Genomic DNA, 56,822 nt, shown 5'->3' with positions numbered 1-56,822 from the left:
ATCGACCATCACCGACAAACGCGGGCAAATCCAGATCCCCGAGTGGCGGCCCGACAGCCTGACCCCCTCGGTCCGCGCGGCGTTGAAAGATCTGCCGATCGAAAGCGATGATGGCCCCGCCATCGACACCGACTGGGGCGAAGAAGACCTAACCCCGGTCGAGCGCGCCTACGGCTGGAACAGCTTTGCCATTCTCGCGATGAAAAGCGGCGTGCCCGAAGCGCCGGTCAACGCGATCTCGGCCCATGCGACGGCCACCTGCCAATTGCGCTATGTCGTCGGCACCGATCCCGAAGACATCCTGCCCGCCCTGCGCCGGCACCTTGATAAACAGGGGTTCGAGGATGTCCGGATCGAACCGCATGACCGTGGCTTTTTCCGCGCGACGCGGCTGGATGCGGATCACCCTTGGGTCAAATTCGTGGCTGACTCTCTGACGAAAAGCGCCGGGAAAGCGCCGCATATCCTGCCCAACCTCGCGGGCTCGCTGCCCAATGACAGCTTCAGCGATATCTTGGGCCTGCCCACCGTCTGGGTGCCGCATTCCTACCGCAGCTGTTCGCAGCACGCGCCGAATGAACATGTGCTAAAACCCGTCTGCCGCGATGCGCTGCGGGTGATGGCGGGCGTGTTCTGGGATTTGGGCGAAGGCAACACGCCGCCGCGCGCCGCGTAAAACTGCCTGGCGGGGGCCGTGGCCCCTGCCCGTTCTAAATTGCCGCGCGGATGCAGGCTTCGAGGGTTTCCGCCTCAAGCACGCAAGGATTCGCGCGCATGGAGGAAGAAGCCGCCGCCTCGCGGGCCGTCTCGCCCAGATCCGCATCTTCGGGGATCCAACGGTTCAACCGATCCAGCCCCCAATCGTCGAGCATGGCGGTGAGCGCTTTGAACGTGCCGTCCTCTGGCAGGTCGAACCCGTCGGAGAGCCACATCTGCACCTCCGAAAACCGGGTCGAGGCCCCAATCGCATCCCTGTTCGCGGCCAAAACGGGACCGAGCAAACGCCCGCAGATCAGCCCATGCGGCGTGCCGAAACGCCCGCCGATCACACCCGCCAGCCCATGCACGGCCCCGAGGCCCGCATTGGCCAGTGCCAGACCGCCCGATAGGCTGACATAGGCCAGCGCATCCCGCGCGGCTGGATCCTCACCCTCGGCCAGACGTTTAAGCGCGGCGATGCCCTGCGGGATCGCGGCGCGGCAGAGGGCATCGCTCAGCGGGTTGGCCTTGCTGGACAGATAGGGCTCGATCACCTGCACCAACGCGTCGAGACCGGAGCCCAAGGTCACCCCGCGCGGCGCGCCATCGGTCAGCGCCGGGTCGACCAACGCCAGACGCGGCAGCATACGGTCGTCGCGCAGGCTGACTTTTCGCGCGGCCTCCGGCACGGCGATGACGGCGTTTTTGGTCACCTCGGCCCCTGTGCCTGCGGTAGTGGGGATCGCGATCATCGGCAGGGGGTCGGCCTGCAAGGGTTTGCCCGCGCCCACGACTTCGAGATGCTCCATCACGTCGCACTCCGACGGGATCAGCGCCGCTGCCGCCTTGGCAAGGTCGATCACCGCGCCGCCGCCCACGCCCAGCACCACATCCGCGTCGCGCCCCGCCGTCACGGCGGCGCGCACGTCTTCGACCGATGGCTCACCGCCGCCGCAAAACTGGGTCACCTCGCAGCCCGCTGCCGCCAGATCGCGCGCCAGTTCATCGACCCATGTGACCGAACTGCCGCGCAGCAATAGCACTTGCCGCCCATAGCCGCGCGCAGCGGTGACCGCTCCACCCGCGACGCCACGGCCAAAACGGATGCGTCCGGCGGTGGCGAAACCGAAAGGGGAAATCCTCTGCATCAGAACTGCAACGTCGCCTGAACAGCCCGCTGCCAAGCGCCGTATTTCTCTTCGCGCGCGGCCTCGTCCATCTGGGTTTCAAACCGCCGATCAAGCGCCCATTCGCGGGCGAAGCCTTCCATATCGGGGTAGATGCCCGCCCGCTGCCCGGCGAGCCACGCGGCCCCAAGCGCTGTCGTTTCCAGCACATCGGGGCGGTCCACCGAGGCGCCGATCACGTCCGAGAGGAACTGCATCGCCCAGTCACTGGCGCTCATCCCGCCATCGACGCGCAGAGTCGCAATCTCGCCCGGCTGGCCTTGGGCGGCCCAATCGGCCTGCATCGCTTCCAAGAGGTCACGGGTCTGGTAGCCCACGCTTTCGAGCGCCGCCCGCGCGAGTTCCGCAGGGCCAGAGTTGCGCGTGAGCCCATAGATCGCGCCACGGCATTCGGCGTTCCAGTAAGGCGCACCGAGGCCCACGAAAGCAGGCACCAGCACCACATTCTGATGCGGATCGGCCTGCTCGGCCAATGCCTGCGTCTCGCCCGCCTCGCGGATCATCTTGAGCCCGTCGCGCAGCCATTGCACCACGGCCCCGGCAACGAAGATCGACCCTTCGAGCGCATAGGTCGGCTTGCCGTCGAGTTGGTAGGCGATGGTGGTGAGCAACCGGTTGGTCGAGGTCACCGCCGTCTCGCCCGTGTTCAGGAGGGCAAAACAGCCGGTGCCATAGGTCGACTTCATCATGCCGGGCTGGAAACAGGCCTGCCCGATGGTTGCCGCCTGCTGGTCGCCCGCGACACCGAGGATCGGGATCTCGCGGCCAAAGAGGTCGGGCCGCGTGGTGCCGAAATCGGCGGCGCAGTCCTGCACCTCGGGCAGCATTTCGAGCGGCACGTCGAACATCTTGCAGATCGTCGTGCTCCAACGGCCTTTGTGGATGTCATAGAGCATGGTGCGGGCGGCGTTGGTCGCATCGGTCACATGGCGCGCGCCGCCGGTGAGCTTCCAGATCAGATAGCTGTCGACCGTGCCGAAAAGCAGCTCGCCCGCCCGCGCACGCTCGCGCGCGCCTTCGACGTTGTCGAGGATCCATTTCAGCTTGGTGCCTGAGAAATAGGGATCGGCCAGCAAGCCGGTGCGTTCGGTGATGATCTTGTCGTCGCCGCTTTCGCGCAGCGCCCGGCAGAAATCAGCGGTGCGGCGGTCTTGCCAGACGATGGCGTTGTGGACAGGTTTGCCGGTCTTTGCGTCCCAGACCAGCGTCGTCTCGCGCTGGTTGGTGATGCCGATGGCGGCGATGTCATCGGGGCGCAGACCGGCCTTTTCGATCACCGCGCGGCAGGTGCCAGCGGTCGTCGACCACAGATCGCCCGGATCATGTTCGACCCAGCCGGAGCGGGGGAAATGCTGCGGAAATTCTTCTTGGGCCGTGGCCGTCACCGACATGTTGCCGTCAAAGATGATCGCCCGCGAGGAGGTGGTTCCCTGATCAATGGCGAGGATATGGGTCATGGCGCGGCCCCCGGATGTTGGATGAAACGAAAAAGGGGCCGGAACGCTGCTGCGTCCCGGCCCCCGAAAGTTTGGCTTACTGCCAGGACTTGATCAACTCTTCGTAGCTGATGGTCTCGGGCTCGGGGTCTTCGTTGTCGAGCTTGGCAACGGGCGAACCTTCCTGCTCAAGCCAGTAGGAGGCTTCACGCTCCTCGTTCATTTTCGGACCCAGATCACCTTGGACGCCTGCGCGCTCAAGACGTTCCATGACCTTTTCCTGCTCGGCGCAGAGGCTGTCGAGCGCTTCCTGAGGTGTTTTCGCACCCGACATCGCGTCGCCGATGTTCTGCCACCAAAGCTGCGCCAGCTTGGGGTAATCCGGCACGTTCGTCCCAGTGGGCGACCATGCGGTGCGCGCGGGCGAACGGTAGAATTCCACCAGACCGCCGAGTTTCGGCGCGCGCTCGGTGAAGCTGTCGTGCTGGATGGTCGACTCGCGGATGAAGGTCAGACCGGCATGGGCTTTCTCCACGTCCACGGTTTTCGAGGTCACGAACTGCGCATAGAGCCATGCGGCTTTGGCACGGTCGACGGGCGTGCTTTCCATCAGCGTCCAGCTGCCCACGTCCTGATAGCCAACCTTCTGGCCTTCTTTCCAATAGGCACCATGCGGGCTGGGGGCCATACGCCACTTGGGCGTGCCGTCTTCGTTCAGCACGGCCTTGGCGCTGTCGTTGACCATGTCGGCGGTGAATGTGGTGTACCAGAACATCTGCTGCGCGATGGCCCCCTGCGCGGGCACCGGGCCTGCTTCGCTAAAGGTCATGCCCGCGGCTGCGGGGGGCGTGTACTTCTCCAGCCATTCGATCGCTTTGGTGATCGCATAGACCGCCGCTGCATCGTTGGTGGCGCCGCCGCGTGCCATGCAGGACCCGACAGGCTGGGAGTTCTCGTTCACCCGGATGCCCCATTCATCGACCGGCAGGCCATTGGGCTCCCCCACATCGCCGCCACCCGCCATGGACAGCCACGCGTCGGTGTAGCGCCAGCCAAGGCTTGGGTCTTTCTTGCCATAGTCCATGTTGCCATAGACTTCGACGCCATCAATCGTGCGGCCAGTGAAGAATTCAGCAATGTCCTCATAGGCAGACCAGTTGACCGGCACGCCCAGCTCATAGCCGTATTTTTCTTTGAATTCAGCCATCAGCTCAGGATCGGTGAACCAATCGTGGCGGAACCAGTAAAGGTTTGCAAATTGCTGGTCGGGCAGTTGGTACAGATCACCATCCGGGGTGGTGGTGAAATCAAGGCCGATGAAGTCGTCCAGATCGAGACCGGGGTTGGTCACGTCCTTGCCTTCATTCTCCATCCAGTCGGTCAGGCTGCGCGCCTGTTTGTAGCGCCAGTGGGTGCCGATGAGGTCCGAGTCGTTGACATAGGCGTCATAGATGTTCTCGCCCGACTGCATCTGGGTTTGCAGCTTTTCAACCACGTCACCTTCACCGATCAGGTCGTGGGTGATGTTGATGCCGGTGATCGCGCTGAAGGCCGGGGCCAGCACGTTGGCTTCATATTCGTGCGTGGTGATGGTTTCAGAGACCACCTTGATGTCCATGCCTTTGAAGGGCTCGGCCGCGTCGATGAAGAATTGCATCTCCGCTTCCTGCTCTTCGCGGCTCAGCGCGGAGCGTTCGATTTCCTCGTCGAGGAACTTCTTCGCGGCTTCCATATCCGCGAATGCTGGCCCGGCGAGCAGACCGAGCGTGACCGCCAAAGCGGTACTCGATTTCATGACAGATCGTTTCATTATGTCCTCCCTAGACATTTGGTCGTGTCGTATGGCGGCCCCGGTTGCCCAGGGTCCGCCGTGATAGCGCCTAGACCCAGCGAAATACGGCTGCGGCATAGGCAAGGCAGACCAGCAGCGCATAGGGCTGCGGACCCGCCTCGAAACCCAGCCAGATCAAATTGATAAAGGCCGAGCCGAGAAGCGTGATGAACAGACGGTCACCACGGGTTGTCTCAATCCTGAGGATGCCCACACGGGGCGTCTCAGGGAATTTGATCGCGAGGATCGTGAAGGTCACGAGTAACAGCGCGATGACACCGAAGAAGATCGCGGTGGGCATGGTCCAAGCCATCCAAGACATGGGCGGTCTCCTCTCTTATACCCGCCCGAGGGCAAAGCCCTTGGCGATGTAGTTGCGGACGAAATAGATCACCAGCGCCCCCGGCACGATGGTCAGCACACCCGCCGCGGCCAAGACCCCCCAGTCGAGGCCCGAGGCCGAAACGGTGCGCGTCATGGTGGCCGCGATGGGTTTGGCATCGACCGAGGTCAGCGTGCGCGACAGCAGCAGTTCCACCCATGAGAACATGAAGCAGAAGAAGGCCGCGACCCCGATGCCGCTGGCGATCAGCGGGGTGAAGATGCGGATAAAGAAACGCGGGAAGGAATAGCCGTCGAGGTAGGCCGTCTCGTCGATTTCTTTCGGCACGCCGCGCATGAAACCTTCAAGGATCCAAACCGCGAGCGGCACGTTGAACAGGCAATGCGCCAGCGCCACCGCGATATGCGTGTCAAAGAGGTTGACCGAAGAGTAAAGCTGAAAGAACGGCAGCGCGAAAACGGCGGGCGGCGACATGCGGTTCGTCAGCAGCCAGAAGAACAGGTGTTTGTCGCCCAGAAACGTGTAGCGCGAGAAAGCATAGGCCGCCGGCAGCGCCACGGCGAGCGAGATCACCGTGTTCATTACCACATAGATAAGGCTGTTCACATAGCCCATATACCAGCTCGGATCGGTGAGGATCTTGGCATAGTTCGCCAGCGTCAGGTCCCGCGGATAGAGCGAGAAGGACCCGAGGATTTCGGCATTGGTCTTGAGGCTCATGTTGATGAGCCAATAGATCGGCAGCATCAGGAACAGCAAGTAGAGCGTCATCACCACCACCGAGCCCTTGGGCCGGAAGCGGCTGCGCCGGGTGCGTTTGGCAGCGGTCACGTCACCCGGAATGGGCGCGGCGCCGGGGGCTTGCACGGTTGTGTCGGTCATCACACACCATCCCTTTTGTCGAGGTTGACCATCACGGTGTAGAACACCCATGAGATCAACAGGATAACGAGGAAATACATCAGGCTGAACGCCGCTGCGGGGCCGAGGTCAAACTGGCCGATGGCCATTTTCACCAAGTCGATCGACAGGAAGGTCGTGGCATTGCCCGGCCCGCCGCCGGTCACGACGAACGGCTCTGTATAGATCATGAAGCTGTCCATGAAGCGCAGCAGAATGGCGATCATCAGCACGCCCGCCATCTTGGGCAGTTCGATGTAGCGGAACACGGCCCAACGGCTGGCTTGGTCGATCTTGGCCGCTTGATAGTAAGCGTCCGGAATGGATTGCAGACCGGCATAGGCCAAGAGCGCCACCAGAGAGGTCCAGTGCCAGACATCCATGACCACAACCGTAATCCACGCCGAGGTGATGTCTTGGGTGTAGTTATAGGTGATGCCCAGCTTGTCGAGCGTATAGCCCAGAAGGCCGATGTCGACGCGGCCAAAGATCTGCCAAATGGTGCCGACCACGTTCCACGGGATCAACAGCGGCAGGGACATCAGGACAAGGCAGAAACTGGCCCAGAACCCGTTTTTCGGCATGTTGAGCGCAACGAAGATGCCAAGCGGAATTTCGATCGCCAGAATGACGCCCGAGAAGATCAACTGACGGCCAAGCGCGTCCCACATCCGGTCGCTGTCGAGCATGTCGGAAAACCACTCCAGCCCGGCCCAGAAAAATTCGTTCCGGCCAAAGGTGTCTTGTACCGAGTAGTTCACCACGGTCATCAGCGGGATCACGGCCGAAAAGGCCACGAGGATCAGCACCGGCAGGACAAGGAACCATGCCTTTTGGTTGACGGTCTTGTTCATGCGGCCTCTCCCTCTGCGCTGATGCGCCAGTCGTCGTCATAGACGTTGATGCCCGCCGGATCGAAACTGATCGCGGTGTTTTCGCTCGGCACTGTCGCGCCCTCCTCGGCGATGGCGCTGACCTGCTGGCCTGCCACGTCGAGACGGATGATCTTGTGACGGCCCACATCCTCGACACGGGTCACCTTGGCCGGAAGGCCCAGACCTTCGCCATTGATCCGAACGAACTCAGGCCGGACGCCCAGTTGCGTTTTCTGTCCCTTGGGGGCGTAGGTCTTGTTCAAATTGACACTCGCGCCCGCAACCTGCGCCGCATTGCCCGCGATCTGCGCGTCAAAGAGGTTCATCCCCGGCGAGCCAATGAAATAGCCCACGAAAGTATGGGCAGGCCGCTCGAAAAGCTCCTGCGGCGTGCCGATCTGCACGACGCGGCCATCATACATCACCACCACCTTATCGGCGAAGGTAAGCGCCTCGGTCTGGTCATGGGTGACATAGATCATCGTGTGGCCGAATTCGTGGTGCAGCGATTTGAGCTGCGTGCGCAGTTCCCACTTCATATGGGGGTCGATCACCGTGAGCGGCTCGTCGAACAAGAGCGCGTTCACGTCCTCGCGCACCATGCCGCGGCCCAGCGAAATCTTCTGCTTGGCATCTGCTGTGAGGCCCCGCGCCTTGCGGTTCAGCTCATCCTCCATGCCGATCATCTTGGCGATCTGTTGGACGCGGGACGCGACATAAGAGGCATCCGCCCCGCGGTTGCGCAGCGGGAAGGCCAGATTGTCATGCACGGTCATCGTGTCGTAAACGACCGGGAACTGGAAAACCTGCGCGATGTTGCGCTCCGCGGTCGGCGCATGGGTAACGTCTACATCATTGAATAGGATGCGCCCCTGCGAAGGCTGCAAAAGCCCCGAGATGATGTTGAGCAATGTGGATTTGCCACAGCCCGAGGCGCCCAAAAGCGCATAGGCTTCGCCGTCGATCCAGTCGTGGTTCAATTCCTTGAGGGCGAAATCATCCTCACCGCTGGGATTGGGCAGATAGGAATGGGCGAGGTTATCAAGCGTGATCTTGGCCATTATGCCGCCTCCGCATAGGGCGCGGCCGAGACGAGCGCCCCGTTCGCGTCAAACAGGTAGATATGCGCCGGGTCCAGATAGACCGACAGCGGCTGGCCGGGCTGCAAATGCTGAATGCCATGCACCAGACCGACCCATTTCGCGCCGTGGTAATCGAGGTGGATAAAGGTCTCCGACCCCGTGATCTCGGTCACGTTCAGTACCGCGTCAAAGCCGATGGCCTCCGGCGCCTGCGCGCTTAGCGTGAGGTGGTTGGGGCGGAAACCGGCGGTATATTCGCCGTCGCGCAGGCCGGCCATGCTGGCAGGTGCCGCCATCTCACCCCCGTCGAAGCGCAGCGTGTCGCCCGATTTGGTCATGCTGAGGAAGTTCATCGGCGGGTCAGAGAACACCCGCGCCGTGGTCGCATTCTCGGGCCGGCGGTAGACGCTCGGCGTCGGGCCGAATTGCGTAACGCGGCCTTCCCAGAGCGTCGCGGTATTGCCGCCCAGAAGCAGCGCCTCTTCCGGCTCGGTCGTGGCATAGACAAAGATCGACCCGGCCCGTTCAAAGATACGCGGGATTTCGGCACGAAGTTCTTCGCGCAGCTTGTAGTCGAGGTTGGCCAGCGGCTCATCCAAGAGCACCAGCCCGGCATTCTTGACCAGCGCCCGCGCCAAGGCGCAGCGCTGCTGCTGGCCGCCCGAAAGCTCCAGCGGTTTGCGGTCGAGCATCGGGGTGAGCTGCATCAACTCAGCGGTTTCGCGCACGGCGCGATCGATCTCATCCTTCGACTTGCCCACCAGCTTCATCGGAGAGGCGATGTTGTCGTAAACCGTCATCGAGGGGTAGTTGATGAACTGTTGATAGACCATGGCGACCTTGCGGTCCTGCACCCGCATGCCGGTCACGTCTTCGCCGTTCCAGATCACCTGCCCGGTGCCCGGCACATCGAGCCCCGCCATCAGCCGCATCAGCGACGTCTTGCCCGAGGACGTAGGCCCCAAAAGCACGTTCATCGTGCCTTTTTCCAAGGTCAGGTCGGTCGGGTAGATATGCGTTTGGCCGCCTACCGTCTTCGACACGTTCTTCAGGATCAAACTCACGTTCGACCTCCCCTCATTCCGCCGCAGAGGCGGCTTGTTTCGCCGCGCGCATCTGCATCCATTCATCAAGACGCGCGATCTGCGTCTCGTCCATTCGCAGGCCCAGCTTGCTGCGGCGCCAGACGACGTCCTCTGCGCTGAGGGCATATTCCTTGTTCATCAGCCAAGCGGCCTCGCGCGCGGTGAGGGTAGCCCCGAAATGCTCGCCCATATCCGCCAGCGTCTTGGCCTCGCCCGCCATCGCCCAAGCATCCGTACCATAGGCGCGGATCAGCCGTGCTGCCCAGCTTTCATCCAGAAAGTCATAATCCGCTTTCAGTCGCGCGATCAACTGCGCCACGCCGTCCACCGGGAAATCACCGCCGGGCAGGGCGACGCCCGCGGTCCAATGGCCCGACAGCCCGTCGAAATGCGGCGCGATCAGCTCCAGCGCGTCTTCGGCCAGTTTGCGGTAGGTCGTAATCTTACCGCCAAAGACATTGAGGATCGGCGCGCCGCCGGTCTTGTCGACCTTGAGCGTATAATCCCGCGTCGCCGCCGTGGCGCTGCTGGCGCCATCGTCATAAAGCGGACGCACCCCGGAATAGGTCCAGACGATATCTTTGCGGGTGATGTCCTGCTTGAGATAGCCGTTCACGAAGTCGATCAGGTAGTCCTGCTCTTCGGGCGTGCATTCCGGGGTGACGGACGGATCAGGATGATCGGCGTCAGTGGTGCCGATCAGGGTGAAATCCTGCTCATAGGGGATCGTGAAGATGATCCGCCCATCGGTGCCTTGGAAGAAATAGCATTTGTCGTGATCGTAGAGCCGCTTGGTCACGATATGGCTGCCGCGCACCAGCCGCACCCCTTCGGAGGAGTTCAGGCGCGCGGTGTTGTGGATGATGTCGCCGACCCACGGACCACCCGCGTTGACCAGCATCTTGGCGTGGATCACCTCGCGCCGGCCATCCGCGCCATGCTCTACGGTGACCGCCCAGCCATCGGCGCTGCGGTCGGCAGAGACGACTTTGGTCCGGGTCATGATACGCGCGCCGCGCAGTTCGGCGTCGCGGGCGTTCAGCACCACAAGGCGGGAGTCTTCGATCCAGCAATCGGAGTATTCAAAAGCCTTCTCGAACCGATCCTCCAGCGGCGCCCCTTCGGGCGTGCCGCGCAAGGAAAGGCTGCGTGTGGCGGGCAGGATTTTACGCCCGCCGAGGTTGTCATAGAGGAACAGGCCCAGACGGATCAGCCATGCCGGGCGGCGGCCCCGCATCCACGGCATGAACAACCGCAGCAGTTTAGAGGTCGGCGTATCGCCCTCGAACCGCATGTCGCGGTGATAGGGCAGCACGAAACGCATCGGCCAAGAGATATGCGGCATCGCCTTCAGCAGCACCTCGCGCTCGGTCAACGCATGGCGCACAAGGCCGATCTCGAAATACTCAAGGTAACGCAGCCCGCCGTGGAAAAGCTTGGTCGAGGCCGAAGAGGTCGCCGAGGCCAGATCGTTCATCTCGGCCAAGGTCACGCTCAGACCCCGGCCTGCCGCGTCGCGCGCGATCCCGGCGCCGTTAATGCCACCACCGATGACGAATAAATCGACCGGGGCAGCGGCCATATGGCTTTCGGGCTGTTGGTTCACGATCCGGCCCTCCCCCAGCTCAGACTGTCCAATTTGGGGCAGTGTTACGAAACGACTCCCAACTGCACAAGAATTATTTTCGTTTATGTTCGTTTCACCAGCATAGCGAACATGTTAAACGTGTCTTGCTGCGCGAATGCTTGCGTTAGCCAAAACACTGGAGATAATGCGCCAACAGCAGGCAGGAGCGACGCCCATTTCACAGACATTCCGCCATCCCGACATCCTTGAAATCGCCCGGCGCGAAGGCAAAGTCACCGTCGATGGGCTGGCCGAACATTTCGGCGTGACCCATCAGACCATTCGCCGTGACCTTACGGAACTGGCCGACAGCGGTAAGCTTGAGCGGGTCCATGGCGGTGCGGTGCTGCCCTCGGGGGCCAGCAACATCGGCTATGCCGAGCGGCGCAATCTGCATGAAGAGGCCAAGAATCGCATCGCCCGCGCCTGCGCCGAACATATCCCCGACGGCTGTTCGGTCTTTCTAAATATCGGGACCAGTACCGAGGCGGTGGCCCGCGCCCTGCTTCACCACCGCGATCTGATGGTGGTAACGAACAACATGAACGTGGCCAATATTCTGGTCGACAACCCCGAATGCCGCATCGTGCTGACCGGCGGCGCGCTGCGCCGGATGGACGGCGGTCTGGTCGGCAATCTAACGATCGAAACGATCCGCCAGTTCAAATTCGACATCGCGGTGATCGGCTGTTCGGCAATGGACGCGGATGGTGATCTGCTCGACTTCGACATCGAAGAAGTCGGCGTCAGCCAATGTATCATCGCGCAGTCGCGCAAGACTTTTTTGGTGACCGATCATTCCAAATTCAAACGCTCTGCCCCCGCGCGCATCGCCTCGGCGCGGGAGGTGAATATGTTCTTTACCGATCTGGCGCTGCCTGCGGGCCTTGCCGAGAAATGCAACGGTTGGGAGACCGCAGTGGTCTATGCGCCGGAAGAGTGACCCCCGCCGCTAGGCGTCTGTCCATTCCCGCGCGCGGGGCTTGACCACGAGCGTCGGCTTGCAGGCTTTCAAAGCGTCGACAAAATGCTGGCTCCAGAGGTTCACATCCGTGGCCCGCACCTGCGCCATGCAGCTTGCATGGCGGCGCTTGCGCTCTTCCAGCGGCAGAGCGAGCGCGGTCTTGAGCGCTTCGCTCATGTCTTCGATGTCATAGGGGTTGACCTGAATCGCATCCGTCAGGTCTTCGGCGGCGCCGGCCATATGCGACAGGATCAGCACGCCGGGGTCTTCGGGGTTTTGCGCCGCGACATATTCCTTGGCCACAAGGTTCATCCCATCGGCGAAGGGCGTCACGATCCCGACCCGCGCCCGGCGATAAAGGCGAGCCAAAAGGTTGCGATCAAGGTTGCGGTGGATATAGCGCAGCGGGGTCCAGTCGATCTCTCCATGCTCCCCGTTCACGCGGCCGACAAGCTCTTCCAACTCGTAGCGCAACTCGCGATAGGCGGCGACTTCCTCTCGGCTGGGCGGGGCGATTTGGACCATGCTCACCCGGCGTTCCCGCTCATCCCGGGTTTCAAGATAGCGGCCAAAGGCGCGGAAGCGGTTGGGCAGACCTTTGGAGTAATCCAGCCGGTCGACGCCGATCACGATGTCGCCTGCCATATCGTCGGCCAGACGGTCCTGCGCGCTGCCGCCCTGCGCGGCCTGCACAAAGGTTTCCACGTCGATCCCGATGGGGAAAGACCGTAGCGCCACCGCGCGAGAGCCGCATTTGATCGTGCCATCCATGAGAAATTCGGAATCGGTCTCAGCCCGGAACATCTCAAGACAGCGGGCCACATCGGCGCGGGTTTGCAGGCCTACGAGGTCATAATCCGCCAGCCAATGCGCCAGATTGGCCTCCCGCGGGAGGGCGCCCATATCGCCCAAGGCGGGAAAGGGAATATGCAGGAAAAACCCGATCTTGCCGGTGAAGCCCAGCTTGCGCAGCTCTGTGGCGAGGGGGAAGAAATGATAGTCGTGAACCCAGATCATATCGTCGGGCTCGGCCACCTCCATCACCTGTCGGGCGAGGCGGGCATTGACGGCGCAATAGCCCCGCTCGAACCCGCGGTCGAGCTTGACCAGATCGCCGCGGCGGTGACAGACAGGCCAAAGCACCGAGTTCGAGAAGCCGAGGTAGAAATTCTTGTAATCTTCGGGGGTTAGGCTAAAGCTCAGCCGGGTGTAATTACCCTGATCGCCATATTCGCTGAGACTGTTGGCGGGGGTTTCCGTGGTTTCGGGGTGCGACCCGATCCAGATGCCGCCGATCTTGCGCAGGGTTTCATGCAGCGCATAAACCAGCCCACCGGAAGGGGCGGCCTCCGACGGGATGCGATTTGAGATTACAATTAATCTGCCAGCCATTTTATGCCTCGGGAACAATCATTTTCGGTCGCCGAGCCTGATTAGGCGGAACGCCGACCACCACTAACGGTTTAATGGTTTAGGTCGGTAAAGGTTCCCAGCTTGAGCGCCTTTGGTCAAATCTTTTGCAGGTGCAGCATGGCCAAGGGCCGGAATTATTTTCTCAGCGCCCAAGAAAGAACCACGCGACCCCCACAGGCAGCAGCGACATCAGGATCATCGACAGGATGACCACCCGCCCGTCGCGCATAAGATAGCCCGCCGCGAAAATGGCGATCATCGCCGACGCGATGGAGCCGGAAGTGGGTACGACTTCCATGAAGGGCATGAACATCGACAGGGCCATCACCATGAACAGGGGCAGGTAAATCCACGGGCGGTGCAGGATGAAGGTCGAGCGCTCGTGCAGATAGCGGTCCACGAAATCCACCGGGCGGCGCAGCCACCGCACCCCCTCGCGGAGTTTCTTCGCGGCGATGTCACGGCGCATGACGAAACCGGGCAGCCAGAGGCTGTCGCGGCCAAAGATCATCTGCACCACCAGAAACAGCACCACCAAACCGATGAAAGCCGTGATCCCCGGAATGCCGCTGGCGGGCGAGGTTGAGATCAGGCTGAAGGCAAGAATGGTTGAGGCAAAAGAATGTTTACCCAGACAATCAATGATCTCTTCCACGGTGATTTGCCGATCCGCGCCGCCGGAAAGATGCTCCATCTCATCTAGGACGCCGCTGAGGGTTGGCCGACCTGTATCGCTCATGAAATTCTAGTCCTTCTAACGTCGGGCGATAGCGCTACTCCTGTTAACAATGCGTGAGCGCGCTGAAAGTTCGCCCGAATTGTCAGTTCAAGTTCACGTCTTCGCGCGCAGAAAGGCCAGAAGGCCCCGCTCGGCTTGGGTCATGTCGTCTATATCGGGCGGGTCGGGCAAGTCTTGCGGGGTCTGGCAAAGTTCGATCACCTGCGGATGGATATAGCTGTTACGCGCGATGGTGGGCGTATTGTGCAACCGTTCGGCGGCGGCTTCGGCCATGGATTTGATGCTGGGCTTGTCCTCTTTCAGCGCAACGTCGAAGGCGGCGACGGACCCGGCCCAAGTGCGAAAGGTCTTGGCCGAGAAGCCTTCGGTGCCAGCGGCCTCGGCGATGTAGTCGTTCAGCGCGGTGGAGGTCAGACTGCGCGGCTGCCCCTCTTCGTCGAGCCATGTCAGCAGGTCCGCGCCGGGTAGGTCGCGAATTTTCTCAAGCGCGCGCATTAGGGTGCGGTTGGCGATCTGGCGGCGGACCCGTTTGCCGCCCTTCGCCATGAAGGACGCCTGCAACTTCCCATCGCGCAGGACCAGATGCCGCCGTTTCAGGGTCAGCGTGCCATAGGTGCGGTTGGTTTCGGCATAGACCTGATTGCCGACGCGCAACGACAGCCGGTCGATCATCGCCACGGCGGCGGCCAGCGCGAAATCACGTTCGCCCAACTCCTCCTTAAGATCACGGCGCACGCGGCGGCGGATGCGCGGCAGGGTCTCGGCAAACTCGGGCAGACTTGCGTATTTCTCCTGCGCCTGCGCCTCGGACCAGAGCGGATGGTAACGGTATTGCTTGCGGCCTCGCGCATCGAAGCCGGTCGCCTGAAGGTGCCCATTGTCATAGGGGCTGATCCAGACCCGCTCATAGGCCGGGGGCACCGCCAGTTTCACCAGCCGCGCCCGCTCGGCCTTGTCCTTGATGCAGCGGCCATCGGGCGCGTGATAGGAAAACCCCCGCCCGCAGCGCCGCCGAGCGATGCCGGGTTTGCTGTCGGGGTAGTACCTGAGCGTCGATGGTGCGGTCATCTGGGCTTCCGATTGCGATAGGCGGGGTGGCGTCTGGGGCCTGCCCCCGTTTTGATCAACGCGGGCACATCGGCTGGGTTCCCGCGGCGCACATCGCGCATCTCTGCGCAGTTGCAGCATAAATCCGTTGATTTCGCTGCGCTGGCGCATAGGTTTCTGGGGGAACGCCCGTGCAACGAAACGGATAGACCGGACCCTATGGATAGCACCACCCTGTCGCCCCGCAATCTGCCGCCCGTGATCCCGGTCGAGCGCCATGCGTTCTTCCTTGATCTCGACGGCACGCTCGCCCCCATTGTCGACAACCCAGAAGACGCCTGTCTGCCGGAGGCGACGCGCCAACTTCTGACCCGTCTTGTCGCAAAGACGGATGGGGCGGTGGCGGTGATCTCTGGCCGGGCCATGGCGGATGTGGACCGTATCTTGGGTGCGCTGCGCCTGCCGGTCTCAGGATCGCATGGGCTGGAGCTGCGGCTTAGCACCGCGGAGGATCACGCGCCGGAGCAGAGCGCGGGCATCCCCACCCCGGTCATCGACCGGGTCGAGGAATTCGCCGTCCTGCATGGGGTAACATCCGAGCGCAAGCCCGGCGCGATCGCGCTGCATTACCGCAAGGCCCCGGAGCAAGAAGACGCCTGTCGCGGCTTCGTCGATACGCTGGTCGGCGAAGACTCCAGCCTGCGCGGTTTGCATGGCAAGATGGTCAGCGAGGTCGCCTTGAAAGGTGTCGACAAGGGCGGCGCGGTGGCGCGGTTCATGGCCTCCCCCGCCTTCGCAGACCGTCTGCCCGTGATGGTCGGCGATGACGTGACGGACGAAGACGGCTTTCGCGCGGCGCAGGCCATGGGTGGCTTTGGCATCAAGATCGGCCAAGGGCCGACCGAAGCCCAACATCGCATCGAAGACGTGGCCGGTTTTGCCGATTGGCTGGAAGAGATTTTGCGCTGATCCGGCCCGCCCGGCAGCCGCATCATGAATAGAAAAGAGGGACTTATGGATCTAGGTGTCATCGGGAATTGCGCGGTTGCGGCGCTGGTCAGCCGCGAAGGGGCGATCAACTGGTTCTGCCTGCCGCGTTTCGACGGCGATCCGGTCTTTCACAGCCTGATGGGCCATGGCGCGGGCGAAGAGGGCGACGGGGAATTTGCCGTCGAACTCGAAGATATGACCGAGAGCGAGCAGAGCTACCTGCCCAATACCGCGATCCTGCGCACCGTGTTGCGCAGCCCAAAGGGCGCGGTCGAGGTTGTCGACTTCTGCCCCCGTTTCACCGCCTATGGCCGCAGCTTTCGCCCGCAGATGCTGGTGCGGCAGGTGCGGCGTATCGAAGGCTCCCCCCGTGTGCGGATGCGGCTGAAGCCGCGCTTTCAATGGGGGGAAGTGGCCCCGACCCTCACCCGTGGCTCCAACCATGTGCGTTTCGTCGGGCCTGAGCAGAACATGCGCCTGACCACTGACGCGCCGATTGATCATGTGCTCGACGGGCGGATGATTAACCTCGAAGGTGAGATGACCTTCATCCTCGGCCCCGATGAGACCCTGTCGGACAGCCCTGAGCAGATCGGCACCACCTTCCGCACCAAGACGACCCGCTATTGGCAGCGCTGGACCCAGCGTTTGGCGATCCCTTTCGAGTGGCAGGAGGCCGTCATCCGCGCCGCGATCACGTTGAAACTGTGCAGCTATGAGGCCACGGGCGGGGTGATCGCCGCGATCACCACCTCCCTACCCGAGGCGCCGGATTCGGGGCGCAACTGGGATTACCGCTATTGCTGGGTGCGCGATGCCTTCTTCACCGTCCGCGCGCTCAACAGCCTCGCCGCGACCCGCACGTTGGAGCATTATTTTCAATGGCTGATGAACGCCGTGGCCGATGCCGAGGGCGGGCATATCCAGCCGGTGCTGGGGCTGGGGCTAGAGACGGCGCTGACCGAACGTATCTCGCCCAGTCTACAGGGGTTCCGTGGCATGGGGCCGGTGCGGATCGGCAATCAGGCGCATGAGCATTTCCAGCATGACACCTATGGCAACATCATCCTCGGCGCGGCCCCGGCATTTTTCGATCACCGTCTGCCGATGAACACCGGACGCACCGCCTATGAGCAGTTGGAGCCGCTCGGCGAACAGGCGTGGGAGCTGCACGACCAGCCCGACGCGGGCATCTGGGAATTGCGCAGCCGCGCGCGGATTCACACCTCCTCGTCGCTGATGTGCTGGGCCGCCTGCGACCGTCTGGCCAAGATCGCGCGGCATCTGAAATTGGTTGACCGCGCCACCCTCTGGGCGGAGCGGGCCGAGGTGATCCGCGACAAGATCCTCGACAACGCATGGTCCGAGGAACGCGGCGCCTTTGTCGAAAGCTTCGGCGGCAGCACCCTCGACGCGAGCGTTTTGCTGATGGGCGAGGTCGGCTTTCTGCCGCCGAAAGACCCGCGATTCATCGCCACGGTCGAACGTCTTTCCGAAGTGCTGGGCCGCGGCCCCTTCATGTTGCGATACGAAGAGGCCGACGATTTCGGCGTGCCGGAGGTGGGCTTTAACGTCTGCGCCTTCTGGCGCATCGACGCGCTGGCGCGGATTGGCCGCGAAGAGGAAGCACGCAAACTGTTCGAAGAGTTGCTGGAGGCCCGCAACCACCTTGGCCTGATGTCCGAAGACACTGCCTTTGCCACTGGTGAGGGCTGGGGCAACTTCCCCCAGACCTACTCTATGGTCGGAATCATCAACGGCGCCATGCGCCTGTCGCGCCGGTGGGAGGCCGAGCTTTAACGCGTGAACAACAGCCGCAGCCCCAAAAGCCCCAGCACAGCCGAGGCGATGCGGTCGAAATAGACCTTCGCGCGCAGGTAGCCTTGGCTGACGGCAGGGCGGCTCATGCCGAAGGCCAATGCGGTGTAGAAGGCCAGTTCGATGATCAGGTGATTGGCGACGATCAAGAGGTTCTCGCTCAGCCGCATCCCCTCGGGGAAGATGACGACCAGCACCGCGGCGGCGAAAAGCACCGATTTGGGGTTCAGGATATTGATCATCAGCCCCTGCCGGAACGCATGGCGGGCGGGTGTCACCGTGCTTGTCACCGGTGCCCGCGCCCCGCGCCACATGCCGTAAGCCACATACAGCAGGTAGGCTGCGCCCACGGTTTTCACGATGGCATAGGCCCATGGGAAGGCGAGGAATACGGCCTCCAACCCCAAGAGCGCGGCGAGGGTCCAGAACGACGCCACAAGGCCGAGGCCAGCCCCCACCGCAACGCCCGCCTGCCGCCCCGAACTCAGCGTCGTTTTCAACGCGATCAGAAAGGCCGGGCCGGGGCTGAGGATCGACGCGATGAGCGCGATGTTGAAGGCGATGAGATGCGAAAGTTCCATGGCGGCGGTCCCCTGTGACTGCGCCCAGCTAGGCGCGACGCGAACCCGTGGTCAACTGCGATGCAGACGCCGGGGGCCGCTCTGTGCGTGATCCGCCCCGCGACCGCTTAGAAAACGGGCACCTCAGACGAAGGACCGCACCGTGGCGATGGCCCCGTCGAGCGCCTTGCCTTCGGCATCCTGCAACGCCGCCTCGCGCAGTCGTGCGATCCACTCCGCCGCGTCGTCACGCCCGCGCAGCAGATCGGCGGCGTCCATCACCCGGTCGAACTTGCCCAGGCCCCGCGCATGGGTGTCGGAGTAGCCCTTGATCAGGCGGCGGCATTTCACCAGTTCCACAGCGAGGGCGTAGCCAGTCTCCACCTCCGCAAGGCAGCGGCTGAGCCAGTCCTCCAGATGCGCGACCTCAAGGGCATGGCGATGGGTGCGCAGCCGGTAGCCCTTCAGGCCGCCGAGGAAATGCAGCATCAGGAAGGCGGGCAGCCGGTCGGTGCGCAACCGGCGGCCCTTGTCGAACCAGCGGTTCAGCCGGGCCATCCATGTGTCGCTCGCCTCCACCTTGGCGCCGAGCCGCGCGGGCATGAGCCCTGCGATCTCTTCCGCGCGGGGGTGGAAGTATTCGGTCAGTTGCAGCAGGTTCTCCTCGCCCGCGCGCATCTCTTGGCGGATGTGCGACAGACGCGGGGCGCGGGTCTTGAGGTCCGCCACGCGGATGATGTCGTCATAGGCCATGGCGTTGGCGATGTATTTCGCCGCCGCCGCCGAAAGCGCCCAGTCGTGTGCAGCATCATCGCGGGCCAACACGGTATCGAGCCGGTCGAGGTAAAGCGCGCCATAGGCGCAGTCCTGAAAGTTCACCACCTTGGCGAGCCCGGCGAGCGCGAGGTCCCGCACCGGCTCGGGCAGGCGGTCGGCCCGGTCCACCAGCGCGGCCCATTCGGCCTGCAGCTTCTCCGGCCCGACAAGGCTGAACGGTTTGATCTCTTCCTCGGGGGCCTGCGGTGTTTCGGGCAGCTTGCCCTGCGCGGCGTCAAAGCCCACGGCGAAGGCGCGCAGCGAGGGTTCGACCCCCTTGCCGCCGGCACGGATCGCATTCTCATAGGCCTCACGTGGAAACGGCAGCGCGCCGGAGCCTGCAAGCGCGCCGAAGAGCGAGGCCGAGATGACCGAACCTGCGCCGACGGCCAGCCCTTCCATATCTTCGAGCACCAGTTTCTGCGCCGCGATCTCGGCCGCCGCGCGGACCTCATCGGCATCGGCAATGCCGTCGCCCGGCGCCATCTTCTCGCTCACCGCCAGCGCGCGGTGGGTCGAGCCGATCAGCGTCGTCCGGTCCGGCGTCACGAAACCGCGCATCACGGCGCGGCCCACTTCCATCATCTCGGCGGCGATCAGCACGTCCACGTCGCCCGCCGCCGGGGCCAGCGCGAAGACGGGGTCGAGCGCGCTCTTGGGGGCCATTTCGACGTAGTAGATGGTGGCCCCGGTGCGCTGCGCCACGCCGGCGACCGAGGTCGCCTGACAGACATAGCCCTCGGCCCGGGCCATCGCCTCGATCCAGCCGGTGAGCACGCCGCCCCCCTGCCCGCCCACGGCCATGACCGCGAGCTTGATGATCTCCCCGGCCCGCGCGTCCGGGGTCTTTTGCGGCAGCACCATGTTCATGTCGCCACTCCTTCGTTGCGCAGCCGTTTCGCATCGCGCCGCCGTTGCAGCCAACCGATGATCTTGCCCGTCGCTTCGGCGCGCCAGCGCTCGAAACGGGTCGGGTTATGCACCACGTCGGCCTGATAGAACGACGGGCAAAGCACCGCTGTATCCGCCACTTCGCCGCAGTTGCCGCAGCCCACGCAGGTCTGGTCGATATGCGCCACCGGATCGTCGCGCAGCGGATCGTCGCGCAGCGGATCGTCGAGACGTTTGAGCGAGAGCGACGGGCAGCCCGAAAGCCGGATGCAGGCGTGATCGCCGGTGCAAACATCCGCATCGACGCCAAAACGCGGCACTTCCATGCGGCGGCCTTCCTTGATCGCCTGATTGCGTTTCGGCTTCTCACGGCGCTGCTTGTTGAGCATGCATTCCGACGACGCCACGATCACCTTCGGCCCCTTGTAGTCTGTGGTCAGCGCCTCGCGCAGCACCTCGCGCAGCTTGCCCACGTCATAGGTCCGGTCGATCTGGCGCACCCATTCCACGCCCACGCCCTTAAGCGCCTTGGAGATCGGGTTGTTGGTCGATTTCGTATCGTTATGCGCGCGCGAGGACATCACATCCTGCCCGCCGGTGGCGGCGGAGTAGTAGTTGTCGACGATCACCGCGACGCTGTCGGATTTGTTGAAGACCATGTTCCCGATCGAGGTCGACAGACCGTTGTGCCAGAACCCGCCGTCGCCGAGGATCGAAATCACCCGCTTGTCGCCACCCCCATCGAAGGCCGCGTTTGAAGCGGGACCGAGGCCATAGCCCATGGTCGAGCCGCCAATCTCGAAAGGCGGCAGGCAACCGAAGAGGTGGCAGCCGATGTCGCCGGTGATCTGGTGTTTGCCCAGCTCCTGCTCGGTCAGTTTCATTGCGGCGAAGATCGGGCGTTCAGGGCAACCGGTGCAAAAGCCGGGCGGGCGGATCGGCACGGTCCGAGACAGGTCCGGAATCGCCGGGGCGTCAGCGTTAGGTGCGCGCACGGCACCGGGCAGCATCTCGGGCGCGGCGATCTTGAGGAAATCCGTCACCCCGTCGAGCAGCACCTGCCCGGTGTATTCGCCCGCCATCGGCAGCACGTCCTTGCCGTGTAGCTTCACCTGGCGGCCCAGTTTGTAAAGGTAGGAGCCAAGCTGCTGCTCGATGTGATCGGGCTGGCCCTCCTCGACCACCAGCACATGCTCCTTGCCCGCACAGAAGTCGTCGAACTCGTCCTTAAGCAGCGGGTAGGTGACGTTCAGCACGTAAAGCGGCACCTCGGTCTGGCCGTGGATGTCCGCCAGTCCCAACCGTTGCAGCGCGCGGATGACCGAGTTGTACATGCCGCCCTGCACCACGATGCCCAGAGGCGCCTTCTCGGGACCGAAGAACTCGTTGAGCTTGTTGTCGCGAATGAACTTTTCGGCCGCAGGCCAGCGGTTCTCGATCTTGTCCTTCTCATGCAGATAGGACATCGGCGGCAGCACGACGCGGTTGAAATCCGATTGCGGGTTGGCCGCCGCCTCGGCAACGGTCAGTGGCGGGCGCTGGTTGTCGCGGGTCTCGAAACTGCCCGTCACGTGGCATGACCGGATGCGCACCATCAGCATGACGGGCGTGTTGCTGGCCTCGGAAAGCTCGAACCCGTCCTTCACCGCCTTGGTGATCGAAGGCAGGTTCGGGCGCGGGTCGAGCATCCAGAACTGCGATTTCATCGCGAAGCCGTGGCTGCGCTCCTGCATGATCGAGGAGCCTTCGCCATAGTCCTCGCCCACGATCACCAAAGCGCCGCCGGTTACGCCAGAGGAACTGAGGTTCGCCAGCGCGTCCGAGGCCACGTTCACCCCCACCGGCCCCTTGAAGGTCACCGCCCCGCGGATCGGGTAATGCACGGAAGCCGCCAGCATCGCCGCCGCGGCAGCCTCGCTGGCATTGGCCTCGAAGCGCACGCCAAGCTCGCCCATCAGTTCCTCGGCATCGGCCAGTACGTCCATCAGGTGGCTGATCGGCGCACCCTGATAGCCGCCGACATAGCCCACGCCGTTCTCCAAAAGCGCCTTGGTGATCGCAAGGATGCCCTCGCCGGTGAAGACGTCGCCGTCTCCCTTGCGCAGATGTTCCACCTCTGCCTTGAACGAACGTTCGGCCATCGGACCCTCTCAGAAATCGTGTTTGCGGATGTTGCGCAGCATGGTCTGCAAGGTGGCCACGAAGGCCGCCTTCTCTTCGGCGCCGATGCCCTTGAACATCGCGTCATAGGCGGCGGCCATATGGGGCCAAAGGCGCTGATAGGCTTCGCGCCCCTGCTCGGTGAGGTAGACCCGCGTGGCGCGGCTGTCATTCGCATCGGTCTCGCGCCGGACCAACCCGTCGCGCACCAACGCATCCAGCGCGCGGCTGAGCGTCGACTGCTGGACCACGGCGTAGACCGCAAGTTCGCGGATCAGGATGCCGTCGGTCACCGACAGCACCGCGAGCGAGCGCATCTGCGGCGTGGTCAGGCCAAGTGCCGCCATCTCCGCCGACAGGGCGGCATTGTACCGCCCCATGATCCGGTTCATCAGATAGGGCGCGAAGTTATCGAGCCCCATCCGATCCAGCGGCGCGTTCTCGGCCCCGGAAGGTGGTGTATCTGTCACCGATCAGCCCTTCGGCACCAGTGCCAGCGCCCGAATGGGGCTACCGGTGCCGTTCTTGATCTTCAACGGCGCGGCGATCAGGATCGCCCCCTTCGGCGGCAGTTTGTCGACGTTGGCCAGTGACGCCAGGCCAAAACAGTTGTTCTTATGCAGCAGGTTATGCGCCGGATAGGGCGGCTCCATCCCGCCCGCTTGCCCCGCATCGGTGCCGATGCACTGCGTGCCCCAGCCGACGATCTTCTTCTCCATCAGGTACTGAATCGCATCCGGGGTCGGCCCGGGGCTGTGCGGCCCGGTCTCATCGGCGTTAAGAAACCGCGCCTCGTCATCGACGCGCGCGTCCCAATCGGTGCGCATGACGACCCATTCGCCTTCGCCGATCTCGCCATACTCGGCTTCCCATTCCTTGATGCCCTTGGCATCGAGCAGGAAATCCGGGTCTTCCTGCGCCTGCTGCGAACAATCGATCACGTTGACCGGGGCGACCAGACGCTGCACGTCGAGCGTATCAGTGAAGCCGTCGTCATAATCCTTACCGGTGATCCAATGATGCGGCGCGTCGAAATGCGTGCCCGAATGCTCGCCCAGCACCATCCAGTTCCAGGCAAAGAAGGGGCCGTCCTCGTCATATTCGCTGATCTTGTGAATCTCGACCTTCGGCGTCGGCTTGGCGAAATCAGCAGGCAGCTGCAGGATCGGCGTATCCGGCCCCAAGACGCCCGAGCAATCGACGACCTCAACCCCGCCCGAAGCCAGCATCGCGCCGAAATCACGCATTAAATCCGTAGCACTCATTTCAATTAATCTCCCTCAAATGGCGCACCCACTCCCGATGCGTTATCCCTGCAAAGATGCTAGTCACATTTATATGCGTTTGCAATTATCTTCTTCGAAAGGCTTGCCACGAACGCAAAAGGCCCGCCGCAAATGCGACGGGCCTGCCCAGCCGGGGAGAGGTGGCTAAGGAGATTAAGCGGCGTATTTCGCGACCGCCCCGCCCTGCTGGCTCCAATCGGCATACCATGTGCGGAAGAGTTTATACTGCGCCTCGGCATAGCCGCGCTGGCTGTCTGTCAGCGCGTCAGTCTCATTAAAATGCAACGCATATTCCGCATGGCCTTCGAGCACCATCAGATGCTTATAATAAAGCACGAGGTCCGGCCCCTCGTCGAAGGAGGACAGAACACCAAGGGCCGCATCAAGCTCCTGCGCCCGCTGGCGCGCTTCGGCATCGCCCGCCGCCGCAGCTTGGCTGAGGGCAACCAGATGCAACACTTCGCGCGGCAGCACATTGCCGATCCCGGTGATCGCCCCGGTGGCGCCGCAATTGACAAAACCGTGGAAGACGGTGGTATCCACACCGATCATCAGCGTGACCTCATCATCCCGGCTGGTGATATTCTCCGCCGCATAGCGCAGATCATCCGCGCCGCCGAACTCCTTGAAGCCGACAAGGTTGGAATGCTCGGCCCGCAGCGCAAAGAAGAGATCGGCCCGGGTGGCAAAACCGTAATAGGGGCTGTTGTAGATCACGGCGGGAAGCTCAGGCGCCGCCGAGAGAACCTTTTTGAAGTGATCCTTCTGCGCGGCAGCCGACGTGCCGCGCGACAGGATGCGGGGGATCAACATCAGTCCCTTGGCGCCGACCTTTTGCGCATGCGCCGCATGTTCGGCGGCCAGCTTCGTATTCACGGCCCCCGTGCCCACAACTACCGGCACGCCCGCTTCGACCAGACGTTCGACACCTTCCATCCGCTCTGCATCGGTCAGCAGCGGCCAATCACCCATGGACCCACAGTAAACCACCGCGCTCATCCCATCGGCGATCAGCTTTTTGCCCATACGCACCAAAGCGTCGAAGTCAGGTTTCCGGTCTTCGGTGCAGGGGGTCATCAGGGCCGGGATGCAGCCGGAAAAAATCGAAGGGGTCATATATCTCTCCATCATAGAAACCGGCCGCGATACTGCCGGGCTTGGCTGCATCTTAGCTATTGTATTTTATTTGTCGACATAAAATCTGCACAGCCCCTATGACGGGCCGATAAAGGTGCGTTTTCCTATAATTAAAGGTCGATATGCTGCCGCCGATCCCGCGAAATCAGCGCCTGAATCTGCCCCACGATCTGATCTGCATGGGTTGCGGCCAAAGAATCCGCACGACCAATATCCCGCGCCTCAATCGCCGCGATCAAGTCCTCATGTTCCTGCACATACTCACTGGGAAGCTGATCGTCGAAGGACTGGTAATACATCCGCAGCAACCGGCGCCCCTCATCCAACAGCCGCAGACAAAGCGATTCGTAATAGGGGTTGCGCCCCGCCCGGGCGATCTCGGCATGGAACTCCCGGTTCGTCGCGATCATCGACAGCGCGTCCTGCGCCGACACGGCCTTGGCGAACTCCACCTGCCGCGCGCGAATATTGGCCATATCCGCCGGCGTATGAAACTGCGCCGCAAGACGCGTGGTGACACGGTACATCAAGGTCATCGCGTCAAAGAAGGTGTGCAGGTTCATGAAGTCGATATTCGACACGACCGTCGAACGGTTGGGCAGCGTGGTCACCAACCCCTCGCTCGCCAACCGCACCAAGGCCTCGCGGATCGGCGTGCGCGACATCGACAGCCGCTCGGAAAGGCGAATCTCGTCGATCGGACTACCCGGCAAGAGGGTCAGATCGAGTATCTCATCGCGCAGGATGGAATAGACAAATTGCGCCCCGGACCCGCGCTTGCGTTCCGCCGTTTTAGGTTTGCTGGTCATGCGGGGATGCCGCCCTTTCGATGTTCATGGCTCCCCCTCGATAAAGCAACAAATCCCCCGCCCTACAATAGCGCTATCGCCCCTAGAGCGCGCCACCCCCTTCATTTCATCCTTTCTCAAATACCTTCCGCACTCTCCCCAAACGCCACCCCGCGCCAACTGCGCACCCAACCGCCGCAACAAATCGCCCAAAAATCAGGCATCACCGCCGATATATCAGGCACTATTCCCGCCAAAATACTGACCCCAAATGGCTTTTTCAAAAACTGCAATCGCCGGATTGACAGCAAGAAAGTTGCAACCGCATACTCGACCAATCTGATATTGGTTCAAGAAAGCGGTCCATTGCCCAGCCCCGACACCGGTCCCGACAAGGTTTTGCTCGAAGTGCGTGACTTCAGCCTGCGCTTTCGCGGCGCGCCGAGCGACCAAATCAATCATGTGAATTTCACGGTCCACCCGGGCAAGACACTCTGTGTCGTCGGGGAAAGCGGCTGCGGGAAAAGCGTGACCTCGCTGGCGATGATGGGGCTGCTGCCGGCCGGTGCGGCGACAATCCGCTCGGGCGAAATGGTTTTCGAAGGTCAGAAGCTCGACCTTGCCGACCATACCGCCATGCGCAAGCTGCGCGGCAGTCGGATGACGATGATTTTCCAAGAGCCGATGACCTCGCTCAACCCCGCCTTCCGCATCGGCGACCAGATCACCGAAGCCGTGCTCGCCCATAGCGATGCCAGCAAATCCGAGGCTGAGGACAAGGCGCTGGCGATCCTCAAGCGGGTCGGCATTCCGGCGGCGGAAAAGCGAATGCGCGACTACCCGCACCAACTCTCCGGCGGCATGCGCCAGCGGGTGATGATCGCCATGGCCTTAGTCAACGACCCCGCGCTCTTGATCGCGGATGAACCGACGACCGCCCTCGACGTGACCATTCAGGCGCAGATCCTCGAATTGATCCGCGACCTTCAGGCCGAGACCGACATGGGCACGATCATGATCACCCATGACCTTGGCGTGGTGGCCGAAATCGCGGATACCGTGGCCGTCATGTACGCGGGCACCATTGTCGAAACCGGCCCCGCGGAACGCATTTTTAACGACCCACAGCATCCCTACACGATCGGCCTCATGTCCTCGATCCCGCAGCTTAGCGGTCCGCGCGGACGCTTGGCGACCGTGCCGGGCATGGTGCCGACGACGCAGAACATGCCCCAAGGCTGCCGTTTTGCCACGCGCTGCCCCTTCGCCCAGCCCATCTGCGCGCAGGAGCCGCCGCTTGCGCCGCTGGAGGGGGGCCATGCCGTGGCCTGTCATTTCGCCCCGCTGGAGACACATCTGGAGCAGAGCGCATGAGTGACACGATCCTGACAGCGCGCGGGCTGAAGAAGCACTTCAAAACTTCGGGCGGCGGATTGGCCAAGGGCGCCACGGTCAAGGCGGTCGATGACGTTTCCTTTGACGTGCGTCGGGGCGAAACCTTTGCCATCGTCGGCGAATCCGGTTGCGGCAAATCCACCCTCGCGCGCCTCCTGATGCGCTTGCTGACCCCGACCGAGGGCGACGTGCAATTCGACGGCAGCGATGTGCGCAGCCTCGCCGGGCGCGATCTGACCGCGCTCCGCCGGGACATGCAGTTCATCTTTCAAGACCCGTTCTCATCCCTGAACCCGCGGATGAGCGTCGGCAAGCTGGTCGGAGAACCGCTGGAGACGCATTTTCCGAAAATGTCCGCCACCGAGCGGCGCGGCAAAGTGGCCGAACTGCTGGCCAAGGTCGGGCTGCGCCCCGAACATGCCGAACGCTACCCGCATGAGTTCTCGGGCGGTCAGCGTCAGCGGATCGGGATCGCGCGGGCGCTGGCCTCGGCCCCGAAACTGGTGATCGGGGATGAGCCGGTCTCGGCCCTCGACGTCTCGGTGCAGGCGCAGGTGATTAACCTTTTGGGCGATCTGCGCGATGAGTTGGGGCTGACGCTTGTGATCATCGCCCACGATCTCGCCGTGATCCGCCACATGAGCGACCGCGTGGCGGTGATGTATCTGGGCCAGATCGTCGAACAGGGCGATGTCGATACGGTCTATAACCACCCGCGCCATCCCTACACCCGTGCGCTCTTGTCGGCCATTCCGGTGGCCGCCCATGGCGCGCGCACGCCGCAGACCGCACTTGAGGGCGAGATGCCCAGCCCGGCGAACCCGCCCGCAGGCTGTCGCTTCCACACCCGCTGCCCCTTTGCCAAAGAACGCTGCGCGAGCGAGCCGCCCTCATTGCGCGAGACCCGCGCGGGCGAGGGCCATGTCGCCGCCTGCCATTACTTCGAAGAGATCGCCGCCGCCACGCCGGACCTCGGCCTTGCCGATGCGCCCGAACGCGCCCCCGGGGCCGCCGCGCGCTTTGCGCTTTACCAAGACGCCATGCGGGACCGGACCACGCTCCGCCCCCGCCAAAACCAAGAATAACAGGCTGAACCAGACTCATTGAAACGACAGGAGAGTTCGACATGACACTGACCAAAATGACACTTGCCGCTGCATTGCTGGGGGCCACGACCCTCGGCGCGCAGGCGGCTGATCTGCGCATCGCGCTGCAATCCGATGCCGATGTGCTGGACCCCGACCAGTCGCGCACCTTCGTGGGTCGCATCGTCTACGCGTCGCTCTGCGACAAGCTGGTGGACATCACACCCGACCTCGAAATCATCCCGCAGCTGGCGACCGAATGGTCCTTTTCCGAAGACGGCAAACAGCTGACCATGAAACTGCGCGACGATGCGGTCTTCCATGACGGCACCCCCTTTGATGCCGAGGCCGTGGCCGCCAACATCGACCGCAGCCAGAACATGGAGACTTCGCGCCGCAAGTCCGAGCTTTCCTCCATCACCGGTGTCGAAGTGCTGGGCAGCCATGAGATCCGCTTTGATCTGGCCGATGCCGATGCCACGCTGATGGCGCAATTCGCCGACCGCGCAGGCATGATGGTCTCCCCCACCGCTGCTGAGGCTGCGGGCGATGACTTTGGCCTGAACCCGGTCTGCTCCGGCCCCTACCAGTTCACAGAGCGTGTGGCCCAAGACCGTATCGTGCTTGAGAAATTTGCCGACTATTACGATGCCGAGGAATACCACTTCGACACCGTCACCTATCTGCCGATCCCCGACACCACCGTGCGTCTGGCGAACCTGCAATCGGGTGACATCGACATGCTGGAGCGTCTGGCCGCGACCGACCTCGCGCAGGCCGAAGGTGACGACAGCATCAATGTCGAAAGCGCCGTGTCGCTCGGCTATCAGGGCATCACGATCAACGTGGCCAATGGCGAAAAGGGCGACAACCCTTGGGGCAACGACAAACGTCTGCGTCAGGCGCTGAGCTATGCGATCGACCGCGAGGCGATCAATCAGGTCGTCTTTAATGGTGCCTTCGCCGCGGGCAACCAGCCCTTCCCGCCGAACTCCCCTTGGTACAGCACCGATTATCCCGTGCCTGAGCGTGACGTGGAAAAAGCCAAGGAACTGCTGGCCGAAGCGGGCTTTGCCGATGGCATCGACCTTGAGGTGCAGGTGCCCAACACCACGATTCCGCTGCAACTGATGCAGGTCGTGCAGTCCATGGCTGCCGAGGCGGGGATCAACATCTCGATCACTTCCAAGGAATTCGCGACGCTGCTGGCCGACCAGTCGGCGGGTGACTATCAGGCGAGCCAGATCGGCTGGTCGGGCCGTGTGGACCCCGATGGCAACATCCACCAGTTCATGACCACCGAAGGCGGGATCAACGATTCCAAATATTCGAACCCGGAAGTGGATGAACTGCTCGACAAGGCGCGCAAGTCCAACGACCAAGACGTGCGCCGCGAGAGCTATACCGCTGCCCGCGCGATCCTGAACGAAGAGATGCCGATCGTGTACCTCTACCACCAGACATGGATCTGGGCGCTGGATTCCGACATCACCGGTTTCACCCCCTATCCTGACGGCATGATCCGCCTTGCGGGCATGAAAAAAGAAGAAGGCTAACCCTTCTGCATCCGCACCGCCGGGCCGGTTCCGGCGGTGCCCCTCCCCTGAGCGAGACGTTTCAAAATGCTGTCCTTCATCCTGCGCCGTCTGGTGATCGCGATCCCGACGATCATCCTGATCTCGGTCTTTGTCTTCACCTTGCAAAAGCTGCTGCCGGGCGACCCGGTGCTGGCCATGGCCGGCGAAGAACGCGACCCGCAGGTGCTGGAGTTCCTGCGCGAGAAATACCGCCTGAACGATCCTATTCCGGTGCAATATTTCACTTGGATCGGCAACGCGCTGACCGGTGACTTGGGCATTTCGCTGCGCACCAACCAGCCGGTGCTGGAACTCATCGGAGAGAAACTGCCCGTGACCATCCAACTGGCCACGATGGCAATGATTTTTGCCCTGTTGATCGGCGTGCCTGCGGGCATCTTCTCTGCCGTCAAGAAGGGCACCGTGACCGATTATGTGGCCAATGTCGTGGCGCTGTCGGGCCTGTCGATCCCGAACTTCTGGCTGGGTATCATGCTGATCCTGCTGGTCTCGGTGAAATGGAAGCTGCTGCCCGCCTCAGGCTATGTGCCGCTGAGCGAAGACCCCATCCGCTCCATCACCGTGATGATCATGCCCGCCTTCGTGCTGGGCACGGCGCTCGCCGCCACGCTGATGCGCCACACCCGGTCGGCCATGCTGAGCGTGCTGAGCAGTGACTACGTCCGCACCGCCCGCGCCAAGGGTCTGGTCGAGCGGCGGGTGATCCTGAAACACGCCTTTCGCAACGCGCTGACGCCGATCGTCACGCTGACCGCCCTGCTGTTTGGTGAGCTGATCGCGGGCGCGGTGCTGACCGAACAGATTTTCACCATCCCCGGCTTTGGCAAGCTGGTGGTCGATGCCGTGTTCAACCGCGATTACGCCGTGGTCCAAGGCATCGTGCTCGTCACCGCCGTCGGCTTCATCTTTATGAACCTGCTCGCCGATGTCGCCTATGTGCTGCTGAACCCCCGCCTGAGGAAGCAATAATGGCTCAACCTGCCACACCCATCACCATCGACGCGGAAAGCGCAGCCGATCCGGTCCTCTCCGCCCGCCCGGAAAACCGGGTTTGGAAGAAGTTCCGCACCCATCGCAGCGCCATGCTGGGCGGCGTGCTGGTGGTCTTCTTCTGCGCCATCGCGCTTTTGGCCCCATTGCTGCCGATCCCCGACCCCGCCGCCACCGATTGGGGCGCGGTGCGCAAGGGCCCTTCGGCAGCCCATTGGATGGGCACCGATGAGTTGGGCCGCGATGTGCTGAGCCGTCTGGTCTGGGGCGCGCAGGCCTCCCTGCTGGCCGGGGTCGTCTCGGTCGCCATCGCCCTTGGGCTTGGCGTGCCTTTGGGCATCATTGCCGGGTATTTCGGGGGCTGGACCGACGCGGTGATCTCACGCTGCACCGAAGCATTGCTTGCGGCACCTTTCCTGATCCTCGCCATCGCGCTTGCGGCCTTCCTCGGGCCGAGCCTGACCAACGCGATGATCGCCATCGGCATCTCGGCCACGCCGATCTTCATCCGCCTGACCCGCGGTCAAGTGCTGAGTGTTGCCGCCGAGGATTACGTTGAAAGCGCCCGCGCCATTGGCCTGAGCACGCCGCGCATCCTGCGCCGCTATATCTTCCCCAATGTGCTGCCGCCCGTGTTGGTGCAGGCCACGCTGACCGTCGCCACCGCCATCATCGCCGAGGCGTCGCTGTCGTTCCTTGGCCTTGGCCAGCAGCCGCCCGCCCCCTCTTGGGGGTCGATGCTGAACACGGCGAAGAACTTTCTCAATCAGGCGCCTTGGATGGCGCTTTGGCCCGGCATCGCGATCTTCATGGTCGTGCTTGGCTTCAACCTTTTGGGCGACGGTCTGCGCGACGCGCTCGACCCACGCGAACACTGACCGGAGACGACATGACCCCCTTCACCACCCGCCCTGAAATCCGCGGCTCCTTCGGTGTCACCACCTCGACCCATTGGATCGCTTCGACCGTGGGTTTTGGCATCCTAGAAAAAGGCGGCAATGCGTTTGACGCCGCCGCCGCTGCGGGCTTCGTCCTGCAGGTGGTCGAGCCGCATTTGAACGGCCCGGCGGGCGACCTGCCGATCATCTTTCACGACGCGGAGAAACAGGCGACTAAGGTCGTCTGCGCCCAAGGGGTCAGCCCCGCCGCCGCCAAGCTGGAGCATTTCGAGGCATTGGGGCTCAAGCTGATCCCCGGTTCGGGTCTTCTCTCCACCGTGGTGCCCGGTGCCTTTGACGGCTGGATGCTGATGCTGCGCGACCATGGCACGATGGGTCTGCGCGAGGTGATGCAACCGGCGATCGACTATGCCCGCGACGGGCATCCGGTACTGCCGCGCGTGTCGAACACCATCAAGGGGCTGGCCGAATATTTCGCCGCCGAATGGCCCAGCTCCGCCGCAGTCTGGACGCCCGGCGGTGCAGCGCCTGAGCCGAACGCCAACTTCAAGAACCCCGATCTGGCCGCGACCTATGAGCGCTTGGTCAGCGAGGCCGAAGCCACAGGCGAAGACCGCCGCGCGCAGATCGAAGCAGCGCGCAAAATCTGGTCCGAAGGTTTCGTGGCCGATGCGATTTTCGACTACCTCGAAGACGCCTGCGTGCATGACGTGTCCGAGCAAAAGAACAGCGCCCTTCTGGCGCGCGAAGATATGGCCAAGTGGCAAGCCAGCTATGAGGACACGCTGACTTACGAATACCACGGCTGGACGGTCCATAAGACCCACGCATGGTCGCAAGGTCCGGTGTTCTTGCAAACCCTCGCCATCCTCAAACATTTCGATCTGGCCGCGATGGACCCGATGGGCGCCTCCTTTACACATACGGTGATCGAGGCGATGAAACTCGCCTATGCCGACCGCGAGGCCTATTACGGCGACCCCGAGCAGAGCATCATCCCGATGGAAGAGCTGCTTTCTGATGCCTATAACGCGGAACGCGCGAAGCTGGTGAACGGCAAGGCATCGCTTGAGCAGCGCCCCGGCGTGATCGCGGGGCTGGAGCATCTGGCCGAGCGCTATATCGAACGGGCAGCCCGTGATTTCGGCGTTCAGAACGCCGCCCCGCAAGAGCCGACGATGGCGCATCTGACCGAGAAACGCGGCGATACCGTGCATCTCGATGTGATCGACCGCTGGGGCAATATGGTCTCAGCCACGCCCTCGGGCGGGTGGTTGCAGAGCAATCCGGTGGTGCCGGGGCTGGGCTTTCCACTGAACTCCCGCGCGCAGATGTTCTGGCTTGAGCGGGGTTTGCCCACCTCCCTCGCCCCCGGACGGCGTCCGCGCACCACGCTGACCCCCTCTTTTGCCCAACATGCCGATGGGCGGCAGTTGGTCTTTGGCACGCCGGGCGGCGACCAGCAGGACCAATGGCAGCTGATCTGGTTCCTGCGTTTCGTGCACCACGGCCTCGACCTGCAAGAGGGGATGGACGCGCCGCTGTTCCACACGCTGCACTTCCAAAGCAGTTTCTTCCCCCGCCAAGCCCTGCCCGGTGAGATGATGATCGAGCCCAATGTCGGCCCTGCGGTGATCGACGCGCTGCGCGCCCGGGGGCATATCGTTACCGTGGCCGAGCCGTGGTCGGTGGGCCGAATGACCGCCGCGCTGCGCAATCCCGATGGCAGCCTTCACGCCGCCGCCACCCCCCGCCTGATGCAGGCCTATGCCGTAGGACGCTGACCCATGACCTATTCCATCATCGCCCGTGATCCCGACAGCCAAGAGATTGGCATCGCCGTGGCCAGCCGCTTTTTCGCCTGCGGTGCCGCCGTGCCCTACATCGGGCGGCGCGTCGCCGTGGCCACGCAGGCTTTCGTCAACCCGCTCTGGGGGACCGAAGGCCGGCGCATGTTGGAAAGCGGCGACCCCGCCGAAGCACTGCTGAAGGAATTCGCCGCCCGCGATGCGGGGCGCGACATCCGCCAGTGCCACATGCTCGATGCCCAAGGAAACTTCGCCGCGCATACCGGTGCGGGCTGTGTCGATTGGGCCGGGCACCGTGTGGGGACCATTCACTCCGTCGCGGGCAATATGCTGACCGGGCCGGAGGTGGTGGAGGCCACGTTTGAGACCTACGCCGCGCGCCATGACCTGCCGATGGCCGAACGTCTGCTCGCCGCCATGCGCGCGGGCGAAGAGGCGGGCGGCGACATGCGCGGGCGCCAAGCCGCGGGGCTGGTAATCCACCGCGGGCAGGACCATGCCTATCTCGACCTGCGCGTCGATGACCATGGCGATCCGCTGAGCGAGCTTGACCGGCTGCTCGACGTCGCCGGAGAGCGCTATCTGCATGTGGCCGAAGCGATGCCGAGCCTCGACAATTTCTCGGGCACCTCGGACCGCGCGCCGATTGATGCGGCGATCACCCGCGCCGAAGAGACCCGCAAGGCGGCGGGCAAGCCCAGCCGGTCGCTGGCGACAGATTTAGAGACAAAGAAAGATTAACCATATGAACGCGCTCGATTTCAGCCAGCTTCTGCCCCTTCTCGCCATTGCGGTTTCCGCCGGGGTCTTTGGCGGCATCCTTGCGGGGCTGCTTGGTGTGGGCGGCGGTATCGTGATCGTGCCCGCGCTTTATCTTGCGCTGTCGACGGCGGGGATGGACCCGGCGATCACCATGCAAGTGGCGGTGGGCACCTCGCTTGCGACAATCGTCTTTACCTCGCTGTCCTCGGGCTATGGTCACTTCAAACGCGGCGCGATTGATATGGACCTTTTGAAACTCTGGGCGCCGTCGCTGCTGATCGGCGTCGTGATCGGCGCGCTTCTGGGGGGCTATGTCTCGGGGCTGATCCTTGTGGGCGTCTTTGCCACCGTGGCCGCACTCGTTGCCCTCGATATGATCTTTCGCAAGACCAAGGACGACCCCACGCCGCGCGGCTTTGCCAAACCGATCTGGGCGATCCTCGGCGTCGTCACCGGCGGGCTGTCTGCGATGATGGGCATCGGGGGCGGCACCATCGGCGTGCCGCTGTTGAACTTTCTGGGCTATGACATCCGCCGCGCCGTGGGCACCTCTGCCGCGATTGGCTTTATCATCGGGCTGCCGGGTGCCGTTGTCTATGCGCTCACCGGCCTTGGGGCCGAGGGGCTGCCGCCCTTCTCGCTCGGCTATGTGAACCTTGCCGCGGCGGCCATCATCATTCCGCTGACCTCCAGCTTTGCCCATGTGGGTGTGAAACTGGCCCATAGCATCCCGCGCCGGGCGCTTCGGTTTGCCTTTGGAATTTTCCTAATGGTAACCTCTCTGCGTATGTTCATTGATTTATTTGAAGCGTTTTCCATCTCATGACACAGACCCCCCAGTCCGCCCCAAGTGAAGATGAATTGGCCGAGCGGCTTCGCGGAGCGATCCGCCAAGGGGACATCCTGAACGACGGGCGGATGCCCCCCGAACGGGCGCTGGCCGAGCATTTCGGCGTGAGCCGGGCGCGGCTGCGGCTGGCACTTGGCCTGTTGCAAAAGGACGGCACGATCTACCGCCGCCACGGCCAAGGCACATTCGCCACGCCGCCGCCCGCGACCAATGCCGACAGTCTGCGCCACCTTGCCCGGCAGGTCACGCCAAGCGACGTGATGGAAGTGCGGCTAGAGGTCGAACCTGCCCTTGCCGCCCTCGCCGCCGATCGCGCCCGCCCGCAGGAGATCGAGCGGTTGGACCAGTTGATGCGCGCCACGCTCAACCTCAGCGACCCGGACGCCTATGAGGCCGCGGATGACATGTTCCACTACAAGATCGCCGAGATGGCGCGGAACCCGTTGTTCCTGACGGTCTACGAATCCATCCGCGCGGTGCGCCGCGAAGTGGCATGGACCTCCCGCCGCCGGACCTATCACGCCCCGGAAACCCTACAGGTTCTGGGCGAGCAGCACATGACCCTGAACGACGCCATCGCCCGGCGCGATACGCTCGGCGCTGCCGCCGCGATGGAGCAGCATTTGCTGACCGTTTCCAAAACCCTGCTGCGCGACCGGGTGCGCAAAATCGAACTCGATCTCTGAAGCCCCCGTTTCGACTGGTTAAACCGCGCCCCGGCCTTCCCCGCTTTGCGGCGGGAGATGTTACAGCTTTGTGACAATTTTGTCCGCCGACGCGCCGGAACAGCTTGCAAACGAAACTGTTCGATGTTCGTATCTGCGCATTATTGTATTTCGCGCCAGATGCGCGGATTCTCAGGGAGGAGAACGCAATGTCTCATAAATACCTATTCGCCGCAGGTCTCACCGCGGCCTTCACACTGACGGGCGGCCTTGCCTTCGCGCAAGAGGATTGCGAGCGCGGCGCCTTGGACAAGATGTTCTGCGACGCCGATGGCGATCTGGTCGCCGATGCGCCGACCGATCCTGATATGCTGAAAGACCCCTCGACGCTGGTTTTCGCCTACACGCCCGTCGAAGACCCGGCGATCTACGAAGACATCTGGACCCCCTTCATTGAGCATCTTGAAGACGTGACCGGCAAGGACGTGCAGTTCTTCGCAGTGCAGTCGAACTCCGCCGAGGTTGAGGCGATGCGCTCGGGCCGCCTGCATATCGCCGGTTTCTCAACCGGTCCGACCCCCTTCGCCGTGAACCTCGCAGGTGTCGAGCCCTTCGCGATCATGGGCGCCGAGGATGGCCAGTTCGGCTACAAGCTGCAAGTCTACACCCAAGCCGACAGCGACATCAAAGAGATGAAGGATCTGGCCGGCAAGCGCATCGCGCATACCTCGCCCACCTCCAACTCCGGCAACCAAGCGCCGCGCGCGCTCTTCCCCGATCTGGGCGTCGTGCCGGACGAAGACTACGAAGTGACCTATTCGGGCAGCCACGACCAGTCCATGCTGGGCGTTGTCGCGGGCGACTATGACGCGGCCCCGGTGGCCTCCGAAGTGGTGGACCGCATGGCCGAGCGCGGTCTTTACGACCCCGAGGACGTGCGCATCGTCTGGGAAAGCGATCCTTTCCCGACAACCTCCTACGGCGTCGCGCATGACCTCGCGCCCGAGCTGAAGGAAAAGATCAAGGAAGCCTTCTTCTCCTTCGATTTCGAAGGCACCGCACTGGGTGAGGAATTCGCGGGCGTGAGCAAGTTCGTCCCGATCACCTACAAGGACCAGTGGGCGGTGATCCGTCAGATCCAGAAGGCGAACGGCGTCGAATACACGCCGCAGGGCCTCGCGGCTGAATAATCGTTCAAAACCGGGGTCGGCCCACAAGCCGGCCCCGCTCTCAAGGTACAATACATGCTGAAAATCTCCGACCTCGTGAAACGCTATGGCAGCGGTGATCCGGTGCTGAAGAACCTCGACCTGACCATCGAGGGCGAAAGCGTCGTTTCGATCATCGGTTCCTCCGGCGCGGGCAAATCGACGCTGCTGCGCTGCATCAACCGACTGGTGGAGCCGACCTCGGGGTCGATCATGCTCAACGGCACCGAACTGACCAACCTGCGCGGCAAAAACCTGCGCGCCGCGCGGCGCAAGATCGGCATGGTGTTTCAGGGCTTTAACCTTGTCGACCGCCTCACGGTGATGGAGAACGTCCAGTCCGGTCGCTTGGGCTACATCTCGACATGGTCCGCCGTGACCCGCCGCTATGCCAAGGCCGACATCCGCCGCGCCTATGAATTGATGGAGCGGGTCGGTATCGCGCAATATGCCAACACCCGCGCCGACCAGCTTTCGGGCGGTGAGCGGCAGCGCGTCGGCGTGGTTCGCGCCCTGATGCAGGACCCCGACATTCTGCTGGCGGACGAGCCGACCGCCTCGCTCGACCCTAAGACCTCCGAACAGATCATGGGCCTGCTGCGTGACCTCGCCGGCGAATTGAAACTGCCGGTGCTGATCAACATCCACAACGTGACCGAGGCCAAGGAATACACCGACCGTATCGTCGGCATGCGCTATGGCCGGATCATTTTCGACGACGAGCCCGCCAAGCTCGACCAAGCGGCGATGGATCAGATCTACGCCGGCAGCCCCCATGCGGACCGCGCGAAAGATGGGGCCGCGGCATGAGCGCGCCACGGGACAGTTGGAAAAAGCCACCCTTCATCGCCAACCCGGTGCTGCGGTGGGCGGTGATCTTGGGCGCGGTGGCCTATTTCGGTTGGGTCGGTCTGACCATGCCGATTGACTGGAACCGCGTCGCCGAAGGGCTGGGGCGCGCCGGGCGCATTTTTGGCGGGGCGTTCCCGCCCAGTTTCGAACGCTCGGGCCTGTTGATCGACGGCTTTCTTGAGAGCCTCAAGATCGCCATCCTCGCCACCGCAGGCGGGGTGCTTTTGTCGATCCCCATCGCCTTTATGTCGGCGCGCAACGTGGCGCCGAAACCGATCTTCTACCTCGGCCGCGCCATCATCATCGTGGCACGCAGCTTTCATCCGGTGATCGTGGCGATCCTCTTCGTCAAGGCCGTGGGCTTCGGCCCCTTCGCAGGCGTGCTGACGCTGATCGTCTATTCCATCGGCTTCGTTGCCAAGATGCTGGCCGAACGGATCGAGGAGATCGACTTCGGTCAGGTCGAAGCCATGCGCGCCGCCGGTGCGCCCTATTTCTCGACCCTGATCTACGCGATCTTTCCCCAGATCATGCCGCGCCAGATCGGTCTCACGATCTACCAGCTCGACAGTAACCTGCGCGCCTCAGCGGTGGTGGGCATCGTCGGCGCGGGCGGCATCGGGGCGACGCTCGCCAATGCCTTTGGCCGCTACGACTATGACTTCGCGCTGGCGATCACCATGGTCATCGTCGGTGTCATCCTTGTCTCCGAAGCCGTCAGCGGCGTGATCAGAAAGCGCATCCAATGACGACGATTGCAGAGAAATTCGGCCGCGACGACTGGACCCGTTTCACCCTGCGCCAACGCCTCACCCGCTACGGCGTGCTTCTGGGCTGCGCCCTCGCCATCGCTTGGGCGCTGACCTCGATCGAGGTCATCTGGGCCTGGGTCTGGGGTGCGCCCGAGCAGATCGGTGACCTTTTTGGCCGCATGTATCCGCCCGACCCCAGCAACCTCGACACGATCCTCAAGGTGCTGTGGGACACGGTGAACATCGCCACTTTCGCCACCACCTTCGCGGTGCTGCTGTCGCTGCCGGTGGCCTATATCGCGGCACAGAACACCACGCCCAACCGGGCCACGCTCTGGCTCGGGCGGCTGATCCTCGTGACCTCGCGGTCGGTGAACACGATCATCTGGGCGCTTCTCTTCGTGGCAATCTTCGGCCCCGGCGTGGTGGCGGGCATTTTGGCGATCATGTTCCGCTCCATCGGCTTCATCGGCAAGCTTCTGGGCGAGGCGATCGAGGAGATCGACCGCCGCCCCGTGGAGGCTCTGGAGGCCACCGGTGCATCACGCTTCAAAGTCATCGCCTATGCCATCGTGCCGCAGGTCATGCCGACCTTCTGGGCCGTGTCGATCCTGCGGTGGGACATCAACCTACGTGAATCCACCGTTCTGGGCCTCGTCGGCGCAGGCGGCATCGGGATCATCCTGCAAGGTGCCATCGACACCTTCAACTGGCCCGAGGTCGCCACGATCCTCATCGCGATCATCGTGTTGGTGATCATCGGTGAGGTGATCTCGGCCTTCCTGCGCCGCCGCATCCTGTGAGTATCGCCATAGACCCCGCGCAGGCGCTGGCCGAATACCAGCGCCTGCGCCCCCGCCTGCCCGACTGCGACAAGCTCGGCCATGGGGTGGAGGCCGCCCGTTTCCTCGATATCGTCGCGCCCTATGAGTTGATCCTGTTCGACGCCTACGGCGTGCTGAACGTCGGCGAAACCGCGATCAAAGGGGCCGCGCAGACCATCGCCGCTCTGCGCGAGATGGGCAAATCGGTCATGGTCGTCAGCAACTCCGCCGCCTATCCCAAGGCGCATATGATGGACCGCTACGCGCGGCTTGGCTTTGATTTCGCAGCAGACGAGGTGGTTACCAGCCGCGAGGCGCTGCTGCACCGCGTCGCGGCAGAACCCGCGCGCCGCTGGGGCGTGATGCTAAACCCCGATAAGGACATGGGAGAGATCGCCGATCTCGGCGCGACCGTTCTGGCGGATGATCCGGCAGTCTATGACGGGGCCGAAGGTTTCCTCCTCGTCGGGGCGGATGGGTGGACAGAGGCGCGGCAGGCCCTGTTGGAGGCCAGTCTGAAACGCCAGCCCCGGCCTGTCTTTGTCGGCAACCCCGATCTCGTCGCCCCGCGTGAGGATGGTCTCTCGCTCGAACCCGGCTGGTTCGCGCATCGTCTGATCGACACGACCGGTGTGGCGGTGCATTTCTGCGGCAAGCCCTTCCCCGATATCTTCGACTTGGCCCTTGCCCGGGCAAAGCCCGTGGATCCGGCGCGCGTGCTGATGGTCGGCGACACGCTGCACACCGACATCCTCGGCGGCGCGCAGGCGGGTTTCGCCACGGCGCTGGTCACCGGCCACGGCTCCCTCTTGGGGTTAGAGGTTGCTGCGGCGATCCAAGGCTCGGGCATCGCGCCCGATCATATCGTCACGGAAATTTAGCGGGGCTTTGCTGTGGATTCATTGTCCACAAAGCGCCCCTCCCCCATTGCCATTCTGAACATCCGCCGCTAGCAGTTTTCGTGACCTTGTTAATAAGATCGCTGGAGGATACAAAATGTTCAAAATCACCAAGCCCACGGCAATTTTCGCCACTTTGGCCGCGCTCACCGGAGGAGCCCTGAGCGCCGAGACCGAAGTCAAGATCGGCTACGCCCTCGCCCCCGACAGCCACTACGGCGTCGCGGCGCAGAAGTGGCAAGAGGTCGTCGAGGCCGAGACCGACGGCAAGTTCAGCTTCCGCCATTTCCCCTCCTCCGGTCTGGGCGGTGAGCGCGAGGTCGTCGAGGGCCTGCAACTGGGCACCGTCGAGGCGACCATCGTCTCTACCGGCACGCTGAGCAACTTCGTCCCCGCCACCGGCGTCACCGACATTCCCTTCCTGTTCCGTAGCCTTGACCACGCGCGCCGCGTGCTCGACGGGCCGATTGGTCAGGACATCTTGGCCGAGTTCGACGGCGCGGGCATGGTTGCCTTGGCTTGGGGTGAGCAGGGTTTCCGCCACATCACCAACAACCGCAACGCCATTGAGACACCCGAAGACATCGCGGGCATGAAGCTGCGCACCATGGAAAACCCGGTGCACCTCGAAGCCTTCAACGCCGCTGGTGCCGCCCCCACCCCGATGGCCTGGCCCGAGGTGATCAGCTCGCTGCAGCAGGGCACCATCGACGGGCAGGAAAACCCGCTGTCGGTGATCGTCTCCGTGAAGCTCGACGAGGTGCAGAAATACCTGACGCTGTCGGGCCACGTCTATTCCCCCGCCATGCTGCTGGTCTCCAAACCCTTCTGGGAAGGTCTGTCGGATGAAGACAAGGCCGCCTTCGAGAAAGGCGCCACCGAAGCCGTCTCCGCCATGCGCGCCTTCGTCGATGACGTGGAGCAAAGCGGCGTCGAGACGCTGAAAGAGCGCGGCATGGAAGTGAACGAACTGAGCGAAGAGCAGAAGGCCGCTTTCCGCGCCTCCATCGAGAGCGCCTACGAGGGCTACTACGAGACCTACGGCAAAGATCTGATCGACCAGATCGCCGCGACCGAGTAAGCGCCGCGACGGAAAGACGGACGGCCGGGAGCAGCGCTTCCGGCCGTTTTGCACGGGAGGGAAACCATGCGCAGATTGGAACAGCTATTCGTCAAGGTGAACGCCGCCGTGGTGATCGCCTGTTTGACGGGGATGGTCTTGGTCGTGGGGGCCAATGTCGCCCTGCGGTTCAGCACCAACCATTCGCTGTCGTGGTCCGATGAATCCGCCCGTTACCTGATGATTTGGATGGCCTTTCTGGGGGCTGGCCTTGCCCTGCGGCAGGGCGGCCATGTGGCCATCACCAATCTGCATGATGTGATGAACACCCGGATGCAGCGCATCCTGCGCGGGATCATCGTTTTGATTTTGCTATTCTTCTTTGCCTTCATGGTCAAAGTCGGCTGGGACTATATGCAGCGCGCGCAGTATCAGATGACCCCCGCGATGCGCCTGTCGTTCCGCTATGTCTATGCCGCCATGCCAGTCGGCTTCACACTGCTGATCGTACATCTGTTGCTGATCGCGCGGCCCTTCATCATGGCGGGCCGCTATCACCAGCCCGAAGGTCAGACCGAGAACATGCCGGGAGCCGCCAATGGCTGACATCCTCTTTATCTCGCTTTTCGTGCTTATGGTGCTGGGGCTGCCCGTCGCCTTTGCCATGGCCATTTCCGTCTTTGCCGCCATCGGTCTGGGCAGTTCCTACCCGCAGATCGTGGTGGTGAAAGAGATGTTCTCGGGCCTCGACAGTTTCCCGCTGCTGGCCGTGCCCTTCTTCATCCTCGCCGCCGAGATCATGACCGGCGGGGCGATCACCCACACGCTTTTGCGCTTTGCCGCACAGTTCGTGGGCCATCTGCGCGGGGGGCTGGGCTATGCCAATGTGATCTCTTCGACCATGTTCGCAGGCATCTCCGGCTCGGCGCTGGCCGATGCGGCAGGCCCCGGCGCGATGATGATCCGCATGATGGAGAAAGGCGGCTATGACCGCTCCTACGCCGGGGCGTTGACGATTTCTTCGGCGGTGGTGGGGCCGATCATCCCGCCCTCGATCGTGATGATCATCTATGCGCTGCAGGATCAGGAAGTCTCGGTCGGGTCGCTGTTCATGGCGGGTGTCATTCCGGGGCTGCTGCTCGCCGGAGGGAGCCTTGCGGCCAACGGTTGGGTCAGTTGGAAACGCGATTACCGCAGCGACGAGGCCCGGCCCGAGCGGGCGCAGATGTGGCGCAACAGCCTAATGGCGCTGCCCGCGCTTGGGCTGATCGTGCTGATCGTTGGCGGTATCCGGGGCGGCATTTTCACCCCGACCGAAGCGTCGGTCATCGCCGTGTTCTATGCGCTGTTTTGCGGGTTCTTCGTTTACCGCGCCCTGCGCCTGCGCGATCTGCCGGGGCTGATTCTTCGCGCGGCACTGATCTCATCCGCGGTGTTGCTGATCCTTGGGGCCGCGCGGGCTTTCGCATGGGTCTTGGTGATCGAAGGCGTGCCGCAGTTTCTGGCCGAGACGATCATCGCGTGGGAGTTGTCGCCGATCCTGTTCCTCTTGGCGGTGAACGTGCTGTTGCTGCTCTTTGGTCTGTTCATGGATCCGCTGCCGGGGGTGATGATCCTCGTGCCGATCCTCGCGCCGATCAGTCACGCGCTCGGCATCGCGCCGGATCATTTCGCCATCGTGGTGATCGTGAACCTGACGCTGGGGCTGACGACGCCACCGGTGGGGAGCCTGATCTTCGTGGTCTCCTCGGCGGTGAACCTTAAGCCCGCCGCGCTGATCCGTGAGATGCCGCCGTTCTTTTTGGCGAATTTCGTCGTGTTGATGTTGCTGACGTTTGTGCCATCTTTGAGCACTTGGCTACCGAGCATCAGCGGCTTCTAACTAGGTTCCGCCCGGCTAAAAGCCGGGCAGCACCACCCCGCGGGCCGGCGCTGCCCTCAGCGTTCAATCACTCCGTCTGAATCCAAACCGCCTTGGTATCCAGATACGCCTGCAGGTGCTCCACGCCGCCTTCCTTTCCGTAGCCCGACATCTTCAGCCCGCCAAAGGGCACCGCCGGGTCGATCGCGTGGTACATGTTCACCCAGACCGATCCGGCCTTCAGCTTCTTCACCGTCCGATGCGCCACCCCGAGATCGCGGGTGAATATCCCCGCCGCCAGCCCGTAGGGCGTGGCATTGGCGCGGGTCACGACCTCCTCCATCGTGTCGAAGGGCAGGACCGAGATCACGGGGCCGAAAATCTCCTCCCGCGCGATGGTCATCTCGTCTTTCACATCGGCAAAGATCACCGGCTCAAGAAAGTTGCCGCCCGCATAGCCCTCCCCCTCGGGCCGACCGCCCCCCGTGACCAGCCGCGCGCCCTCGGCCTTGCCCTTGGCGATATAGCCCTCGACCTTCTCGGTCTGCACGGCGTTGATGAGCGGGCCGAGATCGGTGCCTTCGTCGAGGCCATGCCCGATCTTCAGTCCCCGCGCGAAGGCCGCCAGTTTCTCGATAAACTCATCCTGAATCTCCCGCGCCACGAAAAGCCGCGAGCCCGCGATGCAGATCTGGCCCGAATGCGCATAGACCGCCATCGCCGCCACCGGCACCGCCTTGTCGAGGTCGGCATCCTTGCAGATGATCAGCGGCGACTTGCCCCCAAGCTCCAGCGTGATCCGCTTGAGGTTCTCCACCCCGGCCCGCGCGATGGTCTTGCCGGTGGCGGTGGAGCCGGTGAAAACCACCTTGTTCACGTCCGGATGCTCGGCCAGCCGCGCCCCGGCCTCGCGCCCCGTGCCGGTGACCACATTGACCACGCCGTCGGGCACACCCGCCTCCTGCATCAGCCGCGCGATCATCAAGGGCGTCAGCGGCGCGTCTTCGGAGGGCTTCAACACCACGGTGCAGCCCGTCGCCAGTGCTGGCGCGATCTTCCAGATCGAGGCGGCGGTCGGGGCGTTCCACGGGATGATCGCGCCAACCACGCCGACCGGCTCGCGGGTGGTGAAGGACAGCATCGACTGCGAGATCGAATTCTCGATCACGTCGCCATGCAGCGCCACGGCCTGACCTGCGTAGAAGCGCAGCATCCCGATCACCCGCCGCTTGTTGCCGAGCGTCCGCGCCAGCGACAACCCCATGTCTGCGGTATCGGATACACAGAGCTTCTCCCAATCCCGCTCCATCACATCGGCGATGCGCAACAGCACCTCCTGCCGGTCGTAAGGCGTGAAGGTGGACCAGACGCCTTCGAAGGCCCGGCGCGCGGCATCCACGGCCAGATCGACATCCCGCGCCCCGCCGCGCGGCACTTCCGCCAGCTTGCGGCCAGAGGCGGGATCTTTCACCTCGATCACCGCGCCGGAGTAGGCGGGCACGTCCTGACCATCGATGAACATCGGGCAAAACTGCCCGTGGTAAAGCGTTTCGGCAATCTGGTGGGGGTCGCGGGTCAAAGTCATTTCAGCCTCATTCCATTAATGCGCCATTCCTATCAATCGAATTGTCGGTTTCAAATATACAAAGCCCTGTTTGGGCAAGAAAATCCGGCCCTGCCGCGTTGCACCGTGCTGGGTGGATCGCTAGAACTTTCCCCAAGGGAACCGCGCGCAGGGGTGGCGGTGGCAAGCGAAGGAAAATCCATGAAAATCGGTATGATCGGTGTCGGCCTGATGGGCCACGGAATTGCCCGCAACGTGATGCGGCGCGGGGGTTTCGCGCTTGGCTATTTCGACCACCCCGGCAACCAGCCGACCGATGAGTTGGACGGGCTGGGGGCCACGGCCTTCGACAGTCTGAGCGATCTGGCCGCCGCCTCCGATGTGATCATCCTCTGCGTCACCGGCTCGCCGCAGGTCGAAGGGATCCTGACCGTAGAGGGCGGCGTCATCGCGGGGCTGAAGCCGGGTGCTGTGGTCGTCGATTGCTCAACCTCCCTGCCCGCGTCGACGTTGAAGATGGCCGAGGCGGTGAAGGCGGCGGGGGGCGATTTCGTCGATGCGCCGATGACCCGCACGGCGCAGTTTGCCCATGAGGGCAAGCTGAACCTACTCGTCGGCGGTGACGCGGCCACGGTCGAAAAGGTCTCTCCGGTGCTCGCGGCCTTTACCGAAGAGGTCAAACATGTGGGCGCGGTCAGCGCGGGCCATCGGCTGAAGCTGCTGCACAACTATGTCTCGGTCGGCTTCATGTCTCTGCTGGCCGAGGCGGCTGCGCAATCGGCAGATGCGGGGATCGATCCGCAGAGCTTCGTGGATGTCTTGGCGGGCGGCGGCGGTGCCAGTGTCGCGCTTGATCGGCTGTCGCCCTTCATCACCAGCGGCGACCGCGAGGCGCTGCCCTTCGCGATCAGCAACGCGCTGAAGGACTTCGACTATTACCGCCAGATGTCCGCCCAAGCGGGCGCGCAGGTCGAGATTGCCGATGGGGTCTATCGCGCCCTTTCCCAAGTCGTCGAAAAGGGCGAGGGCGACGCCTATGTCCCTGAATTGGTGCAGCATTTCCGAAAGGGTTAAGCCCGAGGGGTCAGAGCGTCAGCGTCCCGATACTCGACCCGCCGCAGACGAAAAGCGTCTGGCCAGTGACGAAACTACTGGCCGGGTCGCAGAAGAAGAGGAAGGCGTTGGTCACGTCCTCCACCTGTCCTAACCGCCCCACGGGGATGCGCTTGGCCAGCGCCGCTTCGCGTTCGCTTTCTTTCGGGATGATGCCCCAGAAGTTATCCGTCTGCACCGGGCCGGGGGCCACGACATTGACGGTGATGCCATGCGGCGCAAGCTCCAGCGCCCAAGTGCGCGCCATGCCGATCATCCCCGCTTTCGAGGCTGAATAGGCCGTGCGCGTCGGGGCGCCTAAGGCGGCGCGGGAGGCGTTGAACATCACCCGGCCAAAGCCGCGTTCCTTCATCGCGGGCAGGAAGGCTTGCAGCAGCGTCAGGGCCGAACCGAGGTGCAGTTGCGCAAGGCCGGTGATGTCTTCGGGTTTCGCCTCTTCGATCAGATTGGGCCAGATCATCCCGGCGTTATGCACCAGATGGGTCACCTCATGGCGTGCGGCGATATCCGTAGCAACGGCGGCGACGGAGGCGGGGTCGAGCAGGTCGGCTTCGATATGCTCGCAGCCCTCCGCCTCCCATTCCGGCATTCCCCGCGCGATCGAGATCACGCGATAGCCGCGTTCCAGCAACCGCTGCGCCAGATCGGCGCCGATGCCCTTGCTGCCCCCGGTGATGACGGCGGTGTATTCGGTCATTGTCTCTCTCCCGGTATCAGCGCCAGCACCCGCAAGGGGCTGCCCGTGCCGCCTTTGATCTTGAGCGGCGGTGCGATCAGCATGGCCCCGGTGGGCGGCAGTTGGTCGAGGTTGCACAGGCATTGCATCCCATATTTCCCCGCCCCATGCAGCAGGTAATGCGCCGGGAAGGGCGGGTCATAATGCATCCCCTGCCCCGCGTCGGTGCCGACCGTTTCCGTGCCAAAGCCGCGAATGCCGCGCTCTAGCAGCAGTTCGATGGCGGCGGGTGTGGGGCCGGGCGAATGGGCGCCATCCTCGCGCATGTTGAGGTAATCCGCGCCGCTGCGTTTCGACCAATCGGTGCGCATCAACACCCAAGCATTAGCGGGGATCGTCCCGTGCTGGGCCTCCCAATCGCGGATGATCTCGGGCGTCAGCTCGAAGTCGTCGTTCTGCGCCGCCCCTTCGGAGCAGTCGATCACCACGACCGGGCCGATGAAGGCTTCGGGCGGGATTTCATCCACCGCACCATGGGCCACGTCCTTGCCCGACACCCAGTGAATGGGCGCGTCGAAATGGGTGCCGGTGTGTTCGTTCAGCGTGAGGTTGTGCCACTTCCACGCCGGGCCACGGTGATCATAGGCCGAGACCTCCTCCATCCGGAACCGCGCGCATTGGCCGAACTCTGGCGGCAGGACGATGACGGGAAAGTCCGGGTCGAGCCTGTGGGTCAGGTCGACGACCTTTGCCGCACCGCTTGACAGTGCTTCGGCCAGTGTCGTGATTGCGTCGCTCATGCGCCGCCCCCCCGCGTTTCGCGTTCCATCAAGGCCGGATCGTCCAGCCAGCGGGCCAGCGCGTCCTTAGCCACGTCACCGCAGGCGACCTCTTCCAACCCGTCGACCAGCCCGCGCACCACTGTCCGCGCCAGCGCGCGGGGGGCGACTTTGGGCGGCGGCAGAGGTTGGTGCCATTCGTCATCAACCGGGCCGGTGTAGACATTCATCACCCGCAGCCCCGATCCGGCAAACTCTGCCCGCATCGTCTGGCTGAGCGACCGCGCCGCCGCTTGTGAGGCATCAAAGCCACCGAACCCAGCCTCGGGCGCCAAGGCCCCGACCGACAGGAGATTGACCCAAGCCACCGCGGCATTGACCCCATCCGCCGTGCGCGAGGCCATCGCGGGGCCAAAGCCCTGCGCCAAGCGCATCAGGCCCAGCACATTGGTTTCCATCCCCTCGCGGGCAAAGACCGTGTCATTGCCCAACACCCCGCCGGGGCGGATGAATTGGGCGGTGTTGATCAGGATGTCGACCTTTCCACCGATCTCTGCGGCGAGGCGCGAGACCGAGGCCCCATCGGTGACATCGAGCGGCATGAGGCTGACGCTCTCCATCCCCTCGAAGGCCGCGCGGCCTTCCCACCGGCGCCAATGTTCCGGCTCGCCCAGGAATATCTCCGCCGCACCTGCGCTCAAAAGCGCCTGGGCCAGTGGCAGGGCCAAGGGGGAGCGGGCATCGGTGATCAACACCCGCCGGTGTTTCGGATCGCTCGACATTTCGCGCAGCATCGGATCGTCTTGCATCAATTCGCTTCCCTCTCGCGGCAGGGCCACCATGACCCCCTGCCCTGCCCGGTCCAGTTTCAACGCCAGCCGCACCGCATCACCGCGCCCGACGTCGCCGTGCAGATGGCATACCGCCACCGGCCCTGCGGCCAGTTGCACCGTGCCGATGCGCCAGGGTAGCCGCTCACGAAAATACGGGTCGGGCGAGACGCGGATCGTGGTTTCGGCCAAGACCTCGCCCGCGCGGTCCGTCTCGCGCCAGTCCAGCGCGACGGACAGGCATTTGCAGCAGGCATCGCGCGGGGGGTATTGCACCGCCCCGCAATCGGCGCAGTGTTGCAAAGCGAAGGTGCCGCGCCCGGCGGCGATGGCGAGGCCGAGGGCCGCGCGCGACCGCTGCGCGGGCGGCAGCGTCGGCACCCTGCTGCGCTTTTGCGGGTTCTTCTTTCGGGGCGGCGTCAATGGGTCGGTCATGGCGCGCCCCCCTCAATGATCGCCGCCGCCGAACAGACGCCCCGGTCATAGTTGATCATACCAAAGCCCGAGACCAAGGCCCGCCGGGCGTTGGCCACCTGTGTGCCCTCGGCCTGCCCGGTCACCTGCCGGATCGCCTCGACCAGCCCCAGATAGCCGCCCGCGGCCCCGGCTTGGCCGACCGACAATTGCCCGCCCGAGGTGTTGTGGGGGAAATCGCCGTGGATCGTCAGATCTCGCCGCCGGACAAAGGCGGCCCCCTCCCCCTTGGCGCAGAACCCGAGGTCTTCGAACTGCATCATCGAGATCACTGGGTAGTCGTCATAGGTTTGCAGCAGATCGATCCCCTCAGGCCCATGGCCCGCCATCTCGTAGAGCTCACCGATATCCACGCCCCAGCCGCCGCGCAGTTGCATCGGGTCTTCGGGGTAAGCGTTGTGCCGCTCAATGGTGCCGCTGATCCGCGCGAAGGGCAGGTCGCGGCGCAGGGCCTCATCCTCCCGCATGACCAAAAACGCCTCGGCCCCGGCGCAAGGCATGACGCAGTCGAACAACGCGATGGGGTCTGAGATCATGCGCGCATTCAGATATTGGTCAAGCGTCAGCGGGGTTTTCATCAGCGCATCGGGATAGCAGAGCGCATTGGCCCGTTGCGTCACGGCGATCTGGCCAAAGTCCTCTCGCGTGGCGCCGTATTCCTGCATGTAGCGGTCCATCAGCAGCGCGAAACTGGCGTTGGGGCCGCCGAACCCATAAGGGAAGGTGGCATCCATCGAAAAGCGCGAGAAGCCGCTGAGCAGGCTGCGAAAGCTGTCGATCCGGTTCGCGTCCCCCGCCACGCAGGCCACCACGTCGACATCGCCCGCCTGCACCGCCCGCGCCGCGCGGCGCAGCGCGATGACCCCGCTGGCCCCGCCCGTCGGCACGGTATCAAGCCACCGCGGGCTGAGCCCCAAATGCTGGATCAGCCCGACCGGCGTGTCCGGCGCGAGCGAGAAGCTGGAGACCGAGAACCCGTCCAACGCCCCCGGCGCGATCCCGGCCTTGCCCAGCATCGCGCGCAGCGCGCGGGCGATCCACCAATGGGCGGTCTCATTGCTATAGCGGGCATAGGGCACCGAGGTGGGCGCCGCGAGGACGACGCCGTCATAGCCCCTGCGCCTCATGCCGCCGTCCGCTTCTTTTGCCTGCGCAGGTCTTGCGTGGCGGGATCGTCCAGCAGGTCGGCGGCCAGCGTTTTCAGCACCCCGCGTTGCAGTTTCTGCGTCGCCGTCAGCGGCAGCGCCTCGACAAAGGCGATGAAGCCGGGGGCTTTGTAATAGGCAAGCTGGGTCAGGCACCATTCGGTGATTTCACGGGCCAAGACGGCAGGGTCAGCACCGGCGTCCTTCGGCACGATACAGGCGAAAACCTCATCCCCCCGCACCGCGTCCGGCACGGCGGCGACGGCGGCGCTGGCCACGGCGGGGTGGCGCATCAGGGTCGATTCCACCTCGACCGCCGCGATGTTCTCGCCCGAGCGGCGGATCACGTTTTTTTTGCGGTCGACGAAATACATCGCGCCATCCGGCGCGCGGCTCACGATGTCGCCGGTGTGGAACCAACCGCCCGCCCAAGCCTCATCCGTGGCTTCGGTATTTTTGAAGTAGCCCGCAAAGAACCCACGCCGCGGGTCGGCACCGGCGCGGCGCACCAGCAATTCGCCCTGATCGGCCTCTTCCCCGGCATCGTTGAGCAGCCGGACCTCCAGCCCCCCTTCGGGCGCGCCGAGGCAGCTTTCGCCCACGCGGCGCGGTTCGCGGTTGGCGCAGATCACCGCGCCCGCGCCGGTTTCGGTCATGGCCCAAGCCTCAACCAATGGAAAACCGAAACGCGCCTCGAAGGCGGCGTGCAATTTCGGGTCCACCCCCGCGCCGAAGCCAAAGCGCACGGCATGGTCGCGGTCGGCTTCGCTTGCTTCGGCCCCCATCAGCATGGATGGCATGACGCCTAGATAGTGCAGACAGGTCGCGCCCGAGGCCCGGACCGAGGCCCACCAACTGCGGGGGTGGAAGCGGTCAAGCGCGGTCAGGCAGCCGCCCACGGCGATCATCGCCATGAAGGAATAGGCCATCGCGTTCATGTGAAAGATCGGCAGCGGCGTGATCATCCGCTCTCCGTCTTGCGAGAGGGCGCAAAGCCCGCCGGTGTCGGCGTACCAGCGTCCGGCATCTAGGAAATAGGTGTTGGTCAGAATGCAGCCTTTGGGCTGGCCGGTGGTGCCCGAGGTGTAGAGCAATGCGGCCTCGGCCTCCTCTCCCCCGCCTCGCCGTGCCGTGATGGTCTCAAGCGTTGCGGGTGCGGGCAAGGAATCCTCCGGCGCGATCACCGGCATGTCGTGCCCCGCTTGCCGTGCCGCGGCGCGCAGGTCGTCGCCGCGCGCAGGGATCGCCACGGCCAAGACCGGTTCGGCATGGTCGATCATATAGCTCAGCTCAGCCGCACGCAGATCGGGGTTCACCGGCACGACCGACAGGCCCAGACCGTTCAGCGCCAGCCACCAAAGGAAGAAGGCCGGGCGGTTCTCCATCAGCAGCATGACGCGCTGCCCGGGCAGATAACCCGCAGCCGAAATGCGCTTGCGCAGGGTTGCAACCTCTCGCGCGGCTTCGGCATAACTCACCTCCCCCGCCGCGATGCCGTAGATGCCCGCTGTTTCCGGCAGGACATTCAGGAAACCCCGTTCGGGGTGCCGCGCGGCGGTGTCTTCAAAGGCCGCGAAGACCGTCTCAGTCTCTGCCCCGATCATGGCAGCAACTGGATGTTGCGGAAAGCCGCGTCGCAATTCACGATATCGACCCGTTTGTTAGCAATGCGCAGACGCCCCTCGACCAGCGCCAGCTCATGCCGCGCGGTGACGGCGAGCAACTGCTGCTCGTCCAGCCGCGTCTCGACGTAGTGCATGAAGGTGGTCGTGACGAAACGCCTTGCCTCCGCGTCCATCTCATCCACGAAAGGCCGTTGGATCACATGGTGGCAGCGGCTCTTGGGCTTTTGGCTGAAGGTGCGCGCGCCGTTCAGACGTTCGACGCGCAGCTTGAGCATGAACATATCCTCATACATCAACGAGGTCTCGTTGATCGGGTCTTTCTGTTGATAGTCCAATGGCATCCAATAGTGCCCGTCCGGCAGCCAGAGGTCGAGCCATTCGGTATAGCGCCCCTCGTCCAGCATGCGCACTTCGTCATAGATGAAGTCGATCAGGCTTTCGCGCGTCACAGTCATTCCGCCGCCTCCGTCTTTTGGCCCATGTTCATGAACTTGACCCATGCGTGGAATTGGTTGCGCATCTGGCGTTCGGTGGTGCCGTTCTCGACCGCTTCGACATCGAAGTCTTCGTCTTCTTCGATCAGGCGCTGGATGTTCACCCATTCCAGCCCGTCGACCATCAGCCCTTCCTGCGCGCGCTCGTACATCTCCAGATCGTCATGGCCGACGATGGAGGTGGGCGCGTTGATCATACGGTTGTACATCGCGGTGCGGGCGGTCAGCTCATCGGGCGCGTCGACAAGGCGGTAGATGTAGCTTTCCACCACGGTCCGGTCCGCGGCGATGGGGATGAAAACCCGCAATTGCTGGATCGGCCCCTTGATCATGATGTTGGGGAAATAGACCGTGTTGTGGCGGTTCTCATCGAGGATCGCCTTGGCCTTCTCCTCTCCATAGCTGTCGCAGAGCGCTTCGAAATACCCGGGGATGGCGGAATAATCCGAGTGGATAGAGTGGTTTACGCCGGTGTGCCCATGCCCGTTGGGCCATGTGCGGATGCCCATGCCTTCGAAGAAATCGTAAGGCGACATGAAGGGGGCGATGATCTCCATCGCGGGGGGTTTGGGCGCGTCCTCGGGCAGGCCCAGTTCTTCGTAGAGCTTCACCGCCGTCCCGGCGGAGCTTTCATGCGCCACCATCGGGTGGCAGGTGTCGGTCTGGTTTTCGACCAGCATCTTCCAGTTGCAATGATGCATGTAGCGCAGCGGCGGGCCGACCACTTCGAGCCGTCCGGCGGGGGAGCGGTCAACCATATTGTCGAGCGAGGACAGGCTTTCGCCAAAGAACTCTTCGAAACTCATGCCCTCGTCGGCCAGCCGGGCAAAGATGAAGCCGCGGTAGTTTTTCACATCGCCGACGCTGCGCATCCCCTTGCCGCTGTCGGTCTCTTCCAGCCCGGTGTTCTGGTAGCCCTTCTTGAGCGGGATCGCCAAGAGGCAGCCATCGGTCTTGAAGCTCCATGCGTGATAGGGACAGCGGAAGAACTTGCCGGTATTGCCCTGCCGGTCGATCACGATCTTGGTGCCTTTGTGAGGGCAGCGGTTCAGCAGAACATGGATGTCGCCCGTCGAATGGCGCACCTGAATGACGGGCTGGGTGCCGATATGGGTGCTGAAATAATCGCCCTTGTTCGGGGTCTGGCTTTCATGGCCGACAAAGACCCAAGCATTGGCGAAGAGATGCTTCATCTCCTGCTGGAACACCTCTGGGTCAGTGTAGATATCGCGGTGCACCTGATGTGGCTGCACGAGGGCGGCCAAGGCCGCCGGGCTGTCGTAACGTCCCATGAGTTCCTCCCTCAGATGTCGAGCACAAGGCGCGGAGATTTCGCGCGGCTGACGCAGATTTGCATGACATTGCCCGCCGCGCGCTCGGCCTCGGACAGGACCACGTCGCGGTGATCGGGGGTGCCGCTGAGCACATCGCATTGGCAGATGCCGCAGTCGCCGCGCTGGCAGTCGTACATGACGTCGACGCCGCCCGCCTCCAACACATCGATGATCGATTGGCCGGGGGGGATGGTGAAGACCTCACCGCTTGAGGCGACTTCAACCTCGAAAGCACTGTCGCCCTCTTGCTCCTGCGGCGCGTCGAAGAGTTCGAAATGGATGCGCTCAGCGGCGATGCCCGCGGCTTCGGCTTTCGCCTTGGTCGCGTCGATCAACCCTTTGGGGCCGCAGACATAGAGATGCGCATGGGCTCCGAGGCTGTCGATCACCGCGCCGAGGTCCAGCGCCGTGGCGTCATCATCGCAATGCAGATGCAGCGCATCGCCGAAACTGTCGCGTAGGGCATCGCGGTAGGCCATGACGGGCGCGCTGCGGCCCGTATAGTGAAAGGTGAAGTCCTGCCCCGCGGCCTTGAGCGTCGCCGCCATCGAGATCATCGGCGTGATGCCAATCCCCCCCGCCAGCAGCACGGCGGGCGCATCCGGGGACAAGGGGAAATCGTTCTTTGGCGCGGCGCAGGTGATCTCTGCCCCCGGCTTCAGCCCGTGCATATGGGTCGAGCCGCCCTTGCCCTCGGGTTCACGCTGGACAGCGATGCGGTAACTTTCGGGGGCCTCGGGGATCGGATCGAAGGTGATCAGGGAATAGGCGCGGCTGTCGCCATCGGGCAGATCGAAAAGCACATGCGCCCCGGCGTCCCAATGCGGCAACGGGCTGCCGTCGGCGGCTGCAATCTCGAACTCGCTGATACGGTCGGTCAGCGCTGTGACCCTGCGCACGATGGCGTTGATCTTCGACATGTGATGTCCTCCCCTGCCAAACAATATGATTTTTCATATAGTTTCGGTCAAGGGTTTTCTTGCCAAGCGCGAATTTGCCCGCCATTTAGAGAGGCCGAGGCGCAAGGAGCCCTCTTTCCATCAAAGGGTTAACTGGTGTGACGCAGCAAAAGACCGATGCAACCGCCCAAAAGGAGACGGGTCAGGAGGGGGGATTCGTCTCGGATTACCTGCTGTATCTCTTGGCGGCGGCCAGCGATGTGGCGAGCGCGCAGTTCCACGCGCAGGTGCGCAAAGCGGGGCTGCGGGTGCCGGAATGGCGCGTGTTGGCCTGCCTGTCGGACACTGATGGCGCGATGATCACGCAGCTCGCGCGCCGGGCGCTGGCCGAACAATCCCGCCTCACACGGATCATCGCCCAGATGGAGGAACGCGGCCTGCTGCTTCGCCGCAGCGACCCCGCCGATGGCCGCCGCGTGCGGGTGTATCTGACCGACGCGGGCCGCGCGCTGGCCGCCGAACTGGTGCCGCAAGCGCGCCGCCACGAGGCCGCCTTGATGGAAATGCTGAAGGGCAATGAGGGGGCACAGTTGAAGCCCGCGCTGAAATCGCTCCTCGCTGCCTTGGACGACACGGGCGATCTTCGCGGCTGATCAGCGCCCTTGCCCCGGGCGCAAAAAATGGTTCCAATCGTGCTGTAAATGTGAATACATGAAAAAGCATATACTTGGCGATACGGGTTTGGGAGAACCCCGCCAAGGCATATCGAACGGTATGGGGAGGAGCCCAAAATGACCAAATTCACCAAGTTTCTCACGACGAGTGCGCTTGCGCTCTGCACCGCGACCGGCGCTTTCGCCGCCGAGACGCTGACCATTTCCACATGGCTGCCGCCAAGCCACCCGGTCAACACCGGCATGTTCACCCAGTTGACCGACATGATGGCCGAGGCCAGCGATGGGCTGATCGAAACCGAGCTGAAAAATGGCCTCGCCCCGCCGCCCGCGCAGATGGACCTGCTGCTGGACGGGGCCGCCGATATCGCCATTCTGTTCCACGGCTACACGCCCGGTCGTTTCGTTGGGACAAAACTGGTCGAAATCCCCGGCTATGAAGGCAATGCCGAGGCCGCATCGGTCGCCCATTGGCGCGTGCATGAGGCGATGCTGTCTGAATTGGACGAGCACCGCGGCGTGAAGGTGATCGCGCTCACAACCCACGGACCGGGGCAAATCCACTCCAACAAAGAGGTGAACACCCTCGACGATCTGCAGGGGCTGAAAACCCGCCTCGGCGGTGGTGTCTCGGCGGATGTGGGGGCGGAGCTTGGCCTCGTCGGCATTCAGGTGCCCGCGCCCAAGGTTTACGAAACACTCGATTCCGGGGCCGCCGATGCCGTGGCCATGAACATGGGCGAGCGGATCAGCTTCAAGCTCAACGAAGTGGCCAAGAACGTCTATGAGATGCCCGGCGGGTTCTACCGCGGTTCCTTCTCGGTCATCATGAGCCAAGAGACCTTCGACAGCCTGCCCGAAGACGTGCAGCAAAAGCTCGACAGCGAAGTCTTTGGCGAGACGGCGAGCCGCATGATGGGTGCGGTTTGGGACCAGAGCGACGTCGACGCGCGTGAGGCGACCGAGGCCGCGGGCGACAACAAGATCGTCACCGCCTCGGAAGAGGATCAAGCCCGCTTTGCCGAGATGGCCGCCAAGGTGCGCGACAAGGTGATCGCAGAGCTCGACGAGGCCGGTGTCGATGGGCAGGCCGCCTATGAGATGATGCGTGAGGAAATGGCGAAGGCCAGCAAATAACCCCCACCGCCAAAGGGGCCGGGCGCAAACGCGGTCGGCCCCCAGCCAGGGAACCGCCATGCGCTCTTTAATCCGCCTAACCGCCGCCCTCTCGGCCCTGCCGATGACGATGGCCTCTCTCGCGCTCTTCGCGCTGATGGTGCTGACCTTTGCCGATGTCATCATGCGGTCGGTCTTCAACGCGCCCATCGAAGCCGCAACCGAGTTGATCCGCATCGGCATCGCGCTGATCGTTTTCTCTGCCCTGCCGGTCCTGTCGGGCCGCGAGGGGCATATCGCCGCCGATCTTTTGGACCGCCCCTTTGAGAACTGGGGGCTGCAACGCTGGCGCGACGGGCTGGTGACACTGGGCTGCGGGGTGATGCTGTGGTTTCCGGCGGGGCGGGTCGTCGACCTCGCCTACCGGGCGGCGAGCTATGGCGACGTGACCGAATATCTTGAAATCCCGACTTTCTACATCGGCATGTTCATCGCGGTGATGACCTATCTCACCGCCGTTGTGCTGATCCTGCGCGGGCTTTTGCGCCTTTTTGCGCCGCAACTTCTGGACCCTGCCACATGATCGCATCCGCCATCGGCTTTGCCGCCGTTTTCGTCCTCGTCTTGCTGCGCTTGCCGATTGCCTTTGCCATGGGCCTCGTCGGGATGATCGGGCTGGTCTATGAGACCAGCTACCGCGCGTCGATCTCCATGGTGTCGCGGCTGATCATCGACACCAGCCAAGACTACGGCCTGTCGGTGATCCCGCTCTTCATCCTGATGGGGCTTTTCGTCAACAAAGGCGGGATCAGCCGCGAGCTTTACCAAGTCTCTAACGCCTTTTTGGGCCACTTCCGGGGCGGTCTGGCGATGGCCACCATCGTCGCTTGCGGGGGCTTCGCGGCGATCTGCGGCTC

54 protein-coding genes (2 of these 54 only partly in view) are annotated in these 56,822 nt (G+C 63.4%); 26 read left to right on the top strand and 28 right to left on the bottom strand.

The window, feature by feature from the left end; genetic code table 11:
• Positions 1–676 carry the end of a M20 family metallopeptidase gene (locus ACGYK9_RS15135; RefSeq protein ID WP_394411597.1) on the top strand. It extends 719 nt beyond the left edge of the window, so 676 of the gene's 1,395 nt are visible here — the last part of the coding sequence; its start codon lies off the left edge, out of view; the stop codon is at positions 674–676.
• A 34-nt stretch (positions 677–710) separates the two neighbouring features.
• On the opposite strand, the gene ACGYK9_RS15130 is transcribed toward ACGYK9_RS15135, so the two are convergent.
• From ACGYK9_RS15130 to glpD, 9 genes are all read right to left on the bottom strand, one after another.
• Positions 711–1,838 carry an iron-containing alcohol dehydrogenase gene (locus ACGYK9_RS15130; protein WP_394411868.1) on the bottom strand — a complete coding sequence of 376 codons (1,128 nt, stop codon included), beginning with the start codon at positions 1,836–1,838 and terminating at the stop codon, positions 711–713.
• 8 nt (positions 1,839–1,846) lie between these two features.
• On the bottom strand, positions 1,847–3,343 hold the full coding sequence (glpK, locus tag ACGYK9_RS15125; protein WP_394411600.1) for a glycerol kinase GlpK: 1,497 nt from the start codon (positions 3,341–3,343) through the stop codon (positions 1,847–1,849).
• Positions 3,344–3,419: 76 nt separating this feature from the next.
• Positions 3,420–5,132 (bottom strand): ABC transporter substrate-binding protein, encoded by a 1,713-nt coding sequence (locus ACGYK9_RS15120; protein ID WP_394422579.1) that lies wholly within the window; start codon positions 5,130–5,132, stop codon positions 3,420–3,422.
• 70 nt (positions 5,133–5,202) lie between these two features.
• Positions 5,203–5,475 carry a DUF2160 domain-containing protein gene (locus ACGYK9_RS15115; RefSeq protein ID WP_067268456.1) on the bottom strand — a complete coding sequence of 91 codons (273 nt, stop codon included), beginning with the start codon at positions 5,473–5,475 and terminating at the stop codon, positions 5,203–5,205.
• A gap of 15 nt (positions 5,476–5,490) precedes the next feature.
• A complete protein-coding gene (locus ACGYK9_RS15110; protein ID WP_067268458.1) occupies positions 5,491–6,378 on the bottom strand; it encodes a carbohydrate ABC transporter permease in 888 nt (295 codons plus the stop codon).
• Positions 6,378–7,250 carry a carbohydrate ABC transporter permease gene (locus ACGYK9_RS15105; RefSeq protein WP_067268460.1) on the bottom strand — a complete coding sequence of 291 codons (873 nt, stop codon included), beginning with the start codon at positions 7,248–7,250 and terminating at the stop codon, positions 6,378–6,380. Before ACGYK9_RS15105 ends, ACGYK9_RS15110 begins: the two co-directional genes overlap by 1 nt.
• Positions 7,247–8,332, bottom strand: coding sequence for an ABC transporter ATP-binding protein (locus ACGYK9_RS15100; RefSeq protein ID WP_394411609.1), 1,086 nt, complete (start codon positions 8,330–8,332; stop codon positions 7,247–7,249). The genes ACGYK9_RS15105 and ACGYK9_RS15100 overlap by 4 nt, the downstream gene beginning before the upstream one ends.
• Positions 8,332–9,417: an ABC transporter ATP-binding protein gene (locus ACGYK9_RS15095; protein ID WP_394411612.1), complete on the bottom strand. Its 1,086-nt coding sequence runs from the start codon at positions 9,415–9,417 to the stop codon at positions 8,332–8,334. Before ACGYK9_RS15095 ends, ACGYK9_RS15100 begins: the two co-directional genes overlap by 1 nt.
• 13 nt (positions 9,418–9,430) lie before the next feature.
• Complete coding sequence (gene glpD, locus ACGYK9_RS15090) at positions 9,431–11,020, bottom strand: glycerol-3-phosphate dehydrogenase (protein WP_394411870.1); 1,590 nt, start codon at positions 11,018–11,020, stop codon at positions 9,431–9,433.
• Between the two features lie 220 nt (positions 11,021–11,240).
• Between glpD and ACGYK9_RS15085 the strand changes: the two genes are divergently transcribed.
• A complete protein-coding gene (locus tag ACGYK9_RS15085; RefSeq protein WP_271694052.1) occupies positions 11,241–12,008 on the top strand; it encodes a DeoR/GlpR family DNA-binding transcription regulator in 768 nt (255 codons plus the stop codon).
• 9 nt (positions 12,009–12,017) lie between these two features.
• On the opposite strand, the gene ACGYK9_RS15080 is transcribed toward ACGYK9_RS15085, so the two are convergent.
• From ACGYK9_RS15080 to ACGYK9_RS15070, 3 genes are all read right to left on the bottom strand, one after another.
• Positions 12,018–13,421 carry a trehalose-6-phosphate synthase gene (locus ACGYK9_RS15080; protein ID WP_394411615.1) on the bottom strand — a complete coding sequence of 468 codons (1,404 nt, stop codon included), beginning with the start codon at positions 13,419–13,421 and terminating at the stop codon, positions 12,018–12,020.
• Positions 13,422–13,584: 163 nt separating this feature from the next.
• Positions 13,585–14,181, bottom strand: a complete 597-nt coding sequence (locus ACGYK9_RS15075) for an exopolysaccharide biosynthesis protein (protein ID WP_067268470.1) — start codon at positions 14,179–14,181, stop codon at positions 13,585–13,587.
• Between the two features lie 93 nt (positions 14,182–14,274).
• Positions 14,275–15,249, bottom strand: a complete 975-nt coding sequence (locus tag ACGYK9_RS15070) for a DNA topoisomerase IB (RefSeq protein ID WP_394411618.1) — start codon at positions 15,247–15,249, stop codon at positions 14,275–14,277.
• A gap of 198 nt (positions 15,250–15,447) precedes the next feature.
• Between ACGYK9_RS15070 and otsB the strand changes: the two genes are divergently transcribed.
• Together otsB and ACGYK9_RS15060 are read left to right on the top strand one after the other, a co-directional pair.
• Positions 15,448–16,197 carry a trehalose-phosphatase gene (gene otsB, locus ACGYK9_RS15065; protein WP_394411621.1) on the top strand — a complete coding sequence of 250 codons (750 nt, stop codon included), beginning with the start codon at positions 15,448–15,450 and terminating at the stop codon, positions 16,195–16,197.
• A gap of 45 nt (positions 16,198–16,242) precedes the next feature.
• A complete protein-coding gene (locus ACGYK9_RS15060) occupies positions 16,243–18,018 on the top strand; it encodes a glycoside hydrolase family 15 protein (protein WP_394411624.1) in 1,776 nt (591 codons plus the stop codon).
• Here ACGYK9_RS15060 and ACGYK9_RS15055 read toward each other — a convergent pair.
• The 7 genes from ACGYK9_RS15055 to ACGYK9_RS15025 form a co-directional block, all read right to left on the bottom strand.
• Positions 18,015–18,617 (bottom strand): LysE family translocator, encoded by a 603-nt coding sequence (locus ACGYK9_RS15055; RefSeq protein ID WP_394411627.1) that lies wholly within the window; start codon positions 18,615–18,617, stop codon positions 18,015–18,017. The genes ACGYK9_RS15060 and ACGYK9_RS15055 overlap by 4 nt on opposite strands.
• Before the next feature lie 123 nt (positions 18,618–18,740).
• A complete protein-coding gene (locus tag ACGYK9_RS15050) occupies positions 18,741–20,282 on the bottom strand; it encodes an indolepyruvate oxidoreductase subunit beta family protein (protein ID WP_394411630.1) in 1,542 nt (513 codons plus the stop codon).
• Entirely contained in the window at positions 20,279–22,444 is a 2,166-nt protein-coding gene (locus ACGYK9_RS15045; RefSeq protein WP_394411633.1) for a thiamine pyrophosphate-dependent enzyme, read from the bottom strand. The genes ACGYK9_RS15050 and ACGYK9_RS15045 overlap by 4 nt, the downstream gene beginning before the upstream one ends.
• A gap of 9 nt (positions 22,445–22,453) precedes the next feature.
• A complete protein-coding gene (locus ACGYK9_RS15040; protein ID WP_394411636.1) occupies positions 22,454–22,933 on the bottom strand; it encodes a MarR family winged helix-turn-helix transcriptional regulator in 480 nt (159 codons plus the stop codon).
• 3 nt (positions 22,934–22,936) lie between these two features.
• Complete coding sequence (locus ACGYK9_RS15035) at positions 22,937–23,710, bottom strand: cyclase family protein (protein ID WP_394411639.1); 774 nt, start codon at positions 23,708–23,710, stop codon at positions 22,937–22,939.
• A gap of 192 nt (positions 23,711–23,902) precedes the next feature.
• Positions 23,903–24,865 carry a dihydrodipicolinate synthase family protein gene (locus tag ACGYK9_RS15030; protein WP_394411642.1) on the bottom strand — a complete coding sequence of 321 codons (963 nt, stop codon included), beginning with the start codon at positions 24,863–24,865 and terminating at the stop codon, positions 23,903–23,905.
• 131 nt (positions 24,866–24,996) lie between these two features.
• Positions 24,997–25,695, bottom strand: coding sequence for a GntR family transcriptional regulator (locus ACGYK9_RS15025; RefSeq protein WP_394411645.1), 699 nt, complete (start codon positions 25,693–25,695; stop codon positions 24,997–24,999).
• A gap of 345 nt (positions 25,696–26,040) precedes the next feature.
• On the opposite strand from ACGYK9_RS15025, the gene ACGYK9_RS15020 reads away from it, so the two are divergent.
• The 17 genes from ACGYK9_RS15020 (at position 26,041) to ACGYK9_RS14940 (ending at position 43,203) form a co-directional block, all read left to right on the top strand.
• Entirely contained in the window at positions 26,041–27,048 is a 1,008-nt protein-coding gene (locus tag ACGYK9_RS15020; RefSeq protein ID WP_394411650.1) for an ABC transporter ATP-binding protein, read from the top strand.
• Positions 27,045–28,154 (top strand): ABC transporter ATP-binding protein, encoded by a 1,110-nt coding sequence (locus ACGYK9_RS15015; protein ID WP_394411653.1) that lies wholly within the window; start codon positions 27,045–27,047, stop codon positions 28,152–28,154. Before ACGYK9_RS15020 ends, ACGYK9_RS15015 begins: the two co-directional genes overlap by 4 nt.
• 41 nt (positions 28,155–28,195) lie before the next feature.
• Entirely contained in the window at positions 28,196–29,710 is a 1,515-nt protein-coding gene (locus tag ACGYK9_RS15010) for an ABC transporter substrate-binding protein (protein WP_394411656.1), read from the top strand.
• 66 nt (positions 29,711–29,776) lie between these two features.
• Entirely contained in the window at positions 29,777–30,721 is a 945-nt protein-coding gene (locus ACGYK9_RS15005; RefSeq protein WP_067264018.1) for an ABC transporter permease, read from the top strand.
• On the top strand, positions 30,721–31,620 hold the full coding sequence (locus ACGYK9_RS15000; protein ID WP_394411659.1) for an ABC transporter permease: 900 nt from the start codon (positions 30,721–30,723) through the stop codon (positions 31,618–31,620). The genes ACGYK9_RS15005 and ACGYK9_RS15000 overlap by 1 nt, the downstream gene beginning before the upstream one ends.
• Before the next feature lie 11 nt (positions 31,621–31,631).
• Positions 31,632–33,425 carry a gamma-glutamyltransferase family protein gene (locus tag ACGYK9_RS14995; protein ID WP_394411662.1) on the top strand — a complete coding sequence of 598 codons (1,794 nt, stop codon included), beginning with the start codon at positions 31,632–31,634 and terminating at the stop codon, positions 33,423–33,425.
• Positions 33,426–33,428: 3 nt separating this feature from the next.
• Positions 33,429–34,190, top strand: a complete 762-nt coding sequence (locus ACGYK9_RS14990) for a DUF1028 domain-containing protein (RefSeq protein WP_394411665.1) — start codon at positions 33,429–33,431, stop codon at positions 34,188–34,190.
• 4 nt (positions 34,191–34,194) lie between these two features.
• Positions 34,195–35,037, top strand: coding sequence for a sulfite exporter TauE/SafE family protein (locus ACGYK9_RS14985; RefSeq protein ID WP_394411668.1), 843 nt, complete (start codon positions 34,195–34,197; stop codon positions 35,035–35,037).
• Positions 35,034–35,747: a FadR/GntR family transcriptional regulator gene (locus tag ACGYK9_RS14980; RefSeq protein ID WP_394411671.1), complete on the top strand. Its 714-nt coding sequence runs from the start codon at positions 35,034–35,036 to the stop codon at positions 35,745–35,747. Before ACGYK9_RS14985 ends, ACGYK9_RS14980 begins: the two co-directional genes overlap by 4 nt.
• Positions 35,748–35,935: 188 nt before the next feature.
• On the top strand, positions 35,936–36,916 hold the full coding sequence (phnD, locus tag ACGYK9_RS14975; protein WP_394411674.1) for a phosphate/phosphite/phosphonate ABC transporter substrate-binding protein: 981 nt from the start codon (positions 35,936–35,938) through the stop codon (positions 36,914–36,916).
• A gap of 54 nt (positions 36,917–36,970) precedes the next feature.
• Entirely contained in the window at positions 36,971–37,744 is a 774-nt protein-coding gene (gene phnC / locus ACGYK9_RS14970; RefSeq protein WP_271690256.1) for a phosphonate ABC transporter ATP-binding protein, read from the top strand.
• Positions 37,741–38,535 carry a phosphonate ABC transporter, permease protein PhnE gene (phnE, locus tag ACGYK9_RS14965; RefSeq protein ID WP_322329752.1) on the top strand — a complete coding sequence of 265 codons (795 nt, stop codon included), beginning with the start codon at positions 37,741–37,743 and terminating at the stop codon, positions 38,533–38,535. Before phnC ends, phnE (ACGYK9_RS14965) begins: the two co-directional genes overlap by 4 nt.
• Complete coding sequence (gene phnE, locus ACGYK9_RS14960) at positions 38,532–39,341, top strand: phosphonate ABC transporter, permease protein PhnE (protein WP_067266492.1); 810 nt, start codon at positions 38,532–38,534, stop codon at positions 39,339–39,341. The genes phnE (ACGYK9_RS14965) and phnE (ACGYK9_RS14960) overlap by 4 nt, the downstream gene beginning before the upstream one ends.
• A complete protein-coding gene (locus ACGYK9_RS14955) occupies positions 39,338–40,243 on the top strand; it encodes an HAD-IIA family hydrolase (RefSeq protein WP_394411678.1) in 906 nt (301 codons plus the stop codon). The genes phnE (ACGYK9_RS14960) and ACGYK9_RS14955 overlap by 4 nt, the downstream gene beginning before the upstream one ends.
• Positions 40,244–40,358: 115 nt before the next feature.
• Complete coding sequence (locus tag ACGYK9_RS14950) at positions 40,359–41,342, top strand: TRAP transporter substrate-binding protein (RefSeq protein ID WP_394411681.1); 984 nt, start codon at positions 40,359–40,361, stop codon at positions 41,340–41,342.
• A 66-nt stretch (positions 41,343–41,408) separates the two neighbouring features.
• The gene (locus ACGYK9_RS14945; RefSeq protein WP_394411684.1) at positions 41,409–41,927 is read left to right on the top strand and encodes a TRAP transporter small permease; all 519 of its coding nucleotides are present in this window, start codon (positions 41,409–41,411) and stop codon (positions 41,925–41,927) included.
• A complete protein-coding gene (locus ACGYK9_RS14940; RefSeq protein WP_394411687.1) occupies positions 41,920–43,203 on the top strand; it encodes a TRAP transporter large permease in 1,284 nt (427 codons plus the stop codon). Before ACGYK9_RS14945 ends, ACGYK9_RS14940 begins: the two co-directional genes overlap by 8 nt.
• 67 nt (positions 43,204–43,270) lie before the next feature.
• On the opposite strand, the gene ACGYK9_RS14935 is transcribed toward ACGYK9_RS14940, so the two are convergent.
• Positions 43,271–44,767, bottom strand: coding sequence for an aldehyde dehydrogenase family protein (locus ACGYK9_RS14935; RefSeq protein ID WP_394411690.1), 1,497 nt, complete (start codon positions 44,765–44,767; stop codon positions 43,271–43,273).
• Between the two features lie 180 nt (positions 44,768–44,947).
• Here ACGYK9_RS14935 and ACGYK9_RS14930 point away from each other — a divergent pair, with 180 nt between their 5' ends.
• Positions 44,948–45,820 (top strand): NAD(P)-dependent oxidoreductase, encoded by an 873-nt coding sequence (locus ACGYK9_RS14930; RefSeq protein WP_394411693.1) that lies wholly within the window; start codon positions 44,948–44,950, stop codon positions 45,818–45,820.
• 10 nt (positions 45,821–45,830) lie between these two features.
• Here ACGYK9_RS14930 and ACGYK9_RS14925 read toward each other — a convergent pair whose 3' ends face one another.
• The 8 genes from ACGYK9_RS14925 to ACGYK9_RS14890 are packed head-to-tail and all read right to left on the bottom strand — an operon-like array spanning position 45,831 to position 54,136.
• A complete protein-coding gene (locus ACGYK9_RS14925; protein WP_394411695.1) occupies positions 45,831–46,556 on the bottom strand; it encodes an SDR family NAD(P)-dependent oxidoreductase in 726 nt (241 codons plus the stop codon).
• On the bottom strand, positions 46,553–47,335 hold the full coding sequence (locus tag ACGYK9_RS14920) for a cyclase family protein (RefSeq protein WP_394411698.1): 783 nt from the start codon (positions 47,333–47,335) through the stop codon (positions 46,553–46,555). Before ACGYK9_RS14920 ends, ACGYK9_RS14925 begins: the two co-directional genes overlap by 4 nt.
• Positions 47,332–48,579 (bottom strand): SDR family NAD(P)-dependent oxidoreductase, encoded by a 1,248-nt coding sequence (locus tag ACGYK9_RS14915; RefSeq protein WP_394411701.1) that lies wholly within the window; start codon positions 48,577–48,579, stop codon positions 47,332–47,334. The genes ACGYK9_RS14920 and ACGYK9_RS14915 overlap by 4 nt, the downstream gene beginning before the upstream one ends.
• Positions 48,576–49,745: a thiolase family protein gene (locus tag ACGYK9_RS14910; RefSeq protein WP_394411704.1), complete on the bottom strand. Its 1,170-nt coding sequence runs from the start codon at positions 49,743–49,745 to the stop codon at positions 48,576–48,578. Before ACGYK9_RS14910 ends, ACGYK9_RS14915 begins: the two co-directional genes overlap by 4 nt.
• Positions 49,742–51,367, bottom strand: coding sequence for an AMP-binding protein (locus ACGYK9_RS14905; protein WP_394411707.1), 1,626 nt, complete (start codon positions 51,365–51,367; stop codon positions 49,742–49,744). Before ACGYK9_RS14905 ends, ACGYK9_RS14910 begins: the two co-directional genes overlap by 4 nt.
• Entirely contained in the window at positions 51,364–51,843 is a 480-nt protein-coding gene (locus ACGYK9_RS14900; protein ID WP_394411710.1) for an aromatic-ring-hydroxylating dioxygenase subunit beta, read from the bottom strand. The genes ACGYK9_RS14905 and ACGYK9_RS14900 overlap by 4 nt, the downstream gene beginning before the upstream one ends.
• Complete coding sequence (locus ACGYK9_RS14895) at positions 51,840–53,174, bottom strand: Rieske 2Fe-2S domain-containing protein (protein ID WP_394411713.1); 1,335 nt, start codon at positions 53,172–53,174, stop codon at positions 51,840–51,842. The genes ACGYK9_RS14900 and ACGYK9_RS14895 overlap by 4 nt, the downstream gene beginning before the upstream one ends.
• An 11-nt stretch (positions 53,175–53,185) precedes the next feature.
• Positions 53,186–54,136 (bottom strand): PDR/VanB family oxidoreductase, encoded by a 951-nt coding sequence (locus ACGYK9_RS14890; RefSeq protein WP_394411716.1) that lies wholly within the window; start codon positions 54,134–54,136, stop codon positions 53,186–53,188.
• A 137-nt stretch (positions 54,137–54,273) separates the two neighbouring features.
• Between ACGYK9_RS14890 and ACGYK9_RS14885 the strand changes: the two genes are divergently transcribed.
• From ACGYK9_RS14885 to ACGYK9_RS14870, 4 genes are all read left to right on the top strand, one after another.
• Positions 54,274–54,768: a MarR family winged helix-turn-helix transcriptional regulator gene (locus tag ACGYK9_RS14885; RefSeq protein ID WP_067266533.1), complete on the top strand. Its 495-nt coding sequence runs from the start codon at positions 54,274–54,276 to the stop codon at positions 54,766–54,768.
• Between the two features lie 138 nt (positions 54,769–54,906).
• On the top strand, positions 54,907–55,926 hold the full coding sequence (locus ACGYK9_RS14880) for a TRAP transporter substrate-binding protein (protein ID WP_394411719.1): 1,020 nt from the start codon (positions 54,907–54,909) through the stop codon (positions 55,924–55,926).
• A 58-nt stretch (positions 55,927–55,984) separates the two neighbouring features.
• Positions 55,985–56,488, top strand: coding sequence for a TRAP transporter small permease (locus tag ACGYK9_RS14875; protein ID WP_394411722.1), 504 nt, complete (start codon positions 55,985–55,987; stop codon positions 56,486–56,488).
• On the top strand, positions 56,485–56,822 hold the start of the coding sequence (locus tag ACGYK9_RS14870; RefSeq protein WP_394411725.1) for a TRAP transporter large permease. The gene runs 976 nt beyond the window's last position; 338 of the gene's 1,314 nt are visible here — the first part of the coding sequence; the start codon lies at positions 56,485–56,487; its stop codon lies off the right edge, out of view. The genes ACGYK9_RS14875 and ACGYK9_RS14870 overlap by 4 nt, the downstream gene beginning before the upstream one ends.

Source organism: Sulfitobacter sp. 1A15258, from assembly GCF_043557045.1.
Taxonomy (GTDB): Bacteria; Pseudomonadota; Alphaproteobacteria; order Rhodobacterales; family Rhodobacteraceae; genus Sulfitobacter; species Sulfitobacter faviae.
Note: the sequence above shows the minus strand (reverse complement) of the source record. Positions and strands in the feature narration are given on the sequence as shown.

Coding starts and splice junctions, on each gene's coding strand:
- ACGYK9_RS14900 (WP_394411710.1), bottom strand. CDS start 51,843: ATGACTGTGACGCGCGAAAGCCTGATCGACTTCATCTATGACGAAGTG.
- ACGYK9_RS15120 (WP_394422579.1), bottom strand. CDS start 5,132: ATGAAACGATCTGTCATGAAATCGAGTACCGCTTTGGCGGTCACGCTC.
- ACGYK9_RS15100 (WP_394411609.1), bottom strand. CDS start 8,332: ATGGCCAAGATCACGCTTGATAACCTCGCCCATTCCTATCTGCCCAAT.
- glpK (WP_394411600.1), bottom strand. CDS start 3,343: ATGACCCATATCCTCGCCATTGATCAGGGAACCACCTCCTCGCGGGCG.
- ACGYK9_RS14945 (WP_394411684.1), top strand. CDS start 41,409: ATGCGCAGATTGGAACAGCTATTCGTCAAGGTGAACGCCGCCGTGGTG.
- ACGYK9_RS14895 (WP_394411713.1), bottom strand. CDS start 53,174: ATGGGACGTTACGACAGCCCGGCGGCCTTGGCCGCCCTCGTGCAGCCA.
- ACGYK9_RS14935 (WP_394411690.1), bottom strand. CDS start 44,767: ATGACTTTGACCCGCGACCCCCACCAGATTGCCGAAACGCTTTACCAC.
- ACGYK9_RS15000 (WP_394411659.1), top strand. CDS start 30,721: ATGGCTCAACCTGCCACACCCATCACCATCGACGCGGAAAGCGCAGCC.
- ACGYK9_RS15070 (WP_394411618.1), bottom strand. CDS start 15,249: ATGACCGCACCATCGACGCTCAGGTACTACCCCGACAGCAAACCCGGC.
- ACGYK9_RS14920 (WP_394411698.1), bottom strand. CDS start 47,335: ATGAGCGACGCAATCACGACACTGGCCGAAGCACTGTCAAGCGGTGCG.
- ACGYK9_RS14940 (WP_394411687.1), top strand. CDS start 41,920: ATGGCTGACATCCTCTTTATCTCGCTTTTCGTGCTTATGGTGCTGGGG.
- ACGYK9_RS15110 (WP_067268458.1), bottom strand. CDS start 6,378: ATGACCGACACAACCGTGCAAGCCCCCGGCGCCGCGCCCATTCCGGGT.
- ACGYK9_RS15005 (WP_067264018.1), top strand. CDS start 29,777: ATGCTGTCCTTCATCCTGCGCCGTCTGGTGATCGCGATCCCGACGATC.
- phnD (WP_394411674.1), top strand. CDS start 35,936: ATGTCTCATAAATACCTATTCGCCGCAGGTCTCACCGCGGCCTTCACA.
- ACGYK9_RS14915 (WP_394411701.1), bottom strand. CDS start 48,579: ATGACCGACCCATTGACGCCGCCCCGAAAGAAGAACCCGCAAAAGCGC.
- ACGYK9_RS15015 (WP_394411653.1), top strand. CDS start 27,045: ATGAGTGACACGATCCTGACAGCGCGCGGGCTGAAGAAGCACTTCAAA.
- phnE (WP_322329752.1), top strand. CDS start 37,741: ATGAGCGCGCCACGGGACAGTTGGAAAAAGCCACCCTTCATCGCCAAC.
- ACGYK9_RS14985 (WP_394411668.1), top strand. CDS start 34,195: ATGAACGCGCTCGATTTCAGCCAGCTTCTGCCCCTTCTCGCCATTGCG.
- ACGYK9_RS15030 (WP_394411642.1), bottom strand. CDS start 24,865: ATGACCCCTTCGATTTTTTCCGGCTGCATCCCGGCCCTGATGACCCCC.
- glpD (WP_394411870.1), bottom strand. CDS start 11,020: ATGGCCGCTGCCCCGGTCGATTTATTCGTCATCGGTGGTGGCATTAAC.
- ACGYK9_RS15080 (WP_394411615.1), bottom strand. CDS start 13,421: ATGGCTGGCAGATTAATTGTAATCTCAAATCGCATCCCGTCGGAGGCC.
- ACGYK9_RS15075 (WP_067268470.1), bottom strand. CDS start 14,181: ATGAGCGATACAGGTCGGCCAACCCTCAGCGGCGTCCTAGATGAGATG.
- phnE (WP_067266492.1), top strand. CDS start 38,532: ATGACGACGATTGCAGAGAAATTCGGCCGCGACGACTGGACCCGTTTC.
- ACGYK9_RS14890 (WP_394411716.1), bottom strand. CDS start 54,136: ATGTCGAAGATCAACGCCATCGTGCGCAGGGTCACAGCGCTGACCGAC.
- ACGYK9_RS14875 (WP_394411722.1), top strand. CDS start 55,985: ATGCGCTCTTTAATCCGCCTAACCGCCGCCCTCTCGGCCCTGCCGATG.
- ACGYK9_RS15055 (WP_394411627.1), bottom strand. CDS start 18,617: ATGGAACTTTCGCATCTCATCGCCTTCAACATCGCGCTCATCGCGTCG.
- ACGYK9_RS14950 (WP_394411681.1), top strand. CDS start 40,359: ATGTTCAAAATCACCAAGCCCACGGCAATTTTCGCCACTTTGGCCGCG.
- phnC (WP_271690256.1), top strand. CDS start 36,971: ATGCTGAAAATCTCCGACCTCGTGAAACGCTATGGCAGCGGTGATCCG.
- ACGYK9_RS14995 (WP_394411662.1), top strand. CDS start 31,632: ATGACCCCCTTCACCACCCGCCCTGAAATCCGCGGCTCCTTCGGTGTC.
- ACGYK9_RS15115 (WP_067268456.1), bottom strand. CDS start 5,475: ATGTCTTGGATGGCTTGGACCATGCCCACCGCGATCTTCTTCGGTGTC.
- ACGYK9_RS15010 (WP_394411656.1), top strand. CDS start 28,196: ATGACACTGACCAAAATGACACTTGCCGCTGCATTGCTGGGGGCCACG.
- ACGYK9_RS15035 (WP_394411639.1), bottom strand. CDS start 23,710: ATGCGTGATTTCGGCGCGATGCTGGCTTCGGGCGGGGTTGAGGTCGTC.
- ACGYK9_RS15050 (WP_394411630.1), bottom strand. CDS start 20,282: ATGAACATGGTGCTGCCGCAAAAGACCCCGGACGCGCGGGCCGGGGAG.
- ACGYK9_RS14980 (WP_394411671.1), top strand. CDS start 35,034: ATGACACAGACCCCCCAGTCCGCCCCAAGTGAAGATGAATTGGCCGAG.
- ACGYK9_RS15025 (WP_394411645.1), bottom strand. CDS start 25,695: ATGACCAGCAAACCTAAAACGGCGGAACGCAAGCGCGGGTCCGGGGCG.
- ACGYK9_RS14905 (WP_394411707.1), bottom strand. CDS start 51,367: ATGATCGGGGCAGAGACTGAGACGGTCTTCGCGGCCTTTGAAGACACC.
- ACGYK9_RS15105 (WP_067268460.1), bottom strand. CDS start 7,250: ATGAACAAGACCGTCAACCAAAAGGCATGGTTCCTTGTCCTGCCGGTG.
- otsB (WP_394411621.1), top strand. CDS start 15,448: ATGGATAGCACCACCCTGTCGCCCCGCAATCTGCCGCCCGTGATCCCG.
- ACGYK9_RS14925 (WP_394411695.1), bottom strand. CDS start 46,556: ATGACCGAATACACCGCCGTCATCACCGGGGGCAGCAAGGGCATCGGC.
- ACGYK9_RS15045 (WP_394411633.1), bottom strand. CDS start 22,444: ATGGCCGAACGTTCGTTCAAGGCAGAGGTGGAACATCTGCGCAAGGGA.
- ACGYK9_RS14990 (WP_394411665.1), top strand. CDS start 33,429: ATGACCTATTCCATCATCGCCCGTGATCCCGACAGCCAAGAGATTGGC.
- ACGYK9_RS14930 (WP_394411693.1), top strand. CDS start 44,948: ATGAAAATCGGTATGATCGGTGTCGGCCTGATGGGCCACGGAATTGCC.
- ACGYK9_RS14880 (WP_394411719.1), top strand. CDS start 54,907: ATGACCAAATTCACCAAGTTTCTCACGACGAGTGCGCTTGCGCTCTGC.
- ACGYK9_RS14910 (WP_394411704.1), bottom strand. CDS start 49,745: ATGAGGCGCAGGGGCTATGACGGCGTCGTCCTCGCGGCGCCCACCTCG.
- ACGYK9_RS15060 (WP_394411624.1), top strand. CDS start 16,243: ATGGATCTAGGTGTCATCGGGAATTGCGCGGTTGCGGCGCTGGTCAGC.